At 41.4% G+C, this 52950-nt stretch carries 62 protein-coding genes and 2 pseudogenes (1 of these 64 cut by a window edge); 53 read left to right on the top strand and 11 right to left on the bottom strand.

The genetic code is table 11. The annotated features are described in order from the left end of the window. The 13 genes and pseudogenes from ABTQ23_RS15450 to ABTQ23_RS15390 form a co-directional block, all read left to right on the top strand. Window positions 1-237, top strand: a pseudogene (locus ABTQ23_RS15450) (hypothetical protein); the annotation flags it as partial. Window positions 238-371: 134 nt separating this feature from the next. Continuing rightward, a complete protein-coding gene (locus ABTQ23_RS15445; RefSeq protein WP_408616644.1) occupies window positions 372-1208 on the top strand; it encodes a tetratricopeptide repeat-containing protein in 837 nt (278 codons plus the stop codon). 131 nt (window positions 1209-1339) lie between these two features. Further along, entirely contained in the window at window positions 1340-1654 is a 315-nt protein-coding gene (locus ABTQ23_RS15440) for a hypothetical protein (protein ID WP_408616643.1), read from the top strand. A gap of 42 nt (window positions 1655-1696) precedes the next feature. Further along, the gene (locus ABTQ23_RS15435) at window positions 1697-2056 is read left to right on the top strand and encodes a hypothetical protein (RefSeq protein WP_408616642.1); all 360 of its coding nucleotides are present in this window, start codon (window positions 1697-1699) and stop codon (window positions 2054-2056) included. 3 nt (window positions 2057-2059) lie between these two features. Beyond that, window positions 2060-2677, top strand: a complete 618-nt coding sequence (locus ABTQ23_RS15430) for an SMI1/KNR4 family protein (protein WP_408616641.1) — start codon at window positions 2060-2062, stop codon at window positions 2675-2677. A gap of 286 nt (window positions 2678-2963) precedes the next feature. After that, window positions 2964-3119: pseudogene (locus tag ABTQ23_RS15425) on the top strand (shikimate kinase); the annotation flags it as partial. A 247-nt stretch (window positions 3120-3366) separates the two neighbouring features. Next, window positions 3367-3675 (top strand): DUF1272 domain-containing protein, encoded by a 309-nt coding sequence (locus tag ABTQ23_RS15420; RefSeq protein ID WP_408616640.1) that lies wholly within the window; start codon window positions 3367-3369, stop codon window positions 3673-3675. 117 nt (window positions 3676-3792) lie between these two features. After that, complete coding sequence (locus tag ABTQ23_RS15415) at window positions 3793-4119, top strand: DUF6678 family protein (RefSeq protein WP_408616639.1); 327 nt, start codon at window positions 3793-3795, stop codon at window positions 4117-4119. A 549-nt stretch (window positions 4120-4668) separates the two neighbouring features. Then, entirely contained in the window at window positions 4669-5088 is a 420-nt protein-coding gene (locus ABTQ23_RS15410) for a lysozyme inhibitor LprI family protein (protein WP_408616638.1), read from the top strand. Window positions 5089-5242: 154 nt separating this feature from the next. Then, a complete protein-coding gene (locus ABTQ23_RS15405; RefSeq protein ID WP_408616637.1) occupies window positions 5243-5518 on the top strand; it encodes a hypothetical protein in 276 nt (91 codons plus the stop codon). A 65-nt stretch (window positions 5519-5583) separates the two neighbouring features. Next, window positions 5584-5994, top strand: coding sequence for a hypothetical protein (locus ABTQ23_RS15400; RefSeq protein WP_408616636.1), 411 nt, complete (start codon window positions 5584-5586; stop codon window positions 5992-5994). Window positions 5995-6368: 374 nt separating this feature from the next. After that, window positions 6369-6776, top strand: a complete 408-nt coding sequence (locus ABTQ23_RS15395; RefSeq protein ID WP_408616635.1) for a DUF2251 domain-containing protein — start codon at window positions 6369-6371, stop codon at window positions 6774-6776. 190 nt (window positions 6777-6966) lie between these two features. Next, a complete protein-coding gene (locus ABTQ23_RS15390) occupies window positions 6967-7380 on the top strand; it encodes a hypothetical protein (RefSeq protein WP_408616634.1) in 414 nt (137 codons plus the stop codon). A gap of 116 nt (window positions 7381-7496) precedes the next feature. On the opposite strand, the gene ABTQ23_RS15385 is transcribed toward ABTQ23_RS15390, so the two are convergent. Further along, window positions 7497-8177 carry a type 1 glutamine amidotransferase domain-containing protein gene (locus tag ABTQ23_RS15385; RefSeq protein WP_408616633.1) on the bottom strand — a complete coding sequence of 227 codons (681 nt, stop codon included), beginning with the start codon at window positions 8175-8177 and terminating at the stop codon, window positions 7497-7499. Window positions 8178-8234: 57 nt separating this feature from the next. Then, window positions 8235-9656 carry a coniferyl aldehyde dehydrogenase gene (locus ABTQ23_RS15380; RefSeq protein WP_408616632.1) on the bottom strand — a complete coding sequence of 474 codons (1422 nt, stop codon included), beginning with the start codon at window positions 9654-9656 and terminating at the stop codon, window positions 8235-8237. A gap of 116 nt (window positions 9657-9772) precedes the next feature. Between ABTQ23_RS15380 and ABTQ23_RS15375 the strand changes: the two genes are divergently transcribed. After that, window positions 9773-10654, top strand: coding sequence for a LysR family transcriptional regulator (locus ABTQ23_RS15375; protein ID WP_408616631.1), 882 nt, complete (start codon window positions 9773-9775; stop codon window positions 10652-10654). Between the two features lie 17 nt (window positions 10655-10671). On the opposite strand, the gene ABTQ23_RS15370 is transcribed toward ABTQ23_RS15375, so the two are convergent. Next, a complete protein-coding gene (locus ABTQ23_RS15370; protein ID WP_408616630.1) occupies window positions 10672-11679 on the bottom strand; it encodes a hypothetical protein in 1008 nt (335 codons plus the stop codon). Between the two features lie 294 nt (window positions 11680-11973). On the opposite strand from ABTQ23_RS15370, the gene ABTQ23_RS15365 reads away from it, so the two are divergent. The 5 genes from ABTQ23_RS15365 (at window position 11974) to ABTQ23_RS15345 (ending at window position 14787) form a co-directional block, all read left to right on the top strand. Further along, window positions 11974-12480, top strand: a complete 507-nt coding sequence (locus tag ABTQ23_RS15365; RefSeq protein WP_408616629.1) for a rod shape-determining protein MreB — start codon at window positions 11974-11976, stop codon at window positions 12478-12480. Window positions 12481-12645: 165 nt separating this feature from the next. Next, window positions 12646-13281 carry a DUF4291 domain-containing protein gene (locus tag ABTQ23_RS15360; RefSeq protein ID WP_408616628.1) on the top strand — a complete coding sequence of 212 codons (636 nt, stop codon included), beginning with the start codon at window positions 12646-12648 and terminating at the stop codon, window positions 13279-13281. Between the two features lie 22 nt (window positions 13282-13303). After that, a complete protein-coding gene (locus ABTQ23_RS15355; RefSeq protein ID WP_408616627.1) occupies window positions 13304-13702 on the top strand; it encodes an immunity 22 family protein in 399 nt (132 codons plus the stop codon). Beyond that, window positions 13692-14186 (top strand): imm68 putative immunity domain-containing protein, encoded by a 495-nt coding sequence (locus ABTQ23_RS15350; protein ID WP_408616626.1) that lies wholly within the window; start codon window positions 13692-13694, stop codon window positions 14184-14186. The genes ABTQ23_RS15355 and ABTQ23_RS15350 overlap by 11 nt, the downstream gene beginning before the upstream one ends. A 28-nt stretch (window positions 14187-14214) precedes the next feature. After that, window positions 14215-14787 carry a DUF4274 domain-containing protein gene (locus ABTQ23_RS15345; RefSeq protein ID WP_408616625.1) on the top strand — a complete coding sequence of 191 codons (573 nt, stop codon included), beginning with the start codon at window positions 14215-14217 and terminating at the stop codon, window positions 14785-14787. Window positions 14788-14839: 52 nt separating this feature from the next. Here ABTQ23_RS15345 and ABTQ23_RS15340 read toward each other — a convergent pair whose 3' ends face one another. Beyond that, window positions 14840-15070, bottom strand: a complete 231-nt coding sequence (locus ABTQ23_RS15340) for a CCE_0567 family metalloprotein (RefSeq protein ID WP_408616624.1) — start codon at window positions 15068-15070, stop codon at window positions 14840-14842. 243 nt (window positions 15071-15313) lie between these two features. Between ABTQ23_RS15340 and ABTQ23_RS15335 the strand changes: the two genes are divergently transcribed. The 10 genes from ABTQ23_RS15335 (at window position 15314) to ABTQ23_RS15290 (ending at window position 23546) form a co-directional block, all read left to right on the top strand. Continuing rightward, window positions 15314-16279, top strand: a complete 966-nt coding sequence (locus ABTQ23_RS15335; protein WP_408616623.1) for a ribonuclease Z — start codon at window positions 15314-15316, stop codon at window positions 16277-16279. 1 nt (window position 16280) lies between these two features. Beyond that, window positions 16281-17141 carry a hypothetical protein gene (locus ABTQ23_RS15330; RefSeq protein ID WP_408616622.1) on the top strand — a complete coding sequence of 287 codons (861 nt, stop codon included), beginning with the start codon at window positions 16281-16283 and terminating at the stop codon, window positions 17139-17141. Between the two features lie 61 nt (window positions 17142-17202). After that, window positions 17203-17604, top strand: coding sequence for a hypothetical protein (locus ABTQ23_RS15325; protein WP_408616621.1), 402 nt, complete (start codon window positions 17203-17205; stop codon window positions 17602-17604). A 47-nt stretch (window positions 17605-17651) separates the two neighbouring features. Continuing rightward, window positions 17652-18278, top strand: coding sequence for a hypothetical protein (locus ABTQ23_RS15320; protein ID WP_408616620.1), 627 nt, complete (start codon window positions 17652-17654; stop codon window positions 18276-18278). Window positions 18279-18436: 158 nt separating this feature from the next. Beyond that, window positions 18437-18919 carry a hypothetical protein gene (locus ABTQ23_RS15315; RefSeq protein ID WP_408616619.1) on the top strand — a complete coding sequence of 161 codons (483 nt, stop codon included), beginning with the start codon at window positions 18437-18439 and terminating at the stop codon, window positions 18917-18919. A 69-nt stretch (window positions 18920-18988) separates the two neighbouring features. Beyond that, complete coding sequence (locus ABTQ23_RS15310) at window positions 18989-19357, top strand: immunity protein PIM1 family protein (RefSeq protein WP_408616618.1); 369 nt, start codon at window positions 18989-18991, stop codon at window positions 19355-19357. Between the two features lie 45 nt (window positions 19358-19402). Further along, entirely contained in the window at window positions 19403-20401 is a 999-nt protein-coding gene (locus ABTQ23_RS15305) for a hypothetical protein (RefSeq protein ID WP_408616617.1), read from the top strand. Between the two features lie 577 nt (window positions 20402-20978). Beyond that, a complete protein-coding gene (locus tag ABTQ23_RS15300; protein ID WP_408616616.1) occupies window positions 20979-22097 on the top strand; it encodes a pectate lyase family protein in 1119 nt (372 codons plus the stop codon). Between the two features lie 429 nt (window positions 22098-22526). After that, window positions 22527-22829 (top strand): hypothetical protein, encoded by a 303-nt coding sequence (locus ABTQ23_RS15295; RefSeq protein WP_408616615.1) that lies wholly within the window; start codon window positions 22527-22529, stop codon window positions 22827-22829. 66 nt (window positions 22830-22895) lie between these two features. Further along, window positions 22896-23546, top strand: coding sequence for a hypothetical protein (locus tag ABTQ23_RS15290; RefSeq protein ID WP_408616614.1), 651 nt, complete (start codon window positions 22896-22898; stop codon window positions 23544-23546). A gap of 46 nt (window positions 23547-23592) precedes the next feature. On the opposite strand, the gene ABTQ23_RS15285 is transcribed toward ABTQ23_RS15290, so the two are convergent. The 3 genes from ABTQ23_RS15285 to ABTQ23_RS15275 form a co-directional block, all read right to left on the bottom strand. Beyond that, window positions 23593-23919 carry a hypothetical protein gene (locus tag ABTQ23_RS15285; RefSeq protein ID WP_408616613.1) on the bottom strand — a complete coding sequence of 109 codons (327 nt, stop codon included), beginning with the start codon at window positions 23917-23919 and terminating at the stop codon, window positions 23593-23595. A 605-nt stretch (window positions 23920-24524) separates the two neighbouring features. Continuing rightward, complete coding sequence (locus ABTQ23_RS15280) at window positions 24525-24872, bottom strand: hypothetical protein (RefSeq protein ID WP_408616612.1); 348 nt, start codon at window positions 24870-24872, stop codon at window positions 24525-24527. A 399-nt stretch (window positions 24873-25271) separates the two neighbouring features. Further along, the gene (locus ABTQ23_RS15275) at window positions 25272-25838 is read right to left on the bottom strand and encodes a BON domain-containing protein (RefSeq protein WP_408616611.1); all 567 of its coding nucleotides are present in this window, start codon (window positions 25836-25838) and stop codon (window positions 25272-25274) included. A 523-nt stretch (window positions 25839-26361) separates the two neighbouring features. On the opposite strand from ABTQ23_RS15275, the gene ABTQ23_RS15270 reads away from it, so the two are divergent. The 7 genes from ABTQ23_RS15270 to ABTQ23_RS15240 all read left to right on the top strand — a co-directional run bounded on the left by ABTQ23_RS15270 (window position 26362) and on the right by ABTQ23_RS15240 (window position 33467). Then, on the top strand, window positions 26362-26793 hold the full coding sequence (locus ABTQ23_RS15270; protein ID WP_408616610.1) for a hypothetical protein: 432 nt from the start codon (window positions 26362-26364) through the stop codon (window positions 26791-26793). Window positions 26794-27500: 707 nt separating this feature from the next. Beyond that, the gene (locus tag ABTQ23_RS15265) at window positions 27501-29390 is read left to right on the top strand and encodes an ATP-binding protein (protein ID WP_408616609.1); all 1890 of its coding nucleotides are present in this window, start codon (window positions 27501-27503) and stop codon (window positions 29388-29390) included. A 98-nt stretch (window positions 29391-29488) separates the two neighbouring features. Then, window positions 29489-30193, top strand: coding sequence for a cyclase family protein (locus ABTQ23_RS15260; protein ID WP_408616608.1), 705 nt, complete (start codon window positions 29489-29491; stop codon window positions 30191-30193). A gap of 611 nt (window positions 30194-30804) precedes the next feature. After that, complete coding sequence (locus ABTQ23_RS15255; RefSeq protein ID WP_408616607.1) at window positions 30805-31413, top strand: glutathione S-transferase family protein; 609 nt, start codon at window positions 30805-30807, stop codon at window positions 31411-31413. Window positions 31414-31526: 113 nt separating this feature from the next. Beyond that, window positions 31527-31934, top strand: a complete 408-nt coding sequence (locus ABTQ23_RS15250; RefSeq protein WP_408616606.1) for a GNAT family N-acetyltransferase — start codon at window positions 31527-31529, stop codon at window positions 31932-31934. 83 nt (window positions 31935-32017) lie between these two features. After that, window positions 32018-32818 (top strand): carbon-nitrogen hydrolase family protein, encoded by an 801-nt coding sequence (locus ABTQ23_RS15245; RefSeq protein ID WP_408616605.1) that lies wholly within the window; start codon window positions 32018-32020, stop codon window positions 32816-32818. A gap of 67 nt (window positions 32819-32885) precedes the next feature. Continuing rightward, complete coding sequence (locus ABTQ23_RS15240; protein WP_408616604.1) at window positions 32886-33467, top strand: hypothetical protein; 582 nt, start codon at window positions 32886-32888, stop codon at window positions 33465-33467. Between the two features lie 5 nt (window positions 33468-33472). Here ABTQ23_RS15240 and pdxR read toward each other — a convergent pair whose 3' ends face one another. Continuing rightward, window positions 33473-34957 (bottom strand): MocR-like pyridoxine biosynthesis transcription factor PdxR, encoded by a 1485-nt coding sequence (pdxR, locus tag ABTQ23_RS15235; RefSeq protein WP_408616603.1) that lies wholly within the window; start codon window positions 34955-34957, stop codon window positions 33473-33475. A gap of 245 nt (window positions 34958-35202) precedes the next feature. Between pdxR and ABTQ23_RS15230 the strand changes: the two genes are divergently transcribed. The 11 genes from ABTQ23_RS15230 (at window position 35203) to ABTQ23_RS15180 (ending at window position 42675) form a co-directional block, all read left to right on the top strand. Further along, window positions 35203-36033: a transporter substrate-binding domain-containing protein gene (locus tag ABTQ23_RS15230; protein WP_408616648.1), complete on the top strand. Its 831-nt coding sequence runs from the start codon at window positions 35203-35205 to the stop codon at window positions 36031-36033. A 75-nt stretch (window positions 36034-36108) separates the two neighbouring features. Further along, window positions 36109-36750, top strand: a complete 642-nt coding sequence (locus ABTQ23_RS15225) for an amino acid ABC transporter permease (protein WP_408616602.1) — start codon at window positions 36109-36111, stop codon at window positions 36748-36750. A gap of 10 nt (window positions 36751-36760) precedes the next feature. Continuing rightward, window positions 36761-37426 carry an amino acid ABC transporter permease gene (locus ABTQ23_RS15220; protein WP_408616601.1) on the top strand — a complete coding sequence of 222 codons (666 nt, stop codon included), beginning with the start codon at window positions 36761-36763 and terminating at the stop codon, window positions 37424-37426. After that, the gene (locus ABTQ23_RS15215; protein ID WP_408616600.1) at window positions 37419-38183 is read left to right on the top strand and encodes an amino acid ABC transporter ATP-binding protein; all 765 of its coding nucleotides are present in this window, start codon (window positions 37419-37421) and stop codon (window positions 38181-38183) included. The genes ABTQ23_RS15220 and ABTQ23_RS15215 overlap by 8 nt, the downstream gene beginning before the upstream one ends. 292 nt (window positions 38184-38475) lie before the next feature. Next, window positions 38476-39111, top strand: a complete 636-nt coding sequence (locus ABTQ23_RS15210; protein WP_408616599.1) for a LysE family translocator — start codon at window positions 38476-38478, stop codon at window positions 39109-39111. Window positions 39112-39114: 3 nt separating this feature from the next. After that, a complete protein-coding gene (locus ABTQ23_RS15205; RefSeq protein ID WP_408616598.1) occupies window positions 39115-39585 on the top strand; it encodes a GNAT family N-acetyltransferase in 471 nt (156 codons plus the stop codon). A gap of 36 nt (window positions 39586-39621) precedes the next feature. Continuing rightward, the gene (locus tag ABTQ23_RS15200; RefSeq protein ID WP_408616597.1) at window positions 39622-40041 is read left to right on the top strand and encodes a GNAT family N-acetyltransferase; all 420 of its coding nucleotides are present in this window, start codon (window positions 39622-39624) and stop codon (window positions 40039-40041) included. 125 nt (window positions 40042-40166) lie between these two features. Beyond that, window positions 40167-41048: an AraC family transcriptional regulator gene (locus ABTQ23_RS15195; RefSeq protein ID WP_408616596.1), complete on the top strand. Its 882-nt coding sequence runs from the start codon at window positions 40167-40169 to the stop codon at window positions 41046-41048. Between the two features lie 88 nt (window positions 41049-41136). Then, window positions 41137-41874: an AzlC family ABC transporter permease gene (locus ABTQ23_RS15190; protein ID WP_408616647.1), complete on the top strand. Its 738-nt coding sequence runs from the start codon at window positions 41137-41139 to the stop codon at window positions 41872-41874. Continuing rightward, entirely contained in the window at window positions 41871-42182 is a 312-nt protein-coding gene (locus tag ABTQ23_RS15185; RefSeq protein WP_408616595.1) for an AzlD domain-containing protein, read from the top strand. The genes ABTQ23_RS15190 and ABTQ23_RS15185 overlap by 4 nt, the downstream gene beginning before the upstream one ends. A 73-nt stretch (window positions 42183-42255) precedes the next feature. After that, window positions 42256-42675 carry a GNAT family N-acetyltransferase gene (locus ABTQ23_RS15180; RefSeq protein WP_408616594.1) on the top strand — a complete coding sequence of 140 codons (420 nt, stop codon included), beginning with the start codon at window positions 42256-42258 and terminating at the stop codon, window positions 42673-42675. 16 nt (window positions 42676-42691) lie between these two features. Here the strand turns inward: ABTQ23_RS15180 and ABTQ23_RS15175 are convergent, their stop codons facing one another. Further along, window positions 42692-43627 (bottom strand): LysR family transcriptional regulator, encoded by a 936-nt coding sequence (locus tag ABTQ23_RS15175; protein ID WP_408616593.1) that lies wholly within the window; start codon window positions 43625-43627, stop codon window positions 42692-42694. A 97-nt stretch (window positions 43628-43724) separates the two neighbouring features. Between ABTQ23_RS15175 and ABTQ23_RS15170 the strand changes: the two genes are divergently transcribed. The 4 genes from ABTQ23_RS15170 (at window position 43725) to iolB (ending at window position 47487) form a co-directional block, all read left to right on the top strand. Further along, window positions 43725-44159, top strand: a complete 435-nt coding sequence (locus ABTQ23_RS15170) for a DMT family transporter (RefSeq protein WP_408616592.1) — start codon at window positions 43725-43727, stop codon at window positions 44157-44159. A 5-nt stretch (window positions 44160-44164) separates the two neighbouring features. Further along, window positions 44165-44617 carry a DMT family transporter gene (locus tag ABTQ23_RS15165; RefSeq protein ID WP_408616591.1) on the top strand — a complete coding sequence of 151 codons (453 nt, stop codon included), beginning with the start codon at window positions 44165-44167 and terminating at the stop codon, window positions 44615-44617. Between the two features lie 519 nt (window positions 44618-45136). Beyond that, complete coding sequence (locus ABTQ23_RS15160) at window positions 45137-46645, top strand: CoA-acylating methylmalonate-semialdehyde dehydrogenase (RefSeq protein ID WP_408616590.1); 1509 nt, start codon at window positions 45137-45139, stop codon at window positions 46643-46645. Between the two features lie 23 nt (window positions 46646-46668). After that, window positions 46669-47487 carry a 5-deoxy-glucuronate isomerase gene (iolB, locus tag ABTQ23_RS15155; protein ID WP_408616589.1) on the top strand — a complete coding sequence of 273 codons (819 nt, stop codon included), beginning with the start codon at window positions 46669-46671 and terminating at the stop codon, window positions 47485-47487. A gap of 427 nt (window positions 47488-47914) precedes the next feature. On the opposite strand, the gene ABTQ23_RS15150 is transcribed toward iolB, so the two are convergent. Both ABTQ23_RS15150 and ABTQ23_RS15145 read right to left on the bottom strand, forming a co-directional pair. Continuing rightward, window positions 47915-49147, bottom strand: a complete 1233-nt coding sequence (locus ABTQ23_RS15150; protein WP_408616588.1) for an ATP-grasp domain-containing protein — start codon at window positions 49145-49147, stop codon at window positions 47915-47917. Beyond that, window positions 49147-50379: an MFS transporter gene (locus ABTQ23_RS15145; RefSeq protein ID WP_408616587.1), complete on the bottom strand. Its 1233-nt coding sequence runs from the start codon at window positions 50377-50379 to the stop codon at window positions 49147-49149. Before ABTQ23_RS15145 ends, ABTQ23_RS15150 begins: the two co-directional genes overlap by 1 nt. 198 nt (window positions 50380-50577) lie before the next feature. On the opposite strand from ABTQ23_RS15145, the gene ABTQ23_RS15140 reads away from it, so the two are divergent. Continuing rightward, complete coding sequence (locus tag ABTQ23_RS15140; RefSeq protein WP_408616586.1) at window positions 50578-51465, top strand: LysR family transcriptional regulator; 888 nt, start codon at window positions 50578-50580, stop codon at window positions 51463-51465. A gap of 213 nt (window positions 51466-51678) precedes the next feature. Continuing rightward, window positions 51679-52950, top strand: partial view of an MFS transporter gene (locus ABTQ23_RS15135; protein WP_408616585.1) — the 5' portion only. The gene runs 159 nt beyond the window's last position; 1272 of the gene's 1431 nt are visible here — the first part of the coding sequence; it begins with the start codon at window positions 51679-51681; its stop codon lies beyond the right edge, outside the window.

Genomic DNA, 52950 nt, shown 5'->3' with positions numbered 1-52950 from the left:
TGTTTCATGGTTCTCTCCTACATCTATGAGTGTAGAAAACTCCATTTAAATTTGTCTCAGTTTAGGGGAAGTGGACAGCAGATCCGTGTGTTAAAAGAAAATGTTAAAGCATTGCATTTTTGGAAGAGCGCTGTGAGCCAGCTATGCGCTGGTGTTTATTCCCATACGTTTGATATCGATATTGATTTAGAGATGCACTTTTTACGCTTTGAATACAACTTATTACAACACAGCTAATTCAGTAGTTAGTGTAGTAATTTACCCTTATTTACTTATTTATAGAGTTCTCTATAGTAATGCATTCACACAATTTAAGAGTATGAAGTAGCTGTATAAGCGCTTTGTTACGATGAAACGATAGGGACATGTTGATGAAAATACCGCAAGCAATAAAAGCGCTAAGTCTTGTTAAAGAGCCGAGTTTAGGACCTTATCCTCCTCTTGGATTTATTGCAGTGGCTGATGCCGAACTTGGCAATGGTGATTATTTTGGCTTGTACTGGCCATTGGGAAAAGAAAATAGTGAGCCAGTCGTTTGCGATATGATCCACGATGAAAGCATGCTAAGTCTGGAATTTTCAAATGTGGATGTGTTTGTCAAATGGCTTGAGCTCAACGATTACGAACGTGATGAGCAAGAAGTCGATGATGATGCGTGTGCTTCAACTATTTTTCATAAGGCTCAGCAACTGTATCGAAACAACAGTGTAGAGCCCGCTATTGAGTTACTTGAGCAAGCATGTCATTGCTTTGGCGAAATAAGTGAGTACTGGTTTGCGCTAGCGACTCAGTCGCGACGGATTGGCAATGATGAACGGGCCGCGCAAGCTGCTCTTAAAGCATTTCAGGCCAATTGGATGTTTGGTTGCCCAGAGCAGGGCGTTATCGCAATGCTAAAAAATCCACGCTATCAAGAATATTTGCAAGGCGATCCGGTTATTTCACGAATGGCGCAGATGGAGTTTGATTTCGGTGGACAAAAACACAATCCGATTTATCCACTCTTAAAAGAGTGCGTCAATGACTATTTTAATGCAAACCAACCGGTTCAGGCTCTGTTACTTTACCAAAACTATGCGTATATGATGAGAGCGGAGACTAGCTCATTTCAAGAGCGTTATGAGTTTGACCTGTCGTCATGGCAGTCTGAGTTTGGTGCGTTGTGCGCCGAGCACTTAGGTAGTGACCGTAAATTTAGTCAACTTTAAAAATAGCTCCTTGTTAGGCTTTGCTCGACAAGCAAAGCCTACCTGCTTAAATTTGCTGTTATATTTTCAGGATGTTTGGCAAGATAAGCCCAGCGTCTGTGTTGCTTATTATAACTAATGGTTTTTTTCATATGGATAGTCCTAATGACTATGATTTAGAGCTTGAGTTTTTATCCCATGCTTCAATTGGCCGTTGGCGTGGCCGAGAGCTTATTGAGATAAAAGCATTTTGCGACCTTCGTGATTATCTTCGTGAAAAATCAGAGTCTTTAAAAGAAACCAGCACTATTTCTAAGCAAATGGTCGATATCATGTTGCAAGCATCCGAGGTTTTAGCACAGTCAGAGCATCATGATTTAGCGGATGAATTTATTCAGTTGTTATCGATGATGGCTAAAAATCAGTCCTATGCGGAGCGTCATAGTGGTGTTCCTCGAATCTTTTAACCGATAAAATAACAACAATTCAATTTAATTAAAGAGAACGATATGAAATGCTGTGACCATGACCATGACCATGACCATGACCATGACCATGACCATGACCATGACCATCACCACCCTCATTATGAGCATGATATGCATGGAATTGCGCACAACGATATTCCTTGGCAAGAGGTGGTTGCCATTCACACTTATAAAATCGATCTTCCCCAAAAAAAATTAACCTATTTGACGATTGATTTTACCAGTGGTGAGTACCTCGAGTTTGTCGATGATGCAGATGATTTTGAAGTGGTGATTGAACTGATTGAAACTTATTATCCAACGCTATTGGGGCTAAAAGAGCGCTTGGCAAAAATCACCCATAGCAGTGTGGTTGATTTGTATCTCAAAGAAGAACAGTAGTGAGTGAATGCTAAGCAGATTGCAATAATTCAACAACTTATCGAGCGTTTGCTGGGCAAACCTTTTACGCCTACATCCCGTGTATCGTTAGATTGGCTAGTACAAACTGAAGCCAAATTTAATATCACATTACCCAGTGGTTATCGCGATTTTTTATTGCAGATGGGCGATCAATGTCCAGGACCTCACGGACAGTTGATTAGCCTTCAACAGGCGCTGGATGAATATCGAATTGCTCCGGCAACTATACAAATGTTGCAGCAAGAGTTTCTGGCAGTTGAGGAATATCATCCAGAAAATGAGGCGCTGGTTGTTCAAGCCGAAGAGCAGGTCAATTCAGGCAAAATAAGCTCACAGCAGTTTGATGATTTAATCGCATATTATGATGTTTATTTTCTGGGCGGAACGTTAAATATTGCTGACTTAGGCTGCGGATATTGGATTAAATTGGTAGTAAACGGACCAACTCGAGGCGAGGTTTGGCAAGATGATACGGCAGTTGATTGTGGCATGCACCCTTTGGGATTGAGCTTTTTAGACTGGTATCAAAGCTGGCTAGAAAAATCTCTGCAAGAGCAAGAAAAAGGTCGTTTGCACATAACGGGGAACAATAATCAGTAATTTACAACGTTTGGTAAAAAAGTTTGTGCCCTAATTTCGTAAATAGCTGGATCGTTTTTTTTTCGAAAAAACTGCTTTTCCCAGCTAATTTTGCCGTTAAAGTTTCAAAGGATTGTCTTCCTGCTCAGTTTCTAAAGTTGCAGTTTGAGCTAATTCAAGTTATTCGAAGGGGCTAGATGCACCATTTTGTAATCTAACTTCATTTTATTGCTATTCACCGAGTGATTATCAATTAATGTGTTACAGCAAAGACCGCATCATAAAGGGCTGAAAATCAGGTTAGGCGATGAAAAGAATCAATGTAATAGGCACGAGTGGAAGTGGTAAAAGCACTTTTAGCCTTATGCTTGCAAACAAGCTCAAATATCCTTATTTGGAAATGGATGCCATGTTCTGGAAACCTAATTGGCAAGAATCTTCTGATGAAGAGTTCTTCGTAAATTATTACAGATTGCTAGTAATCACAGTGATAGATAGGTATCCCCAAGGGCATCCATTTAACGGGCTTGTGAGTTACGATAGAGTCAACAAAGAAATATATATGAACTACAGTTCTATGTGTATTTAAGTAGCATTATGTATCTATTTAATCTAATAAAGATTATAAAAATTTAGGATGAAAATGTGCAGGCAGTTTTTGAGCGTGCACAATATATAAATATTATGTGAATAGATAAGGAAATCAGTACGTGTTGGAATTAAAACCGAATTGTGAATGTTGTGACAAAGACTTAAATCCGAACTCAACGGAAGCAATGATTTGTAGTTATGAATGCACGTTTTGCGTTACTTGCGTGGATACTATTTTGGACAATGTTTGTCCTAATTGTGGAGGAGGTTTTACTCCAAGACCTATAAGGCCAAAAGTTGCGAGGAGGCCAGGAGTTAGCCTTGAATATAAACCTGCTTCCACGAAGAGAGTTAATACCAAATATACGCTTGAGGAAATAAAAGCATTTTCATCAGGTGTCAAAGATATAAAGCCTGAACAAAGGTAGAACTAATTCGCATAACAAAAGTTCCAATTGAAATTTTACTGTCACAAATTTTGGTTCCCGAAATTAGCGTCAGCAGTCGGCAATTGAAATACACGTTATACGTTCGGAGGTTTTGACATGCCAGCAAGAATGGATGAATACCTAGATAAGGTTATTAAAAATCGATTTTCAGTGTCACTAATGTCAAATTCTAAATGGCGTAAAGTGTTTACGGTATTAGATGTACCCGAATTGATGTTGAACCAGTGTTATTGGAAGTTTGTTGATAACGATGATGAGTTTCTAGGCTGGTTTACTAAATCAAACGAGTTAATGGAAAAGTATGTGGGTGACTATGGATCAGGTCCTTTCGCCTACAAACGAATTGAATGGTTAGAAATCCCCAAAGTAGGTAAGCCCAGTGGCGATTCAATGTTCCCTTTAAACATTGGCATCAAGATATAGATGGAGCATTGCGTATCTTAAACTCAGTCGGTCACTTTGATACTGAGCTTACGGATAGAGGGTTGCGTATCTACGGTTTCAGAGCGTAAACGTATAAGAGCAATTGCGCAACGCGTGCCAGTTTCGCTTCGCTCACAGTATGGCACGCATTAACGCAAAGTTATGTTTTCGGAGGGAATATGAGCAACTATAAGAGGCTATTTGAGTGTGTGAGACCAGATTTTATTTGTAGTCTCACAGCTTGTTCGCACTGAAGAACAAGGAGCTCTGAAGCTTAATCTTCAAACTGCAAACGAGAATATTGAACTCCATGGCTTTGAAGACTTGGCTGATTCAGTTAGTGATCTACTATCGTCTGAACGTATAAGAATCTCAAAAGAATTAGGTAGTTATAAAGAGTTTGGTACAATACGAATTGAGTGTTGGGTAAACGAAAGTTACTCAGAGTATTGGTGTGATCGCGCGAATGTAGAACAAACATAACAAGTTGCTTAAGAGTGATTCGCAACGCGTGGCATTTTTACCATGCGTCAGTTTTTGAGGAAAATTATGAATAAGTTTTTTACTATTATTTTAGCTAGTTTATCTTTCACAGTATCTGCAGCAGATAAGCCTATAGATTGTAGCAACAGCAGTGATGTAAAGACTACTATTGATATGAATGAATGTTTATCTGATAACTTAGTGCTTGCTGATGCAAAAATGAATAAATATCTCCAAGCTAGTTTGGGCAATAATTCCTATGATCCAGAGGTGGTTAAATCAATAAAAATCGCTCAAAAGGATTGGAAAACTTACAGGTCATCGAATTGTGACTCTGTTTATACACAATGGAGAGAAGGAACGATAAGAAATGCAATGTCTATAACTTGCAGCATTAGGTTAACAAAGCAAAGAACCCATGAACTTTGGGAAAACTATTTAACTTACGAGGATAGTACGCCACCAGTATTACCAGAGCCCAGATAACTACGCAATAACAAGTCGAAGCAATTGACAAAATAATTGTCACGAATTTTGCCGAGGAAAAATTATGGTGACGCAACGGATAAAATACTCGCTAGCGCTCGTAATTTTACGCTGAGCTCAGTGTTATTAGTCCCTTGAAAATTATGGATATCAAATGAACAAAGAAAGAAATGCAGGCCCTTTGATTACGGCTCAAACTGGATGGGAAGAGGCTTTTCTAATTGGGACTGAGCAAGAGCTTCTGGAGTTCGCAGATAAAATTGTTCAAGCTGTAAAATCAGCTAAGAAAGCTCAATTCTTCGGTGAAGAAACAAAGACCGCACAGTTTCATCAAGTAACTGGCCAGTATAGTGAAGTCCTATTTGATTGGTTGGTCGTTACTAAAAACCGAGAACAAACGATTGAGCTTTCTCATAAAGTTCAAAACTAATAATAATCCCAGGTAATAGACGCAAAAAAACGCCAGTGCAGCAAGAGTGAGGACTTAGGATAAATATGCATATCTGTGAACAAATATGCTTGGAAAGGCGTGCAGGTAAAACTATTTTTGGAATTTATCGAGGCAAGCAGATACTTACGCGAAAAGAAAGGTTCCGTATTTTGCATTTAGATGATCCATCTGAGTGGGAAAGTGAATTAGAATTTAATGAAGCGATTTCTTATCTTGAGCAGGCAATATCTATCCACCTGTACTCCAACAGAGAATTAATGAGTAAAGAAGGTGCAAAGAAATATGCGTTAGCCTTTTTAAAATCAGTGCCAGAAGATTCAAAGTTTTATACAAACTGCTACTATGGCAATTCACCGGAGCCTTTATCTAATTCCTATATAGACACGGGAATATATTGTGTAAAAAACAATGGTATTGCTGGCATTTTATGGGTTCTAGATGAACTTGAGCGTTGATAAGTCCTAACGAGTCGCAGCAATTGACAAAAATACATGTCACGAATTTTGGTATCCTAAATATAGTGCTATGTATTTTGCAACTGTTTTCAGCGTTATATTTATATAGAACTAAGTTGTATCGGACAGAGATTGAAAATGGCAAATTTTGGGAGAAAATTGGCAAAAATAACGGGGAGTTTATTTATAACAATGAGTGGTGGTATCCTTCTGATTTCGAGAAGTTAAATAAATATAACAAGCAATTAAACCGTGACTCGCAACGCGTGGCATTTTGGGTTTGCAGTTAGTTTAGCGTTTATGAAGCAATGCATGAGCTTTCGTGTAGTGTTGCTCATAGAGTGAATTGGGCATTATGTCTTATAGGAAAAATTATGAATCAAATTGTTGTAAGTGGTTTTAAAACTGAGGAGGTTTATCCAGGTACTCCATTTCAGTTTGGGAGCAAAAGCCCTATAGGACGTTATGAGGTGGTTTTTGAAGATGATGGACGGACTGGGTATTTTTATCCTTTAGATTATGAGAAAGACAATAATCCAATTATTACAGCATTTGGTATATATCAATGTAATGAGTCTAGCGAAGACAGCATGAAAGTATCCATATTATGGGGTGAGGATGCGACAAAAGCTGCCTTATTAATTGACGGTGTTGCGCAGGCATACTTTGATTTTTCGTTGTACAAAGGGACGTGTAAATCAGAGTTTTGTCCAATCGAGAAAAACATTGAGTTTTATGAGTGGAATGAGCAGTTCATGGTTCACTTTTTAGCTCAAACATAACAATCAATTTAAGCAGATTCACAACGCTCAGCTCTTTCGGTTTGAATCAGTTATATATTTGCGATTTGAGATAATAGGTTTGAGAAATGCGCATGCGCACTAATAAAATATTAGGCCATGTTGAGAGATTGAGATGTTATCGTAGGGGCGCTCCTGTCATCGCGCTTCTTAGCTACCATTAGGCATTCATATGAGATATATAACGAGCCGTCAATTTAACAATTTGGATTTCCACGATAGCCCAATATCAAAAATTGATATTGAGAAGGAATGCATTCGTCTTTATTTAGAGTTCGCGAAGATTCTGCCTGAGCACGTTGATAACCCTCATTCTGTCGCAAAATATATCGACAATTGTGTGCTGACTTTTCACGGTGTCACTAAGAGTATTGCATCTATTTACAATGATGAGACTAAAGCATTTCAAGAGCATCAGTGTCCAACAGCACCTATTGACGAAGAAATATTAGAGGCAATCAGTAGTGTCGATGGAAAAGGGCGCGTGTATTATACCTTGAAGGGGTTCCACTCAACTGGTTGGACGAAGTGGCATATTACAAGCTGTGAATTTGAACTCACTTGGAGTAGTTACTCACAGGTATAGTTTGCTGACTGGTCGGTGAAAAGCTCGCAGCGCATATTAGCGATGGCGTTAAATAAATGCCCTACAAGTGCTTCAACCGGGGCGGTTTTAATATCGCCCCATTCAATTTTAGCGTTTTATTGTGCTAATTGTTTTAACAAAGCCTCAGCCACTGGGGCTGAACTTGCTGGGTTTTGCCCTGTTATCAGTTTGCCGTGCTCAACAACATATGGTGCCCAGTTTTCAGTTTTGTGGTAATGAGCGCCGAGACGAATAAATTCATCTTCAATTAAAAATGGCACGACATCAGTGAGTTGCACATCTGCTTCTTCACCATTGGTAAATCCTGTCACATTTTTACCTTTCACTATTGCTTGTCCATCAGCAGATTTGACATGGCGTAATACCGCAGGCGCATGGCAGACAAATCCAGTCGGTTTATCCGCTGCAATAAATGCTTCAATCAGCTTGATTGAGTCGTTTGAATTGGTTAAATCCCACAATGGGCCATGGCCCCCAGGGTAAAATACGGCATCGAAGTTTTGTTCATGAACCGAATCTAATCGAACCGTATTGGCTAAAGCTTGTTGAGCTTGCAGATCCTGATTAAATCGATGTGTGAGATCGGTCTGGAAATCTTCTAAGGCGCTTTTGGGGTCTAATGGCGGCTGACCACCTAATGGTGAAGCGAGCACTAGCTCTGCTCCTGCATCTTTAAACGTGTAATAGGGCGCTGCAAACTCTTCTAACCAAAAGCCTGTTTTTTTGCCAGTATCGCCGAGTTGGTCGTGAGATGTTAATACCATTAAAATTTTCATAGTTTACTCCTTGCTCATTTTTGAGCCGATAATTTTGTTTATCTATAAATGTTGGGCCTATGCGTTAAACAGAGCCGATAAATCTTTGTGTTTTTGTTGATAGGGGGCTCGTAAGCGAAGGTTTGAAGCCCCATCCTCACTTTGTTTGACCACCGCTTTTGCATGGGTGAAACGTTTAAAGCCATGAATGCCGTGGTAGGCTCCGATACCTGATGCCCCGACACCGCCAAAAGGCAGCGTATCGATAGAGGCGTGCGTCATGACATCGTTAATGACTAAAGCACCTGATGTGGTTCTTTGGGCAAAGTCATGCTGCAATGCGCTATTTTTGCCAAAGTAATATGCTGCTAATGGGCGTGGATGCGCGTTAATATAATCGATGGCTTCATCGACCTGCTGATAGCTCTTTATAGGTAACAGTGGCCCAAAAATCTCTTCTTGCATGATTTGCATTTCATCTGTGACATTAACAAGCAAATGTGGTGCGATTTTGCGCGTTTTCGCATCGAAAGCTGCTTCGTTCAAAGGGGCGAGCGCAATAACTGTTGCACCTTTGGCTTTCGCATCTTCGAGCAGTGTTAGAAGTCGCTCAAAATGTCTCTGGCTAATAATTGATGTGTAGTCAGGATTGTTTGCAATTGTCGCAAAGCTTTTGCTCATAAACTCGCGACAAGCGCTGACAAACGCATCGCTGGCCGTATTGGGTAACATAAGATAGTCGGGCGATACGCAGATCTGCCCAGCATTAAAGGTTTTGACGCTCAATGTTCGAACTGCAGCCTGTTTAATATCCGCATCTTCAGCCACAACGACAGGAGATTTGCCGCCGAGCTCTAATGTGACAGGGACTAGGTTTTCACTTGCCGCTCGCATCACATGTTTGCCAACATTACTGCTACCGGTAAAGACTAAATGATCAAATGGTAAAGAACTAAATGCTTGGCCAACGTCCGCATCGCCTAATACAACGACTAATTCATCAGGTTTAAAATATTGAGCCACCAATTTTTGTAGCAACGCTGAGGTTCGCGGTGTGAGCTCTGAGGGCTTAAGCATCGCGGTATTGCCAGCTGCAAATATTCCAGCTAAAGGACCAAAAGCCAGGTTTAAAGGAAAATTCCAAGGGCTGATGATGCCAATCACCCCCAATGGTTGCTGTTGAATAAATGTTTGCATTCCCTCTGCTGGGGCGCTCACCTCTTCTGGTTGCATCCACTGCTCGAGATTTTCTGCTGCATATTTAAGTGCACTGATACTGCTGGCAACATCGGCCAGTAATGACTGATAAGCGCTGCGATGACCGAAATCGTGACTGATTGCATCTGCAAGTTGCTGACGATTATCGCTTAGCAGTGCAATTGCTCGGCGCAGCCGGTCTTGGCGTAATTGGACGTTGGCGAGTCCTTGCTCAAGATGTGCTTTTTTTAAACTGTTTAGAGTGTTTAATAAATCCGAATGTAACTGTTGTGAATCGCTCATAAGGTGGCTCGCTTTCTCTTTGGCCGAATTTTTGTTGAGCTAAGAGTACGTCACATTGGTGGGAGAGAGATAACAATGCTATTTTAGTAGGGGTATAAAATTTTTTATGGGTAGTTATGTCGCTCGTCAGACTTAGAACATTTATCGAGGTTTATCGTCAGCGCTCAATCAGTCGAGCTGCTCGAATGCTTAATTTAACCCAACCTGCGGTATCGGGGCATATTGCCGGATTAGAAGTCGCCATCGGTAGACCTCTCTTTACGCGACAAACCAGCGGTGTTGTGCCGACATCCGCCGCTGATGAGTTAGCCGCTGATATTGGTGATAAACTCGATGCCGCCGAGGCCGCGTTAGCGTCGGCTCGAGCGCGCTCGCGCGATGTTCCAGGTGCTTTACAGCTGATTGGGCATGCTGATTTTATGGCTGAAAAATTAGCGCCACAATTAGCGCCATTATTAGAAGCTGGCATTCGGCTGCGAATGCATACTGGTGATGGACCGATGGTGACGCAAATGCTTTTAGAAGGGCATTGTGACTTAGGTGTTTCGGCTCATCCTGTTAGTGATAACCGTTTAAGCAGCCAAACAATTTTAACTGACAAAGTCGTCGCTGTGGCAGCGCCTATCGTTGTTGAGCGCTTGATGAAAGCCGCTGATTTTGCAAAGGTCTTATTACAAGAACCATTATTAGCTTATAACCTTGAACTGTCGTTAGTTGACCAGTGGCTTGAACATAATCGCATTCGCGCATTTGAGCTGATGCCAGCGATGGTCGGGCAGGATCTCAGGGCTCACCGCTCGTTATTGGTTCAAGGGGTTGGTTGGTCAGTCATGCCACAGTTTTTGTGCGAATCGCAACTTAAAAGTGGTGAGCTTCAATTAATCCCACCACCTCGCTCACATACTGAGATTAATTATTATCTCATTTGGTTACCGAGTGCTTTACGACAACCTCGAGTTGCCCATGCCAAACAGATGCTGTTGGCACGGGTTCAATAAGCTAATTTATTGTGCGGTTATTTATAATCACCATGCATGTAACGGTAAAATGAAGGATTCACCCATGTTTTAAGCGTGTGTACTTGCATTTTGGGTGCATCGCGTTGAATGTGTTCTGCCTGAGCTTGCGCTTTTTCAGGTAAAACCATCAACTGGGCTTGATAGTTACCAATTTCAATGCGGTTTTCCATCAGCACATCGTAGCCTTTCATTGGTGTATATGAGCGATAGAAGGGTTGCCACCAGGCTTCATAAATTAAGCCTTTTTCATTTTTACTATCTTTTTTGGCGTATTGATTAATCAGTGCCATAAACTGCGCTTTGCGTTGTACGCTTTTAAATTCAAAATCAAGATTATATTCTTTGGCTACTGCAACCATTTTGCCGCTAGGCAGGGTCGTGACGGGATAGGTTGGTTTGCCCCATTTTGCCAGATACAAAAATGCGGATGATTTCACGCTCAGCTGAACTTTTGGATCAAAGCCTTTAATACGCATGAGGTAGATTAACTGATCCGCATGGCGGATATTATTGTGTCCATAACGGATGGTTCGCAGCGTATGAAAATGAGATAGGTCGTCGGTATCGATAACGTTGTAGCCAGTGGTATAGCCTTTATCAATAAATTGATTCAACTGGGCAAGAACTTTTGGGTCATCAATGACTTTGGTGTATTTCCAGGCATGGTTGATTCGCTCCACTATATTCTCATCATGGACATTGCCTAAATAGTTTTCTGAGGTATCGAGATTATCATTAACAAATTGAGTCAGCTTGTGGCTAAGACGCTGCGGATGTTTTAAATCATCCGCGTTGATAACGCCCATATCCATGAGTAACGTGTTGGCTTTTAAGTGGTTCTGTTGCTGGGGTTGTTGGTTCTCTGTGGTGGTTTTATAAGTATTTGCAAGCTCTTCAAGATGCAGTGATACGACGGCCTGTTGCGGCGTCATCAATGCGGCATATGCTGTAGTCCAAGGCAAAAGGGCGATAAGGGGTAAAATTTTCAATCGATTTAGGTTCATAACCATTCCTTTGGTGTAAGAAGGCAACGATAGCGAATGCTATAGGTGAAGAGCAGTGTAATCTATTTTAGAAATGTTAGCGTGAAATTTATTCAATTAGTCAAAGCTGACTATTTGTCGTTCAATAGTAATAATAAAGTTATTATATAAAAGATATTTTTGTTAATATATCCTCAAATTTTAATTTCATTTCAGTGCCATCGCTAGACGCTCAAATATACAGAATACTTATCATTCATGGATGATTTCTGATAGCGGATTTTGGATGGAACATAAGTATTTTGTGAGCCCATAATGAGGTTATTTCCAGCAGTAATTTTATATATTCAAATTTGGGGAAATCGTTTAAAGGTTGTTAATGTCCAGTCTTTGCAACAATTTGATGAGGTTGCTCTGATTGGCGTTAAACACGCTAAAAAAGGATTACAGTTGGATTCAATTGGGTATCAGGCCCAGAAATCGATAAAGGCTGATGTTGAGGTTTCTAATCCATTTGACCATCCACGATCGCTTTTAAATAACTTCTACTTGTCAGCGATGTTAATACAGCAGGCCATGAAACAAGTATATAAAACAGGCCGATTTAAACCATTACCACAGATTATTATGCATCCCATGGAGAAGCTCGAAGGGGGCTTGACTGGCATTGAAGAGCGAGCGTTTCAGGAGCTTGCGTTTCAGGTCGGCGGCCGTGATGTTGTGGTCTATTCGGGCGCAGAGCTTGATGTGGTTAATGATGCTGAAAAATGTCACCAGTTGTTAAAAGAGCAAAAAATAGTTTTGCGAAAAAGTTTTTTGTAATAAATCAATATAATGTGTTAACAAATATATAGGTGTATATCGATATATCACTTAAAACGATGGTTCTTATAATCGGTATCATTCATTTAGCATTTATAAATTTAATAACTGTGTTATACACATTTTTATTTATGGCTAAAAGCACATTTAATATGAGAAATAGGGATGCAGTTACAGCTATTAAATGAGCAGCAGCTTCGCTGGCCACAACAAGGAAAAGTGATTCTGGCTCAATATGATGACTCTTCAGTTACTGTTTATCAGGCTTATTGTCCGTCAATTGGTCATTATGCAGCCAAGCATGGCCATTTCGGCGGTGAATTTAGTTTTAATCGAATGAGCTGGATTAAACCTAATTTTCTTTGGATGATGTATCGCTGTGGATGGGGATTAAAAACCTCTCAAGAAGTGGTCTTGGCGATTAAACTCAAACGCTCAGCTTTTGAATATATTTTGGCCAATGCAGTGTCGTCTTCCTTTGATAGTCATGCATATCCCGACCAACAAAGTTGGCAACAGGCCGTTGCTAACTCTGACGTTCGTCTGCAGTGGGATCCTGATCATGGCCCACTCGGCGAAAAACTTTCGCGTCGAGCCATTCAACTGGGTCTGCGCGCAGATGTGCTCATGCAATACGCTCACGATTGGATTATCGAGATTAACGATATTTCCCCACTAGTTGCACAGCTCTATCAGCAAGTTGCGCTTGGTCAGCTGGACGCGTTGCAAACACCATTGGAACAAGTTTATCAAGTGCAGAATCGCCAATTAGTTGATTCTCTTGGATTAGATTTTGGTTAACCGCGAGTATTAAGGATTGTAAATGTGTTTATATCAGGCGCATATCTGGGCTGCAGACTTTTGCTCTGACGATGAGTGCGAAGCGATTTTTGAAGAACATTACAACGATGATGAGACGCCAATTAGTCGCTTTGCTCACTCTCAGAATGAGTGGTTTTATGATCATGATTTTTTCTTTGTCGATCAATTAACCAGCGGTATTGATGATCTATTTGTTGGTGAAGTATCACAGACAAATCGCCAGCAGATTATTACCGCTTGGAAGCGTCAAATTCCGCAAGGTTTTAATTATGTCATTGTGGGGAATAAAGAAGACTTTAGTTCGCCAAAAACTTGCCAAATAGATAACAATAAACTGATTTATTTAGGATTGTTTGACTTTTTTTCGCGCCAGAATATTGAGGATGGCTATGTATATTGAACAAGTGAAAGATACTGCATTTGGGACTGATTTCGGTGGTGATTTTCAGGAATTTATTGAGAGTTTTACAAGCGAGTCGATTTCGTTAGACGATATTTATAGCCGCAGCGATCTTGATAAATTGCTTGCGCAACGTAAAGATTTTCTTCAATTGGAATATGCCGATCACGATGTGAGTTTTATCAATGCTGATGGTCATGAGCAGCAGGTTCATTACGAAGAGGCGTTGATTGCTCTTTTTGCAATTGCTGTTGAATGTCGATTGGTCGGTAGCGCTGATTTAACCAAAGCCTACGGTTCAAAACAGGTCAAATTAGTAGTTAGTGATGATGAACTTAGAGAATTATCTGATGCCATCGGCGATATTTATCACCACCCTGATGCGTTTATTTTGTTTGAATTTTTAATCGATGAGCAATCCCGCCAAGAAGTGTTAGGGGATATCGCAAAATTGCTGAAATTAGCAGAACAAGCACTTAGTTAACCATTATGAATAAATAGGGATTCTTTCAATGGTAAGAGGAAAAAAGTTGACGGCTGAGCAATGCCAACGCGTGACTATCTGTGCTGAAAGTGGATTTATCACAAGCCAGCAGCATTATCAGCAAATTGTTAGCGCAGCAGATGAACACTTAGACCTCGTGCAACAAGTGTTGGAATATTTCAAAATAGATGAATCACAGCTGATTACTATCGATGCACTGCAAACGAAAGAAGAAGTCTTTGCCGCAGCCGATCATTATCAGTGGGGAGATGATACTGAACAATGTCTTCGGGTATTGCAGGCGTTGATTAACCATCCTCTGTGCGATGCGGGTACGGCTATTTTGTTATTTTTTAAAGGTTGTGGCTATGACTCGCTCTCAGACTCGCCCATGATGCCTAATCCTCGATATAAAGAGTTTTATAGTCAGTTAATCGAGCGTTTTAAGAATAAGCAATTTCATAGCTATAGCATCTGTTTTAGCCCGATTGAGCAAGGCTATATGCCTAATTTAGATGAATATTTGGCACATGGTTTCTATATCCCTGGCGAGTTTCTCTGCCCTTATGCGACATTGCGTATTGATACTGAACTTGAGTAAGACAATGGGAGCGGTTTTTAACTGCTCCCAAAAGTAAAACTTGGCTGGCACGTTAACTTTTTTGGGGCACTTCAGCTTCTGCTTCAGCGGCATTGAGCTGGGCATTTAAATGAGCCCAGGTCTGACAGGCGCCATAGCAATCTTCTGCTAATTGTGGAATATCTTGGTAGTCGCTGGGAAGTCGGTCTTCGACTAGATCATGTAATTTTGCAGCATGTTCAGAGGCGATACGTTTAGCTCGGCGTACTGATTTTCGCAGTGTTTTAAGTTCAAGTTCATCCATATTGAGATACCTTGGAAATAAATAAGAATTAACATACTCAGGTAATATCAATATTTATGCCGATTTATTATTACCTATAATCAGTTAGTTAGCTTGATGTGTGCGTGGTGTTTCAGATATTTGTTACAACACTGGCGGGTTTGTTACAAACTTAGGTGAGTCTGCTTTTTAGTCGCTGTGACTTTTAGATTTTTCACAAGCTTGCCCAACGATAATTTTGCCATATGGAAATAGAGTGATTTTATGCAACTTAAATTTTTAGGAACGTCGGCTGGCGCGCCAACCCGAGCTCGAAACGTCAGTGCATTAGCACTGCTGTGTTCTCAAGGCAAAGGATGGTTTTTAATCGATTGCGGTGAAGGGACTCAACATCAGATTTTGCGCACATCACTTTCGCTAAACCAGTTGCAGTGTATTTGCATTACCCATATGCATGGCGACCACTGTTATGGATTACCGGGGCTACTTTCAAGTGCTGCGATGAATGGCCGTAAAGAGCCTTTGACTATTATTGCGCCTAAAGAAATTGCGCAGTGGCTTGAGGCAACCGCTTTATGTAGCGAGTTTTACTTAGGTTATGAACTTCATTTTATTGAGGTAAGCGCTAAGCTTCATCAGCGTATCGGCGATGTCACCATTGAAGCGGCTCAATTGTCCCATCGCGTGCCATCGCACGCTTATAGTTTTACAGAGCAAGATCCTAATCCTAAGTTGAACATTGAAAAGCTCATCTCTGATGGTATTGCCCAAGGGCCTCTCTGGGGGCAAATAAGCAAAGGACAATCTGTTCATGTAAATGGGCAACCCATCAATGCTCAAGAATATTTAATCGACAATCACGCTCCCGAAAAAATTGTTGTCGGCGGTGATAATGACACGCCTTCGCTACTGAAAGAGATTTGTCTTGGGTGTCAGGTGTTGGTCCATGAGGCAACGTATACCGAAGATGTTGCAATGAAAGTGGGGGCCGATGTTGGCCACAGCTATGCTCGATTAGTCGCGCAATTTGCCCAATCTGCGCAAGTGCCTAATCTAGTGCTGACTCATTTTAGTCCTCGTTATCAAGATAGCCCCAAAGCCTCTCATTGTATTGAGGATATTCGCCGTGAAGCTCTTAAGGTTTATAGCGCAAACCTATTTTTAGCACGCGATTTAGCCGCTTATCGCTTGGATAAACACGGGCGGTTGAGCCTCGAGGAGCACCATTAGAATGAAAAAGCTGATGATTCTTTGCGCTTATTTTTATCGCTGTGTTGCTCTTTTGGGGCTTTTCAGTCTTGTGGCTGTGAGTTTTGAGGTTTTTGCTGGTGAACAATGTAGCCAACATGCATTGAGTCAAGTAAGAGTAAAAGCTCATCAGCTTTTTAAATTAGAGCAATATTCCAAGGCTGACGCATTGTTAACGGATTTTATTGCTCGCTGTGAAATGGACTTATACCCTGGTGCCGCAACAGCGCCCAATGCATCTCGTTATTATTGGTTAATGAGCGATTTGATGGCGGCTCAAATTAAAGTGGGCCATTATAGTCGCTGTTTGGCCAAAGGGCAGGGGATGCTTTATGGCTGGATGTCGCCACTTGGTGGTATGCAAGATCAACACGTTTATCACGAGATTGTATACAATAACGAAGTTTGTCGGCGGGAATTTGCAAAACAACACAAATTAAGCCAAATGCATACTGAGCCATGTCCGGATCCAACTTTTCAGGGCATATTATTAAGCCAGCATGATCAAAACCATTATCTGTGTCTTTCTAACCAGAAAAATAAAGAGGTCAAAAACATTGATGCAAATGAGCTGAGCTATGTGTTTTTTAATCTACTAAGGATGAGTTCGAACAAGCGACAAATTTCTCGTTTAGACATTACCCAAGGCGGATTAAGCCACATGGATTATTGCGGCTTAGCGCCAGTTGCCAGCGGCATCGTTGATCATCAACTGCAAGTATATCTTAAAGGTAGCCTCTATTATTGCCATCCTGGAAATGCAGCGTTCTTTTATCGAGGTGTTTTTCGGTTTCGCAATAGTCAGCTGCAATTGATAGATGAAGCGATGGTCGGTCTGCATTAAGCCGAAGGTCACACCCTGAGCACTACCAGCAATAATTCAAACCCAAAGGAAAGCCAACGCAATGATTGATGTGAATTGTAATTATCATGATGAAAATGCTCAGGTGGTGAATCACCAATATCAGGTGAAGACTTATGACGAGCTAAAAGAGGCGATTAACCAGTATCCGTGGCACCATGAAATAGAGCAGTTCGAGCAAAGTGGCGAGGGTGGGGGGATCACCTTGAGCAAACAACAAGATGAATTTGTGATAGTCAGTTATCTACTGGTTCCTATTGATTTTGATGTCGCTAGTTTAGATGTTGATGTGCGTCTGTCGCGGGGTTGGCTAGGGTTCATTGGTGGTAAATCTGTAAGCTATAGTTATCCGCCCCTTTCGTATAAAGATGCGCTTGGCATTTTAAAAGAAATCGTTGATAGCTCGGTGGAGCATTTGTACCAGCAATATCGGCTTAAGAAATAGTCGCCAGAGGTGATGATTTTTAGCTCAAAACAAAGGATGCAATAAAGATGAGTTATATCGATGGATTTGATCATGAATATATCGGTTCACTAGGTTATCTTCCTCTGTATCATCCTATCGGGCCAATCCAAGGTGATGGTTGGGCAATGAGTGATTTTAGTGCTGATGCCAGTAATTTGGTTTTGGGTGGAGGCAGTGGCGAACATCCAGCATTGGTTATTCACCATTTAGATGCCTTGGTTGCGTTTTTTATTGATGAGCAATTCACTGAGCAAGAACAAGAGCAACTTAAACCAGATGATCTCAATAAGCTTATCGACTTAAAATCGAGCGAGAACATCTTTGAATTTTGCGACTGGAAAGTGCGCCATTATGCACAACTGCAACAAATGGCCGAGTGCTGTGCGATGAATTCGCCTTTAACCGAAGATGAAGAGTTAGAAGACTGGCTTGCTAGTTCACTAGGCGAGCTGATTTATTTTTCACTCCCTGAACTTTGTCATGAATATTCATGGTTTAAGCATCTTGTAAAAGATAAGAATATTTTCCCGAGTCGGGCCAACATCCGTATCCTTCCGCCCGGTTATCCGCAGCCTGGCGGGCGTGTGTTTGTTAATAATAAGATGCAATGGGGGATAAACTATTGGCAAAACAACCATAAACAATACGATTGATACTGCCATTATAAATACTATTGGTTTATCTACCTATGAAGCTGTGTATGTATATTCTCCCTGATAGATGCTGTCGCTCAAAGCTGCTAATTTTGAGTTTAATCTATCGATATTTAAATGATTTCTTTAAATGGATTTGATAAAAGGTAATAACAAGGATGACGCCCGATTTAGAACAGCGCTGGAAACAAGCTCAGATGCCTTTTGATGGTAAAATAGTGACATCAGGTGTCGATAGCAGTATGCAAACCCTACTAAAGGCGCTTAAATATTTCACTAAGCTGCTTGATGCAAATCCGCAAAATTTCTACCTCTATCATGATTGGCATGAGCACGATGGCTATTTAACTCAAGCAAAACCAATCAGTTCGATAAAACTTAAAAATATGGTTGCCAATGAGCAGTCGTTAAGAGCCAGTATGAATGGTGAGGCCGAAGTTCGAACAGCTGTTTATCCACAAAGTAACGAATGGTTGATGCGTTGGTATATTGACCCTGATGATAGTGCTTATTGCGATTTTGAATTTTGCATAGCCACTACAGCAAAAAATAATCCTCTTGAACAGATGTATTTAATCAATCCTCAAGGATTAAATCAATTAGCTGCAAGGACTTATTTTGATAAAAGTTATGGTGGATAGCACTGTTGCATGCAATAAAAGAAATTTTTAAATATTTAAAGCAATCACAAAGCAAAAAGGGAATAAGCAATGAATTGTAATAGGCCTGAGATCCCCGAGAATTTCTATAGCCATTTAGCAAGTTATTCGAGCGAAGAGCTAGATAATTATTTAGACTGGCGAGATGAAGACCCATTTGATAGCCAGTGGTGTGAGAGCTATGAGCAGGTTAAATCAGCATGTTGTGGTTTTGACACCGCCGATCTATACCAACGTCTGTCTGAGGCGAGTCATGCGCACGAGGTTAGCAGCTATATTCTTGATGATTGGATATTACTGGCAAAAGCCCAGTTTATTGGTTTTAGCTCTTTGTTTGTGAGCCAATTACAAGAATGCTATGAACAGGGAAGATTGCCATCGGCAAGTGAGTTCTCTTTTAGCGAGGACCAAAGTGCGTAAGATGAGCCAACTCTGCACTAATCCAACAATAAAGGTTGTAATGTTGTGATACTAGATATCAATAATGCGCTCGAAAATCAGCTTTACCACGCTGTTATTGCGTTTTATGCGCCCCGTGAAAATTGGCCAGCAAGCACTTCTTTTGATGATATTGCTGAGATCACCCAACAATTACCACTTAAAAAATTACAGCGTTGGGAGCGAGTCATCCAGATGGCTTTGCGCCGAGCATTAATTGTTCGCAACGAGGCACATTTTATAAGTTGGCTGGATGTCATGCATTACGATGGCTATGTCCGGGAAAGAGCGCTGCGAGCGTTGCAACGAGGAGCCCCGAGTCGTTTTTTCTTTGCGCAGATGTTGCGAAGACTCAATGATTGGGCTGAGCCAGTTCGAAAAGCGGCGCGTGAATCACTGCTTAATGTTGCATCTTTAACGCCGAGCGATTGGGTGATTGATTCGCTTATTGAAGCAATCCTACGTTTCCCATCATGGGGACGAGCTGATGACGTTGATAAGCAAGCATTGGTTACGATAAGCGAGCTGCCTGAAATTCAGCTTGCGCTTAAACAGCAGATCATAACAGGCAGTTCCGGTCCCATGCCTCGTTTATTGATGCAGCTCTGCTGCTCTGCTGCTTGGGAAGCGCACTTACCTGTAATTGCGATTGATGCGATTCAGCCTGCAGTGAGGGCGATTGCCTATCGTTTTATGCTAGAAGGCTATGCCAGCTGGTATCGAGGGCAGGCATACTGGCAATTGACCGATAAAAAAAGTGGTGCTCGTACGCTCATCGGGCAAACGCAGAAGCGCCAATTAACTCAAAGTTATCCAACCTGGGAGCTTATTTTTCAGGCCGCCCAAGACCGTTCGGGAATCGTGCGCCGGGTAAGCGCAGAATTTCTGATTAAAAACCTCTCTGATGATGTCAATCAGGCTCGTCTATTAGCAGAGCAGTTTGCCAGTGATAAAGCACAAGCCGTGCGCTTTCGCGGAGATTTTGCGCTTAGAAAACTTAATGAGTTAACGAATGCTGCAGATTAACTGCAAACCACTTCCTTGATATTTAAACTAATGGGCTTTGAGGTGGTAGGGGCAACGGATGTAACGTTGCGCCTAACTATGGTATTTCTATGCAGGAATGATAGAACGCATGGATAGCGTATTTATTGTTTCGAATAGTATGATTATAAAAATTAATAATGTTTATTTAAAATAATGCCTTAATTGATAATGAGTTAGTCGTTATAAGTGATTTACTTGAATTTTAATTTTATGAAAAATCTCCGTTGTTTTAGATTTAATGTCATTTTCCATATATAAATATCCGCTATCGATTACTAAATTTTGAGATATAACCTATTCTTAATTGCCAATATTGATAATTTAATGAAAATTATAGAAAAAACAAAAAGTGTCAGTTAATGTAAATTTATTTATCTATTCAAAATAATTAATATATATATTAATAGTTCTATATTTAATATCGAAACGTCGTTTTATTTGTTTCATTAATGCTCTTTATCTGTAAATGATACAGAGCTGTGTCTATGCACCTTTCATTGGAAATTTCACTCTAAAGGATATGATCATGCGGGTAGAATTGATAAGGCGAGGACTCATGGCAGTGCTCAGTGCTGTCGTGATTGGCTGGGGAGGGCTCGCTCAGGCGGCGGATACTGGGGGCTTTTCTAATACCACTGGCGGTGATAGCTATACATCGACCACGGTTAGTACTCTTGCTGAACTTAAGGCAGCTGTTGCGGCAGGTTCTCATCACATTATTGTTAGTGGTACGATTTATGGTGGTTCTTCACTAACAACAATTACGTTTGAATCCACAGATAATGATAATACGACGGTCGAAGGCGAATCAGGTGGCCAGGCTGTTTTAGAAAACATTCAGTTGAAGTTTGATGGGGAAGAGCTTTCAACTGGTACCAATATTGAAAATATTAAAGTCTCTAATATTACTTTTTATGGCAATATTTCTGATTTACAAGATTTACCAACGCAAATTTATGGTACTTCTAATAACGTAGGGATCAACTATGAAGGGGTTTCGCTGCGCCGGGTAACAAACGCTTATATTACCCATTGTACTTTTTACAATACGAGTGACGATCTGATGAGTGTTACTTTATCATCAGATTATGTGACCATCTCATACAACCATTTTTACTTTTCTAAAAGCTGGGCCTATATGAGCCCTGATCCAGTTTGGAACTGGGTTGGTTCATATACTGATTTAGCTGGTGAACGCCTAGCTATCGTGATTGGGGCAAACTCATCTGACTCATATGTTGAAACAGGGGCATTGCATGTGACTGTTCACCATAACTGGTTTGGCCCTTATATGCGTGGACGGCCATTGTTTAGAGGCTGGGTACATCTTTATAGCAACTATTTTGATAACCATCCAGCGCTGTCAGGCACTCGTACAGCCAGTGATGGCGATAGCTATCCAATGCAGCAATACGAAGCGATTCAAGTCAATAGTGGTAGTGTTGTTGTTTCTGAATCTAACTATTTTTATTACACCAATAACACCAATACTATCTCAGAAGATTCCAGTGGTAATGCCTATAAATTTTATGAACGAAATAATGTTTATAGCAATACAACTGGCACATCGTCATCAGGGTCTGATTTTGGCACTTCACCAGTAAGCTACAGTTATACAATTACCGCAGCTTCTAGTGTGCCAGATAATGTTCAAGAAAATGCCGGCCCACAATAGAATGACCGATTGCACTGATGCATGCCCAAAGGGCAGTATCTAAGGCCGATTTATTCAGCGTTAAATGTTCTTCGGTGGCCAATGACTACACGGCGAAGCGTTTGACTTGTCTAAATTGCCTCAGATGAGTGCAAAACCAATCACCAATGCTCAGCAGGCCCTAACGATAAACTATCGTTAGGGCTTTTTGTTAGTGGACGATTATATTTTTGTCACAGACTTTTTATAAGATATGAGTCAGGTATGCAGATGATATTTTCGTCGAAAAATACTGATGATCTATATCAAATTCTGGTATTCTAAGGCCCCTTAGAGCTAAAGCTAATATGATTTTGTTCTTTTTGGACCATTGAGCCAGAATAATAGTGCGTTACCCTATAAGAACTTAATCAATATTATTGACCAACGTTTTAATTTTAAAGGTAAAATATGAATCAGTATATGGTTCAAATCGCAGCGATTGAAGTACAGATGATTGACCCCGAAGATGATCTGTTACCGATGCGTAAAGCGATTGCCAACGTCCTAAAAAAAGCCCACCAGAAATTAAGCGCAGGTGCCTTCGCTAAATTACTTGATCAAGCTATTCCTGCTCTTGTGAAGTATTGCGGTTGTGCGGAAGACTTTGAGAAGTTAGAGCATGTTTTAGATGATTTATATGACCATCAAGTCATTGACTCTAAAGGCTATCAAGATATCGAGTCACATTCTGCTTGTAATCGCTGGTTGTAATTATCGCATTAAGTTTATTGTGCGTAACTTCTATTGATATAAGGCTTGCAGCTAAAGGATTGGTTGATGACTCAAACGCGATACTATGACCAAGGTTGGCCTTTAGTCTATTGGGCTAGCCAAGTGGAAGTTGTGTGCCCTAATTGTGGTAAATCTGCGCTGGTAACCGGGAGCCCGCTTGGAAGAAACTTTCATGGGGTATTTTCCTGTCCACATTGTCAGCATCATCTTGATACGAAAGTCGATGACTGGCAGAGCGTTTGGGCAGGCTTTGGTCGCCAACCTTGCCAAAAATGTGGCTATCAGTGGGTGGAAGCGTCTCAGTTTTATGAAAACCGCGCCGCAATAGCGAATCAATACGGGCAGGGCACTTGTCCAAATTGCCAAACGGTGAATCAGATTGAACTATCCTTTCGTCAGTGGGAACCCTCCCACCATGCTGTCGATCCTTATTTTGGGTTGGATTTAGCACTCGTTGAACCGACGCGTCTGGGTAATATTTGGGTGTACAATGCCGCTCACCTGAATGAATTAAAGCTCTATACAGAAGCGTTTTTGCGTGAAGGTGGATTGCGCAGCAGTGGTTATTTTTCAAGACTGCCTGGGTGGATTAAATCGGCGAAGAACCGGCGTTTAGTGCTAAAAGCTATTGGCCGCTTGCAAGCACGTACTCAAACCTCAATTGATGATTTTGTTCCAGCTTTAAGCCTTAAATGACAGTAAAGTTTGAGTGAACAACTTGTTATGCAGTCTTGGACTGCAATTACTTAGCGCTATAAAAAACTTTATAAATAATAATGCTAATTACTGAAGCTAAAGCTATACACCAGTAAGATACTCCTAAAAATAAGGTATCTATTAGATTCATAAAACTTAATATTAATAGAACAATATTTAAAATTACAGCGCTTAAAATCCCACTTATAATATGCCCTATAAACTTTACTTTTCCTGAAAATGCATACTTATATATAAGACACCAAATTATTGCACCAGGCACCCCGTAAATAGTGCCGAATAGTAAATATATAAGAATAACAAAATCTGCATCAAGATCACCAGCTGTCGCTACTATAATTAAAATACCCAAAAAAAAATGATGCCATAAGTGCTGACATTAGTATTTTAAAGAACTCCTGCATACGTCCTTTATACCCTGGTTACGTGGACACATAACATTTTATTCGTGCGCATGTGCGTTTACCTTGTTGGATCAGTGCAAACATGCCCAGTTACTATTCGTATGTGATGAACTTATCAACATTTAGCTAAATATACTATCAGGGAAAATGTACATGCGTGTTTTCCAAACCTATTATCTCAAATCGTAAATATATAACGGATCGATAAAAATGAGTAATCTGAATTAATACAGATATGAATGCACAAATTTCTCCCCGTGATATTCTTAGGAGCCAAATAATCTGTATAAAAAAACCGCATTTTGAGGTGGGTAGTTATTATGAGTCTAAAAAGCCCATTTCTAAAGGCGCTTTAAAACGAAATGCATATGTGTGGTGTCAGGTTAAAATACGACCAAATCTATTACAGAGTAAAAATAGTCTAGCTTATAATGGGGGTAGATTTAGTTAGCCTTAATTGACTCACTAAATTATGGACAGGAACGTCTTAGAACTGATTTTCTACAGCGTTTCTGTCCGATTAGGAAAAGTATGTTGATTCCTTGAACGTTTGTTATACGTTTTGGTAGATGTCATGTAGGTACTCTGATTCAGTGTCATTTATCAGAGAGTCTCCGATGGTCAACTGGATATTCATCGAACTATCGTCGCTACTAGCTATTGACCTGACACCATCAAGCACACAAAGCATACCGAAAACCGACTCTTTGACAGCATCCTCGATAAGACTCTGAACTAACGCTTGCTCACTTGGATGCAATGACTTGAACCAATTCGATTGTTCGAGTAACCGCTTATCTGGAGATCTACCAGGTGGTTCCGATAAGTTTTCAATAGTATTTTCTACCGATGAAGACTCAACAACTTCTTTGATGGCTTTCACAAATTCAACTTTATCCATAGTTCCTCAGAAACGTATAACAGTGTCGTTTCAGCAGACATTGTCTTTATAAAATTTTCAGAAAATATAGATGCCATAGCAGCAACATATTGTTCTATCGGTCTTATTCTTCCATCCACTCATAAACTGCAGAACATGCCTGTATAATCATAAGTTCTCGACTAGGCTCATAATCTGCAATTAAGAGAAGTAGGTCAAGAACTGACATGAGAATGTGGTCAGTAATCTTGTGCTAAACAGTTTTGGGCATAAACAATTTAGAGAAGGCAACTTAGTAAAAAGGCGAACCTTTATGAAACATGGGGTGATTGTTTGCCCCATTTCACATCAAAATTCTGAATTTTTATTACCCCTGGCCGGGACTTGGATTGGGTTCCGGCCCTTGGGTACGACTGGCAATTATTTTTTTTCAGGCGGGATCATCAAAAAAGAGATCTCTTTGCCAACGTCCTTTACGGTTTTGGCCGCTGCTATGGCCCTGTCTGCCTCGTCAGTGCCGGTCACGATCCCAAACAAAACAATATCACACTGGACGCGGCCTACCTTCATATTGGTGGAATGAACCTCGGACGCACTCTGAAGCGCCATGCGGACTCCAAATTTTGAGGGCTTTTTACAGGCTTTCCCTTCCTGCCTAGGGAGCAGGTAGGCTTTAACTGAGCTAACCCCCGGTACATTTCTGGCCAAAGTCATGGCTTTAGATTCCTGGGCTTTTGTGTCGTATTCCCCTGCAATAAACACCTGGCCGTAAAAGGCATGGATCTCGACCATCCCGTGCTCCACAAGATTAGTCGCGGTTCGGTCGTTAAGAATTGCCATGGATACCTGATACTCCAGATAAATATCATGATCATGTTGGCTAGTATTGCGGGGGTCTACAGCCATTCCGTAAAAGTCTGAAGGGATGACGCATCCGCTTAAGGGAATGACCAACACAAATAAAAGGATAAAATACTTTAATTTCACTACTTTCTTGCTCCTTCCCTGTTTAAGGTGAATGCCAACTCACGTTCCCTGATACTTCACATCAAAATTCTCAAACTGAGACCAATTTTCTTCGTATTTTCTCTAATCCCAGATGATATTTCTTACCTGATAATATGGGCCCATATTTAATCTTGTGAGTTCTGACGCTAACTCTATTGAATTTGATTTTTCAACGTCAGCTTCCATAACGTTTCCACTAGATTAAGTCGAACATGAGGGTTGAGTCGCAAGCTAAGTCGTCTTCAGCGAGTCGCATTACTGAAATTTGCTCAAGAGATACTCATATGCAATCAGTTCTGATTACCATGAATATCTTAAAACCTTAGTCATTTGTGACACGTTGACTCATCAGTTAATTTTATAATATCTAAAGCCGGTAAATTAAACCGTGAGGAAAACAACGCTATCTAGAATCCTCATAAAATGTGATAGGTGAAAGAGTTTCAACTAGGAGGTCATATAAAACTTTATGAATTACAAACTTCTAGGGAAAAAATTAATTATGAATACATTTAAGCTACTTTCCGTTCTCGTTATAGCCATTTCAGGGGTGGCCAATGCCGATTGTGATGATAATCAGATTCAGCCTGAAAAGTTTGTGGTTGATCTCTCAGGGACAATCGCTATGACAAGAGGTTATTGGCAATATGGAGCTCACCATTTAGATTTTAAAGCACCGTTAAAATACGATAGTACCAAGATACAGTTTGTTTCATGGGGCGGCTATGATATTAAGAAACATGGGAAGGTTAAAACAGGATACGCTAGCATAAATCCTAGCGCTCATGATTACTGTAACAGCGCTGGAGAGAGTTGTGATGATTTGTTTTATAAACACGCTTGCCTTGTCAACAAATCGTGGGTGTCGTGGTATATAAATCAAATGAGAGTAGCGGGAACATCATATTCACCACAGCAAGTTTGTAGCCAATAGGTATCGCTATAGCCTCTTCCACCATTATTGGGAGGCTATATTCTTTAGCAGCCTTATGTGACATATTGATGGACAGAAACGTTTGAGAACGTCGGCTGTATCAGGTGAATTTCGGATGCAAATTTCTATGTAACGCTGAGCTCTGATACAAAATAGCAAACGCTACATTTGGGGAACTAAAATTCGTGACAGATATTTTGTCAATTGTAGCGATTGGTTATGTTTTTTGTCTCAGGAGTTCATTAATTTCATCAACTAACTCTCCTGCAAGCTTCTTATTTCTAGTACTTTGAGTATTACTTATGCTTAATTTCTCGCTACTTCTGAATCATTATGCAATGCCGTATCGATTATAAAATATATGGCATCAACAACCGTCGGATAATATGTGCCAGAGTGATTATCCCAGATGGCATTCAACTTTCACTAAGCTGGTGAGCTTTGGCAATATCTGCTAAGGAAAATTTCTTTTCAATTGGCTGGTTAGACGATGACTTTCTTGTAACTCGGCTAAATTGGGCGATTTTGATTTAGGAGTTACTGAGTGTTGATATGAGCGCGGGCTGCTACTGGCACATAGAAATAGTTGGATGAAGTTTTGTGGTAGATCAGTACCTTGCGATAAAACCGGATAAGACATTGCAAAAGTGGTGTATCTATTGATAATGGGGTAATCAGCTAATAATTATCAGTTTTCCCCAACCCCCATGATAAAAATAGCTCAGCGCTTAGCAAGGATGCAGGCGAGTCATCGTCGTATCGATTTACTTAAATTTGTCGTGTTTGCCGTGGTCTATATTGGCTCGTGTTCGTCATTTATCACGTATATGTATTATCAGGCTAAAGAGACGATTGACCAGCAGGTGAATACCAAACTATACGATGGTGCCCTGATGGTCGTTGCTGCTTTGGGGGATCAGTATAATGAGAGTATTAAAGACCAACACTCCATCACTCCCGAACAGGACTGGCAAACCATCCAGAAACTGACCTATCTGAGCAACCAGTTAGGTTTGTCATATATTTATACGGTGATCAAAAAAGATGGGCAGGCAATTTTAACCTCATCTAGCGCCTCCGCCGATGAGCTTAAAAATAACAGTTATGTTCGTTTTTACACGCCGTACCCTGATGTTAGCTCAGCACTGATGCAAAGTTTTAAAACTCATAAAGTGACTTGGAGCGATTACACGGATCATTGGGGACGTTTTCGGGCTGTATTTATTCCGCGCAAACTTTCAAATGGCCAATATTATGTGGTCGGGGCTGAGATATCACTGCGAAGTTATTACCAGAAACTGCACAATGAAGAGTGGAAGATGGCCGGGTTTGGGATCTTTCTATTCATTGACTTTAGTATTTTTGTTGGCATTTATCTGACCTACATCCGCTATAAACTTTATCAACTTAAACAACAAACTGAGCAGTTATCTGTGGCCCAGCGCTCGGCCATCCAAGCCAATCAAGCTAAAAGCGATTTTGTGCGCAATATTAGCCATGAGATTAGAACGCCATTAAATGGTGTTGTCGGTGCCAGTGAGTTAATTTCGCATACTGAGCTTTCTGATGAGCAGCGCCATTATCTTAAAATTTTGCAAAGTAGTAATCAGTCACTTCTGGCGCTTATCAATGACATTTTGGATGTATCTAAAATCGAATCAGGTAAGTTTGAGCTGGAAAACAAAGTATTTGAACTGCGCGAAGTGCTTGAACGTCCAGCCCAAGTGATTCGTGCTCAACTTCTTAATAAAGATGTTCAGCTGCAAGTAAAAACGGATACTCGTTTTTGTGAATATGTCGTTGGCGATGAAAAACGTCTGCAACAGGTGCTGATTAATCTTTTAGGCAATGCAGCCAAATTTACCCATTCCGGCTCAATTTGTCTGTCTTTAACTCAAATTCCTCGTAATAAGACTGAGATTAATCTGCTAATTCGTGTTAAAGATACTGGTAAAGGGATTGCAAAAGAAAAACTTGCGTTAATTTTTCAGCCTTTTTCTCAGGTTGAACCCAATGCCAGTGAAGAGCGGCAAGGTTCTGGCTTGGGATTAAGTATTTCAAAAAAATATATTGAAGCAATGGGCGGCTCAATTGTCGTTGAAAGCGAGCCGGGCAAGGGGAGTATTTTTACCATTTGTGTGCCGGTAAAAATAGCCCAATTAGTTCATCAGCATTCGCCTCAACATTTAGTGTTACCAGATTGTCCCGCGATGAACGTCGTACTTGCTGATGACAGTCGCACAAATCAGCTGATTACGCGCTCCATGCTCGAAAAATTGGGGCATCAGGTCAGTGTGGTTAGTGATGGTCAGCAGGTTTTGGAGATCTGCCATAAACAACATGTCGATGTCATTTTAATGGACATCAATATGAAACATGTTAATGGCCTTGAAGCGACTCGCCAGCTGCGGGCGAGCCCAGAGCATATGCATGTGTATATTATCGCATACACCGCCAATGCTTATGTTGACGATACGATGCGTCATTTGCGCTCCGGCATGGACGATGTGCTGATTAAGCCTATATCTCTTGCTAACCTGCGACAAACATTACTTCGAGCCTATAAAAAAATAAGTAAAGACGGAAATCATATTTAATTTGCCAAGGAGGTTTTATGTTGATGTCATTTCGGTCGTATTCGAAGTGTTTAGGGGTTTTGTTTTTTATATCTTCATTCAGTTGGGCAGGCAGTGCAATGCATACCATTAATTACCATAAAGTTGTTTCATTGAGTCATGAGATAACTGAGCAGATCCCGTTGTGGCCAGGCGATCCTAAGGTGGTATTTAAAACCGTTGCACAGATGGATAAAGATGGTTATTACCTGCGGGAGTTTTCAATTGGCGAGCATAGTGCGACCCATATGAATGCGCCGAACAGTTTTATTGCAGGTAAATCGGGTATCGATAGCTATAAAACATCATCATTAGTTGTACCTGCGGTGATGATTGATGTTCGAGCTAAAACTAAAAACGATGCGGATTATGTGATCTCAATTGCCGATGTAAAAGCTTGGGAAAGTCAGCATGGTAAAATCCCTGAAGGGAGTATGGTCCTTTTTTATACGGGCTGGGAAGAGCTGTGGCACAATCCTAAAAAATTCATCAATGAAGACGCCAAAGGACATCTGCATTTTCCTGGGGTAGCGGGCAAAACCACTAAGTTTTTGCTCGATGATCGCCATATAGCCGGTATTGCGATTGATACCCATGGGGTCGACCCAAGTGCTGACGAAGAGTATCAGACCAATACCCAATTGATGGCTGCCCATAAAATTAGCATCGAATGTATTGCTCATTTAAACCAATTACCAGCCACCGGTACAACATTAGTTATCGGTTTGCCTAAACTGCACAATGGTTCAGGATCGCCTGTGGCTATTACTGCGTTTGTTCAATAACTTAAAAAAGGGGCATTCAGTGTCGTGCCCCTTAATTAAAGTTGCTTAGCAAAACCTCATTCTCTTCGGTCAATTTAAACATTACAGTAAACTAGAAAATTTAACGAAAAATCATAAAAATCGACTGCTATCCATGGTAAAAGACACCTTAAATACAATTTTTTAAGCCTATATAGTTGAGTGTTTTAGTTAGGTATTTTGCTAGCGACCTAGTTGACTAGAACGTTATCAGCATCTTTCTTGCGCACCGTTAAATTTGTGGCATTTTTTTATGGTGAAAACGGTGTTTCATTTGAATGATACAGTTAAAAAAGGTAATACTTACATTGTGTTTAAGTTAAAGGGATGCATCAGTTCTGCTTTTTTGTTGATTCGTTATGCGATTGAATTGATTATTTTTAAATGCTTTTGACTTAACGTCTGTCATATTCTTGAACGCATGAGATGTACGTTTTTTCCTTTGTATTGTCGTGCATCCCTCTGCGATGTCACAGAAATAGCCAGTATTGTATGTAAAATCATCAAGTCAGACTCCTTAATGCATGTTGATGTCATTACCTGAACCAATATGAGAAAGCCCGAGTTTAGTCATAGATAAAATATGAGGGGATATGGAATTTATTCTATATAGTTCAACCGATTCAGACCGATCACGATGTGTTGAATGGGCATTAAATTACAAAAATATTGATTACCAACGTATTGAAATTGGCCCAGATGAGCGCATGTCGACCTATTTGCGAGTCAATCCCTTTGCGTATCTACCGACTCTTAGTGTGGATGGTCTTTATATTAAAGAGCCATTAGCCATTTTAGAATGTTTAGAAGAGCTGTTTCCATCAAAGCCGCTATTTGGACAAAATGTTTTCGACAGAGCTTGTATTCGCCAAATTTGTGAATATGTCGTAACGACTATTCAAGCCCCTTTGCAGCGCTCGGCAATTAAAATGCTTCGCCAGGAAATTAGCGAGGAACAACTGACCGAATATCGCCGCGATTGGGTTTACGAAGGGTTAGTTAAACTCAAATCACAGCTATGTAATCAATCGCAGTTTATGGTAAGCCATTATTTTTCTCTTGCTGATATATTCTTAGCTGTCACTTATCAGCAGGGGCGACTCTTTGGGGTTAATGCGCTGCCATTTTATGAACGCCACCTGCAATGGCTTTATCAAACTCCTGATATTTGCGCTTCTGAACCTGCCAAATTAGCGATGTGAGCGGTCTTTATTGAGGCTGAATATCGAATCAGCCTTCCTTAAATTTTATGAAAAGATGACATATGGTCAATCTGACCCTATAGTGTGGATTTTTAATCCACAGGCATCTTTTTATGCAAATCAAATCAATTAGTGCAGAGCAAACTCTTGCAATTCGCCATCAGGTTTTATGGCCAAAGCAGAGCGTTGAGTTTTGCCGATTAGAGGATGACAGCCAAGGGATGCACTATGGTGCATTTGAAAATGAGAAATTGGTTTGTGTCGCCTCTATCTTTATCTCAAACAATTCTGCCAGGTTACGTAAATTCGCCATTCTTGAACCCTATAGAAAACAAGGTATTGGCACTGCTATGTTAAAGCATATTATTGAGCAATTGCGCGCTCAGCAGGTCAGTGATTTTTGGTGTGATGCCCGCCAAAGTGCACAGACTTTTTATGCCAAGTTTGGATTGACAGTACAAAGCGAGCTTTTTTATAAAAAGGATGTCCCTTATTTTCAAATGTCGTTGGCGCTTCGCTGATTAATTTTATTTGGTTGAAGGGTTTTGCTTCAGATTTATTACGCGTAAAGTGAGTCAATAACTTACTGATTTAAGGATAAATCATGAAGATTGCATTGGTTCAACCCAAGCTTGGTGAACTTATGGCGGAGAACTTTGATAAGGCCCTTTGCGCAATAGAGCAAGCGGCTAAAAATGGCGCTAACGTTATTTGTTTTCCAGAGATCCATCTCACTCCTTTTTTCCCACAATATGAAAAACAAGATGTTAGCGATTATGAGCTGAGTCTTGATAGCCCTTATATCAAAGCGTTTCAGCAAAAATGTAAAGAGCTCGGCGTGGTTGCTCTGCCAAATGTTTATCTCAAAGAACAGGGACGCTGTTATGATGCCTCGTTAGTGATTCTCCCTGATGGTAGTATTTCGGGCATCTCAACCATGGTGCATATCACCCAAGCGGCATGTTTTTACGAGCAAGACTATTACAGCCCTTCATCGAGCGGTTTTAAAGTGTACGAAACGCCATTTGGTAAAATTGGCATTGTTATTTGTTTTGACCGGCATTTTCCTGAAAGTATTCGAAGTTGTGCTTTGCAAGGTGCTGAGCTAATTGTGATCCCCACCGCCAACACGAAAGCAGAACCAATGGAGATGTTTGAATGGGAGCTGCGAATACCTGCGATGCAAAACGGTTTGTTTATCGCAATGTGTAATCGAGTCGGTAAAGAGGGGCAAATGGATTTTAGCGGTGAATCTTTGCTGGTTTCCCCCGATGGTAATGTTGTTGTTAAAGCTGACGATCAAGAGCAAATTCTCTATGGCAAGCTTGATCTGAGCATGGTTGAGCACGCTCAACTGAACCGGCCATATTTATCGCTTCGTCGAGCCGATATGTATCTTCGGTAAGTGCTTATTCCCCCTTGAGGTTGCATCTTGAGCCATTTCAGCTGATGATAGGTCGGTTTTGATGTGGATGAAGTGGGAAAAGATGACGGTTCCAGCGAAAAAAAGTCTTTATAAATTACTCGAGCAACGAGTGATCTCTGGCGAAAAAAAAGCGGATATTTATGCTCCGTTTGCTCGAATGCCAGAGGCCAAACGAGTCGCTCGAATTCTAGCTCAAATTCCAACGCCGCAACGGCGCGTTCAGTTTAAACGGCTCAATCAGATCCTAATGATGGTGATTGCCGTATTAGCACTGATTAAATCTCTTTCTGTATTTTTGTACGTGCACCAAAATGCGATGCCCTATGGTGGATTGTATATTTTAATGGCACCGCTTCTTAATATTGTTTTAATCTGGGTTGTCGGTAAATATCGCGGAATTGGTTATCTGTTGATTGTTCTTTTGGGGATCACTGCGTTATCAAATGTGATGCAAGGGTTTGCGCTGCAACTTTCAGGTTTAGGCTCGGTGATTAACATCATCAATCTGTTTGGCGTGATAACGTCAATGGCGCTATCACTCATTTTGTTGAAAAACTTGCTGCCGCAGACCAATTTTCTATTGGCACCTAAAAAAGACGCGCAGGGCAATCCGACCTTCGAAGAGTAATGACGCTAATTTCCCGGGCTTTGTTGCAAGTGGTGCATCACCTGCGCTAACGAAGCAATGCCCGGTTCAATTGCCTCAGGGGCAATGGCATGAAAGCCCAATCGAAAGAAGTTCGATGGGGCGTCCTCTTCCAGAAAATAGTTTCTTCCCGGTTCAATCAAAATGCTTTTATGAGCGGCCCGCCAAGCAAGCGTTTCACAATTAATCTCTTTAGGTGCTTCAATCCAAAAAGCAGTGGCTTTGGTTTGGGTATAACGACACATCGGAAGATATTTATCTAACGCATTTTTCAAAATACTCCAGCGATAGGCCGAGTTTTCCCGATAGTGGCGCAGAAAACTTTCGTAATAACCCTGCGAGAGAAAATAGGCCAGCTGATATTGAATGTAAGTGGGCGGATGGCGGTAGTTTAGTCGGCGTAGGGCCCTCAGTTCATCAACCAGTTCGGCTGGGGCAACGATATAACCTAAACGTAATCCTGGGGACAATGCTTTGGATAAACTGCTCATGTAGATGACTCGGCCGCTTTGGTCATTGGCTTTTAGAGCAGGGCGTGGCCGCTGTTCAATATTGGTATCTGAGTCAAAATCATCTTCTAAAATAATCTGGTCATGGCTGATGGCATGTTGCAATAGTGCTTGGCGCCGAGCATTGCTCATACTCACGCCGGTCGGAGCCTGATGGCTCGGCGTCACATAAAAATAATCACATTGTTTGGAGCGCTCGTTAAGCTGCATTCCTTGCGAATCAATCGCGTGTGGATAGATTCGCTGCGTCTGTAACTTAAACGTATTGACCGCCTCAAGATACACTGGCGATTCAACACCAATGGCTGTCTGTTCATTGAATAATAACTGCGAAACAAGGCTGAGTGCGTTTTGAGTGCCGAGCGTAATTAAAATCTCGCTTGGCTGAGCAATAATGCCCCGTTTGGGCAGAACATGATTGCGCAATTGAGTCACCAGAGCCGAGTCATCTTGGTCTATCAGGTCTAGTACCCAATCATGTGGGTGCATATTGCTAGTGATTTTACGAGCCGCTTCTCGCCATTTCTCCATTGGGAATAAGTTGGCATCCGGTTGCCCATAGATAAACGGGTAGGTAAATTTCATCCAGTTGGACGGCTTATGGATAGTTAAAAACTGGCTCGGACTATTTTTGAGCAATTTGTCCCAATTCGGTGCACTTAGGCTATCACTATCGATTTCAACGGGGGCATCTTGGCTTAGATAATCTGGGTCATATTGGGGCGCAATGTAATAGCCGCTGCGGGGGCGACTAATGAGATAACCGTCTGCACACAGGCTCTCATAAACCAGCGAGACAGTATTGCGTGAGATATTTAATTGTTCACTCAAACTGCGGCAGGATGGTAGTGATTCATCTTTGATAAATCTTCCTGCTAATATACTTGTTACTAGTACTTCACGCAGTTGTTCCTGTAATCCACGGTCTTTATCAAGGCTAATTTGTAAGCAACATTCGATCATGCCTCGACTCCTTTGTCATATCTCCATGAGATAATTCACTGCAATCTTTATGCCTGAACAATTTCATCTGTCACATTTTTTCTCTGTAACTGGCCCTATCCCCAAGAAGGCGATCTCGTTAATAGTGAAAAAGAACATTCATGAATGTCTCAAGTGAAACCTCATATTAACAATGGCCAATAGCCATAAGGGTGAAATGAATGGATCTCAAATTAATAAAACCAATTAAATTATTGGCTGCTGCAATGGTTGTAACTATCACGTGTTATTCTGTTGTCGCTAAAGCTGCTGATTTACCAGAAATTGAAAAACGCGGCGTCTTAAAAGTTGTCACCGAAGATAACTATGCACCTTTTAACTTTATGAATAATGGAAAACCAGACGGTTTTCATAAAGATATTTTGATTGAACTTAAAAAGTATGCAAAAGGGAAATTTAAAGTTCAGCAAAATATTTTACCTTGGACTGGCTTATTAGCAGCTGTGTCATCTGGTCAATATGATGCGGCTATTACGGGGGCGCTAATTACTGACGATCGTCTTAAAGCGCTAAGTTTTGTGGCGCCAGTGGCATCGGCTCAGGACTTTTATGTTAAGCGAGCAGGGGATGTTAGTATTAACAGTATTGCTGATTTAGATGGCAAAACTTTAGGGATCCAAGCTGGGAGCGCTTTATTAGCTCGTTTGCCAGAGCTTGAAGTGATGCTTAAAAAAACCGGTGGTAAAATTGGGAAAATCGTTCAGTATCAATCATATCCTGAAGCGTATGCGGACTTAGCAAATGGTCGCTTGGATTATGTGATTAATGCGGTTATCTCGGTGAACGATGTTGTGAAAAAACATCCGAATGTCTTTGCCAAAGGGCAAGCGGTTTCCGGTCATGGTTTTGTAGCGTGGCCAGTCTCTAAGAAAAGTCCTAAATTGCTGAAATTCTTAAGTGGCTTTGTCAAACATTTAAAAGAAACTGGCAAATTAAAAGAATTGCAGATCAAATGGTTTGGTCAAGCCTTTAATAACCTCCCTGATCAACCTATTACAACCGTTAAAGAATTCCATGACTTGGCCGGAATTAAATAAATACAGTCCAACTAGCCGTATTAATTACGGCTAGTGTTTAAAGACTGTTAACTGGTATTTTTTTCGAGGGTTGTCATGAATTTTGAAGCTTGGATTTTATTATTAAAAGGCGCCTGGACAACATTATGGATATCTGGACTGGCGATTATGATCGGTGTATCAACAGGGCTGTTGATCGCATTAATCAGACAAAAGAAAATACCGATTGTTGAACAAATTCTCGTTTTGTATATCAGTATTGTTCGCTCGACACCTTTAATCACCTTAGTATTATTTTTATTTCTCTCTCTACCGGCACTTGGTATTAATCTAGAAAAGCATATCGCTGCAATTTTATCTTTAGCTATTAATACAGCGGCATTTAATGCTGAAATTTGGCGCTCAGCTATCCTTAACTTTTCTAAAGATCAGCGAGAGGCAGCATTATCGGTAGGAATGACTCCATGGGTTTTCTTCCGTTATATTATGTTGCCACAGATTGTTGCCGTAAGTTTACCTCCGTTAGTCAATGAGATGTCCTTTTTAATTAAAGGAAGTCCAGCGATTGCAATTATTGGGCTGGTGGATTTAACCCGTGTAACGAATCGAATTGCAGCGGTAACTTATCAGCCACTTTATCCGATTTTAGGGGCAGGTCTAATTTATATGGTGATTGTCGGGGTACTGGTTCGTTTACAGTATGTTGCCGAACGCCAGGCACATCGCTTAGCGATGTAGGAGTAAAGTGATGAACGAATGGGCTGCCATTTGGGGTGCGAGAGACATTTATATTAATGGCTTTTTTGAAACACTCTATTTATTTGTTATTTCATCTATTTTGGCATTTTTATTAGGATGTGTATTTTTATTTATTTATGAAGGAAAGTGGCGGGTTTCAAACCATATATTAATTGGTTTTGTCAGTATGATGCGAACCCTGCCATTTCTGATCTTGGCATATTTGATGTATTACGGATTACCGCAATTTGGGATCCGTTTTGATGCCACAACAGCCGGTTTGCTAGCGCTTTGGATTTACCACGGAGCTTATTTTTTCGAGATATTCAGAGGCCAGCGAATTGTCATGCCCAAAGGGCTGATTGAGGCGGCAGTTGCCCATGGTTTCCGTCGCCATCAGGTCTTTATTCATATTATTTTGCCATACGTGACAATGAGCTCATTGCCGCTATTGGGTAACCAACTGATTATCTGTCTAAAAGATACCGCTTTTTTATGCATCATTACGGTTCAGGAAATTACCGCTGCGGCCAACAGTGTTCAGGCTACGTATTTCATACCATTAAAAGCATTTTTAGTTGCTATCGCATTGTATTGGGTAATTGGATTAGTGCTGGAATTTAGCGTGCGCAGATTGCGATTATTCAGTCGAAAAAGAGGATTTACTCATGTCTAACGAAGCCGCGATTCGGGTTACAAAATTATCTAAACAGTTTGATGGTGTTGAAGTGCTTCGAGATATCAATTTAGATATTCACAAAGGCGAAGTAGTCAGTATTTTAGGTTCATCTGGCTCGGGTAAATCGACTTTGCTACGTTGCATGAATTGGCTCGAAGAACCTGACCGAGGAAAAATCTATCTTGGCGATGAGCGCATTGGCGTTGATGAGCAAAAAGACCGGCCAATGAGTAATAAGCAATTAGCACAATTGCGAGAGCGAATCGGAATGGTCTTTCAAAGCTTTAACTTATGGCCACATCTAAACGTATTGCAAAATGTGGTTGTGTCGCTGGTGCATGTAAAAAAGGTCGCTAAAGCCAAAGCGCATGATATAGCACTTGAGCAGCTAGAAAAAGTCGGCATGTTAGATAAAAAAGACGTGTATCCGATTACTCTCTCTGGCGGCCAAAAACAGCGCGTCGCGATTGCCCGCTCGCTGGCGATGAGCCCCGAAGTATTGTTGTTTGATGAGCCAACCTCAGCACTTGATCCAGAACGTGTTGGTGAAGTTTTAAGTGTTATGAAGCAGCTTTCCCAGGAAGGTTACACCATGGTTGTGGTGACTCACGAAATGGAATTTGCCCGAATGGTTTCAGATAAAGTGGTCTTTTTAGAACAGGGTAAATTGATTGAAGAGGCGGCCCCTGATGACTTCTTCAATCGACCCAAATCAGACCGAGTGAAGCGCTTTCTAACGACTTTGGGAAATTAAATCGTAAACTGATTGGACTGCGCCGTGAGTTGTTCTTTTCACGGCGTTTGTTGTTTTCGTCAATCATTTAATTGCTACTAGCAATCAGTGCTAAAAATCAGGATACTTGCCAATTAATTTGTAGGGGCTGTTGATCTCTTGTGGTTTAATTTTGTTTAAATTAAACGCATTTTGAACGCCATCTGTGTCGCTTAGAGTACCTGTGTCACAAAGAGTTAAGCAAACAGGCAACGTTTAGATTGCTCAAAACTATAATCACAAAAGCTCAATCGCCTCCAAGGATGGTATTCTCATGTTTGGCGTTGAAAATTTATGGTTGTTTGTTCTCTCGGGTATTTTGCTTAACATGGTGCCCGGGCCTGATTCACTGCTTATCGCGGGGCGCGCCGCAGGGCAAGGGTTTAAGGCGGGAAGCGCAGCTGCTCTTGGCATTGGTAGTGGCACACTCATTCATATCACTGCTGCTGCCTTAGGGTTATCGGCTATTTTAGCCACATCTGCCACAGCGTTCATGGTGGTTAAAATCTTAGGCGGTATTTATCTGTTGTATATCGCTATTGGTGCGTTTAAAGCAAGCTTTCAAGGGCAAGCAACGAGCACCAAAGTCTTTCATGCCAAATCGTTTAAACAGGTCTATTGGCAAGGTTTTATTACCAACTTATTTAATCCTAAAGTTGCTATCTTTTTCCTCTCTTTTATGCCGCAATTTATCGCCCATAGCAGTCCTCATAAGGCTTTGGCATTTTTGTTGCTCGGCTTGATTTTTAACTTTAATGGGATGCTTTGGTGTCATTTCATTGCTTGGAGCTGTTCTCGTGCAGGCCAAAAACTGCGTGTGAGTCCTGGTGTTAAAAAATGGCTAAATCGCGCGGTGGGCGGATTGTTCGGTTTCTTCGGCATAAAACTGTTGATGGCAACACAGCGCTAGATAATGGCTATGATTATTCGCAACTATCGTGACAGTGATGTTCAATTGCTTTGGCAGTTGTACTTTAATACTGTGCGAAAAGTTAATTCGCAACATTATTCGCCTGAGCAAGTCGCTGCATGGGCGCCTCGGCACTTCGACCCACAGCTGTGGCAAGCGCGGATGGCAGCACTTGAGCCTTTCGTGGGCGAAATTGACGGTGTGATTGTCGGATATACAGACTTGCAAAGTGATGGTTTGATTGATCACTTCTTTTGTCATCATGCGTATCAAGGATGCGGTGTCGGTAGCGCCTTAATGTCGCATATTTTTAAAGTTGGCAAAGCTTGCCACATCACCCGCTATTATTCGAATGTCAGTATAACGGCTCGCGGATTTTATGAGCTCATGGGCTTTGAAGTAGTTCAAGCACAAAAAGTTCAGATTCGCGGCCAGACTCTAGATAATTATCTGATGCAAAAACGCGTTGAGTGACCCAATCAGCTTTAAATATGATTAGATGGAGAGGTTTTGAACATTAGCTTTACGTTATCCCCAAGTGCTCAAGATATAGAGACTATTTATGCCGGGTTGGGGGAGTTTAATCGCAAGTTTACCCCTGAAATTGATGATGAAGCCTTTGGCCTTTTTGTGCGAGATCACTCAGGCAATGTGCTTGGTGGCTTAACCGGTTTTATCTATGTAACTACGCTGCAAATTAGATTTTTATGGTTAAGCGAAGATTTAAGAGCGAAAGGGATTGGTAGTGAGTTAATGAACCTCGTTGAGCTTGAATGTAAAAAGAGAAATATCCCCAACATTGCAGTGGACACCTATACCTTTCAAGCTCCTAAATTTTATGAATCACATGGTTTTCAAGAAATTGGTCGATATCGAGATTACCAAGTCAAAGGTGTGGACAAAATTTTCTATCACAAATCGTTGGGTTAGGTATAGCTTAAAAAGAGAAATTTATTTTCGCTCAAAAGCGCAATTTTGTACAAACCGCAGCAGGTTTCTCACGGTATACTCAAATTCTGCACAACAGGTATTAAGTGAGGCCAAGCTATTCAGTTATGGGCAAAGCTAACGTAAATCGTTGCCGAAACTCAGCAACAACGTCACCAGAGAAAGCTATTTATCGAGTTTCTAGCGAACTGGGTGGCATTGAAATGCTCGATGCTAAATATCACTACCAGAATTTTTCGCGCCATAGCCACGAAGGTTTTACCTTCGGCGTTATTGAAAATGGCGCACAGGAATTTTATCGCACGGGAGCGAACCATGTCGCCCCGCAAGGCAGCATTATTATCGTCAATGCCGATGAAGTGCACACCGGGCATTCAGCGACCGAAGGTGGTTGGTCATATCAAGCAATGTATCCCTTGCCCGAGCAGCTTGAGTGTATCGCTCGTGAGTTAAATCCAAGTTTAACGGCCAAAGGCAGTGTCATCCCATATTTTGCGCAGCCGGTTGTTTATGACCTTCAGCTAGCGAATCAATTCCGTTTAGTCTTTGATAGCTTCAAAACATCTGACAATCGATTGCTTAAAGAAACACTGTTGTACGCGGTTTTAACCCGGATCATGTCTAAATATGGCAAGCTTGCATATAGCTCCGCACCCGTGATTAAAGCCCAGCGACAATTAAAATTGGTGAAAGAGTTCATTGATGATTTCCCAAGCGCTGATGTTTCACTTCAAGAGCTTGCCAATTTAGCCGCTTTAAGTCCGTTCTATCTGGTTCGCTCGTTTCAAAAAGCTTATGGCTTTGCACCGCATTCCTATCAAATTCAAGCTCGATTGCGCTTGGCAAAAAAACTGCTCAAGCAAGGCGGCAAAATTTCAGAGGTGGCCCAGCAAGCAGGATTTCACGATCAAAGCCATTTGCATCGTCACTTTAAGCGGGCAATGGGCGTAACGCCCGGTGAGTTTGCCAAACAAGTTATAAAGCAATAGTGTACAAGTTTTCCTGTGCGCACTCTCATAGACTGACTTCCTTGGTTTCATGCAATAAAGTGAGAGTGAATCTATGCAGTCCCCCGTTTTGTCCAGCGCTTTGTTAGCGACTCACCAAAGAGAAAGTAAATTTAGAGAATTTCTAAAAGGTGTTTTGGTCGTTAGCCCTTTGTGTATCGCTATTTTGCCATGGGGAATATTAGCTGGTTCTTATGCGCTCAATAGTGGCCTGAGCTTTTTGCAGAGCCAGATGTTATCGGCTTTGGTCTTTGCTGGTTCTGCGCAGCTTGTTGTCATTGGGTTAATGCATGCGGGTGCTGGGCTCTTTACAATTCTATTGACTACAGCATTTATCGCTTCTCGGCATTTTTTATATGCGTTGGCTTTGCGCACCTTTATCAGTCTATTACCTAGGCGATGGCGGATGGTACTTGGCTTTTTGTTAACCGATGAACTATTTGCCGCCTGCGCAGGTGAGCGCTTAGCAGCGTTTAATCGCTGGTATGCTCTGGGGGCAGGCAGTTGGCTTTATCTGTGTTGGAATATCGCTACGTTTGCGGGAATTGTGGCAGGCAAATTTATTCCCAATCTTGAATCTTTAGGGCTTGATTTTGCGATTGCTGCAACTTTTATCGCGATTGTTATCCCAAGTATCAAAAATATCGCGACCTTAATCTCGGTATTAGTGGCGATGATGTTATCGACTGTATTAGCCGTCTTGAATATCAGTGGCGCGCTTATGATCGCAAGTTTAAGCGCTATGATGGCCGGATTTTTTTGTGAGAAATTGCTTGCTAATCGCCCTCTTTATGGAGCAAACCGATGACTTGGCTCACGATTTTACTGATGGCTCTGGTTATTTTTACCAGCCGTTATCTGTTTCTTATCCCTAAATTGCCTTTAAGACTAGGTAGCTCTTTGGAAAAAATATTAAGTTATTCTTGCCCGGCAATATTAACGGCAATCTGGGCTCCGATTGTGTTGGTAAATCATGGGCATATTTATCTGAGTCTGCAAAATCCCTATTTGGTGGCAGCAGTGTTTGCAGTGCTGATTGCCTGGAAAAGCAAAAATGTGCTGTTGACAGCGATAGCCAGCTTAGTTCTATTCTTTGTTTTAAAAACAGTCATCTAGCTAAAGTATAAAGCTTGTTGAAACAAGAGATGATGCGCTAAGCTAGCTCTTTTTAACTAACGAAATTACGCCAATGATAGAAGTACAAATTGTCGCTTACGAAGGGGAATTCGCCCAACACATTCGCGCTGTTCGCGATCAGGTTTTTATTAAAGAGCAGGGCATTGACCCAGCCCTTGAGTTTGACGGGCAAGACTCTAATACTATCCATGCTTTGGTTAGTGTCGATGGCGCTTATGTTGGCACAGGAAGGATGTTTGATGATGGGCATATTGGCCGTATCGCGGTGCTAAGTGATTATCGCTCGATGGGCATTGGCTCTAAAATCGTCAATGCATTAACAGAGAGGGCGATTAAACAGCATTATCCACGGGTTTATTTAGGAGCTCAAAAACAGGCAATCGACTTTTATGCGCGTTTGGGCTTTAAGCCGTTTGGTGATGAGTTTATAGAAGCTGATATTGTTCATCTGGCGATGGAAAAGCTGCTCTAATTAGCGCTTACTTAGTCTATTTTTGCCAGTACAGAGGTGAGCCGTATATTTCACTAAAGTAGTCAATGACGGCGCGAACATTGAGCGGTGGGTGTCTAACGTTGGGATAGATAGCGGCAATGTGTTGAGCGTGCGTGGTAATTGATAGCTCATAGTCGGGTAATAGCTCGATGAGCTGACCTTGTTTGAGAGCTTGGCCCATCAACCAGTCGGGAAATAAGACAATCCCCATGCCAGAAATAGCAGTAGTTAATAAGCTCTGTGCATTATTTGAGACCAGTTTTGGCTCGATAGGGTAGTGCGTCCAAGTTTGGTTTGCGCTTTGGCGTGCTAACCAACGATTTGCGCCTTCAAAGCCCTTATAAACTAAACATTGATGGTCAACGAGTTGCTCAGGAGCGGTTAATTTGCCATGTGTTTTTAGATACTCTGGCGCTGCCCCAAGATGGTAGATTTGCTGACCAAAGATCCGCGCGTGATACGATGAATCTCTCAGCGGCCCAATACGAAAGATAATATCGGTATTTTCTCTTAATGGATCGATAAACTCATCGGTCTGATTAAGTTCAATAGCAAGCTTTGGATAGCGCGCAGATAAACCAGCAAGCCATGGCGCGATATGATACTGGCCGAAAAATACTGGCGCATTGATTCGCACGAGGCCCGAAGGTTCTTGCTTGCGATCTTGCAGCTGTTTTTGGGCCTGTTCAAATTGTTCGGTGATTTTCAGTGCGTGTTCAAAAAACAACCTTCCAGCATCGGTTGGGGTAATGGCTCGAGTATTACGATAAAAAAGCTGTTGGCCCAAACTGTCCTCAAGTTGATGAATCGTTCTTGAGATCATGGAGGCGGAAACCCCTTCTCGGCGAGCAACCTGCGAAAAATTCTGCATTTCGTAAACACTCATAAAAAAATGCAATGAACGAATATCAATGGAATCGGATTGTGTCATTTGTGCAGATTCTGCAAAGGTGATAATTAGATTATGCTATTTTTCTCGCTAATTTTCTAGAATATCATGCCTCACCTACGCAATAGGAGAGCATTGAATGCAATTTTTATTATTACTTCTGGTGATAGCCGCAGGTATGGGGTTATCTGTGGAAGCCGGGATCCTTGGGCCGTTAAGCGGTGAAGTCGGCGATTTATGGGCAACATTTAGCATTTTTGGGGTTGGCGCAGCATTAACCTTTTTATTGATGCTCTTTTTTAGCCCACGTCAAAGCCCATCGTTTTTTTCACAGCCGTCTTGGACATTATTGGGCGGTGTATTAGGGCCTGCTTATGTGGTGATCTTAACGCTCACAACTCCGGTGATTGGTATCGCAATGACGATGATCGGCATTTTAGCCGGACAGGTGTTTAAGAGCCTGGTTATTGATCATTTTGGTCTATTAGGGACAACGCGCCGTAAAATCGATAAACGGCGCATTATTGCTCTTATTTTCATCATCATTGCACTGATATTAGTAGCGCAGGGGTAGGACACATGACTATTATAATGATCTTTATCGCCATTATTGGCGGTGCATTACTGAGCGTTCAAGCGGCCATTAATGGCCAGTTGGGAAGCAAAGTCGGAGTTTTTCGCTGCGCATTTTTAACCTTCTCGGTTGGCGCTTTGATTAGTGCGTTATTAATCTTCTACTTTGAGCCTGCCCAATCCATGACCCTGCTTAATGTCCCTAAGTGGCAGTTGCTAGGCGCTTTATGTGGCGTTCCATACATTGTTATTATGGCGTTTGCTGTGCCTCGAATTGGAACGGCTGTTTCAACGGTTGCGGTTATTTTCGGTCAGTTATTAATGAGTCTGTTGATTGATAATTTTGGATGGTTAGGCAATGAGTCGCTGCCGTTTTCACTGAATCGGCTGCTGGCGGTGATTGCACTGGCTATTGCGCTGTATTTCATCCACTCCAGCTCGGTTAAGAAAACAGATTAATCATCCTCTAGTATTTTTAAGCCTTCTTAGACGAAAGTGTTGCTAATTGTTGCAGCACTTTTTTATTTGAAATCCTCAATGTATTTCAAATTTTGTGAGTATCCTTCCTAAACCATTTCATTTTCTATGAAATAGTGACTCTCCATTCATGGATTTTACGAAACAAATTTTTCGTTTTTTCATGCCATTTTTGTTCGGATTAATGATTTTAAGACGTTATTCTAGCCATGTTAACCGGAAAACATGAATCCGATCACATAGAAAATAAATTCTTAAAAAAATACAATTGAAATATTTTTTTCATTCGATTACATTGACTGACAAGCACTTGGTGAGGTTGAACATTTAAGAGAAACGTTGTTTGTTGTTTTCCCGTTGGTCACATGAAGGTGCAGAGCTAAGTGATTGGCAGATTCTTAGCTCTGCGAGGCTGCGAGATAATCAGTATTTTCATGGTCAATTCGGCTAGTGCGGTGAACTTTCTTTTTAGCCTGTCTGTCATCTGTAGGAGAAGATAATATGATCACAGTTGGAAATTTTGTCCAGGGCGAACAAGTCGTAAGCCAGACAAAACAAACTCAGCCAATTTATAATCCAGCCACAGGTAATATCGACCGCTTAGTGAGCCAATGTAGTGCTGAGGAACTTTCCGATGCTATTGCCGCCGCTGATGCCGCCTTTCCTGCTTGGTCAGCAATGACGCCTCTGCGTCGTGCGCGGATTTTAATGAAATTCAAAATGCTGCTCGAAGAACATCGTAAAGAACTCGGCGAAATTATTTCTCAGGAAAATGGTAAAGTTTTTTCTGATGCTCAAGGTGAACTAACTCGCGGGATTGAAGTTGTTGAATTCGCAACTGGCATTCCACACCTCATCAAAGGTGAAAATTCATATAACGTTGGCACTGGTGTCGATAGCCGCTCTGTCATGCAACCACTGGGTGTTGTTGCTGGGATTACACCATTTAACTTCCCTGCGATGGTCCCAATGTGGATGTTCCCAATTGCTATCGCTTGTGGTAACACATTTGTGCTCAAACCCCCTGTCACAGCGCCTTCTGTTGCAGTTCGCTTAGGTGAATTGTTAAAAGAAGCTGGCTTGCCTGATGGCGTTTTTAACGTTGTTCATTGTGATAACGACATCGCTGAACAGCTGACCAAAGACCCTCGCATTAAAGCGGTTAGCTTTGTTGGCTCGTCAGTGGTTGCTGAAAAAGTTTATAGCAGCGCAAGTGCTCATGCTAAACGAGTTCAAGCATTCGGTGCGGCTAAAAACCACGCGATTGTTATGCCCGATGCAGACCTTGATGCATCAGTTTCAGCCATTATGGGCGGCGCTTTTGGTTCTGCTGGTGAACGTTGTATGGCGCTTCCTATCGTGGTTGCAGTTGGTGACCAGACTGCAGATAAATTAATTGAAGCATTAATTCCAAAAATTAAAGCATTGCATGTTGGCCCTGGGATTGTTGAACGTGGTCAGCAAGAAAACGACATGGGTCCACTTATCTCAGCGGCTCATAAAGAAAAAGTTGTTAATTACATCAATATTGGTATTGAAGAAGGTGCAAAACTGGTTGTTGATGGACGTGATTGCAAAGTTGAAGGTTTCCCTGAAGGATACTTCGTTGGTGGGACTTTGTTCGACAATGTCACCAAAGATATGCGCATTCGCCGTGAAGAGATCTTTGGCCCTGTTCTTGGCATTGTTCGCGCACCAGACTATGAAACTGCATTAGAAATTGTTAATAGCAGTGATTATGGTAACGGTAGCGCAATCTTTACGACCAATGGCCATTATGCTCGTGACTTTACCATGCGAGTTCAAGCCGGGATGGTTGGGGTGAATATTCCTGTTGCTGTACCAATGGCATTCCACTCATTCGGTGGCTGGAAACGGTCAATCTTTGGTGCGTTGGATGTCCATGGTCCAGACGGCGTTCGTTTTTATACTCAAATGAAAACCATTACTTCACGTTGGCCTGATGGGCAGAAAACAATCGCTGAATTCAGCATGCCAACTTTAGGTTAATTTCATTTAGTAAGGAGTTTATCGTGAGTGATTTATTATCAAGATATAGTCGTCCCGATGAAACCGGGTGCTATCAACATATTACCCCCGAAAATGCTGGGTGGAAATTTGTCGGTTTCGATGCCTATGAATTAGCACCTGGACAGACGCTTGATATAGAAACCGGCAATCGGGAATATTGTGTGGTGTTGTTATCTGGCAAAGCGCTGGTAAAAACCGCAAAAGAAGATTTCGGTGTGATTGGTCAGCGCATGGATGTGTTTGAAAAAATTCCGCCATACTCAGTGTATGTACCGCATGACGACAAAGTAAATATTATCGCCGAAACCGCTTTGGAGCTCGCTGTCTGTAGCTCTCCCAGTGAGGGGAATCTGCCAGCGCGTTTAATCGGCCCGGATAGTGTCGGCGTTGAAAATCGAGGTAAAGGTCGTAATAAACGTTATGTGCACAATATTTTGCCAGAAACTGAACCGGCTGACAGCCTGCTAGTGGTTGAAGTGTATACCAAAGAAGGCGACAGCAGTTCGTATCCAAGTCATAAACACGATACTCCTTCTGAGACTGAAACATATCTAGAAGAAACCTACTATCATCGCATTAATCCATCGCAGGGCTTTTGTTTGCAACGGGTTTATACCGATGATCGCAGTTTAGATGAAGTCATGGCTGTTTATAACAAAGACGTAGTGAAAGTGCCTCGTGGATATCATCCTGTTGCGATGATGGCCGGTTACGATGGTTATTATCTGAATGTTATGGCAGGTCCAATTCGCCAGTGGAAATTTACCTGGGAAGCAGACCATGCTTGGATTAATACCGATGAATATCCTCGGCATTCATGAGTTAAATATTCACGGCCTTAGTGCAGTTTAGGTGTTCTTGTTGCAGAGAACGATAGAAATCCGGTAGCGTTCAATCGCTATCGGATTTTTGTCATTTTAAGTCTTAAGAGCAGTAGGCAAGCTTTACATAACTTACAAAAAAGTATGTTGTCCAAGCCTGAATATGGGCAACTTAACGGCAGTAAAGCCTAAGCTATTAATGCGTTGCCACTTAGTAAACTAGCCATAAGTGCTTGGGCACTTGCAATGGCCTGCATGCCTAAAATTGGCCAACTTTGCACAATTCCCTCATGGATTAAATGGGGCATAACTTGTTCAGATAAATATAGACCCCAAAAATGATTAAACTGTATTCAAGATTAGGGCATAAATTTTTTATACCAAACGTTGTAACTTAACGATTATTCGTCTTGCTTAGGTGAAAACTTTATTTTTCAAGAACAATCTTAATCGATTCAATAAGGTGAGTTATTTTTGCTTTTGCCTGCAGAGGCGTTGGCATTTTTACGATGATATAACCTAAGCGATCATCTGAGCTTGTCGGTGATTGTACCCAATCTCCAGGCTTTGCATCTATTTGGTAGCGAATAACAGCCGGGTCGTTTTGCAGTTGTGCAATATTTGTCAATTTTAATAATTGGCCCGAACTTGGCGCACAAATAAAGCCAATTGCGCAGCTTGCCGCTTTGGTTGATGTAAATGTTACTGGCATTGCTAATGCATTGCGGATGGCTTGCTCAAAGATATTGATTTGATAAGCGGTTGGGATAAGGTCGCTGCTAATGTTATCGCCACCTGGTCGGCCATTTACTTCGACAATTTTTGCGCCAGTTTCGGTATATTTTACTTCAACATGCGCAGGGCCGTTTCCAAACCCAATTGCACGCAACGCTTGAGCTGCCACCGCTATGATTTCTGGCTTTTTATCGCTTAAAATCGATGTCGGAAAGACGTGCATGGTTTCAACGAAATAGGGCAGTTGAGAGGTTCGTTTTTCGGTTACTTCGCGAAAGACTAACTCATTATTTTCAACAAAAAGCTCGACACTAAACTCGGGGCCGTCTAAGTACTCTTCAATCAAATAATCTTCGCGTACACGAAAGCCCATATAGCTTTGATGAAACGCCTGCATTTGGATAAAGGCTTTGGTTAGCGCTGCGCTGTCGCAAATAAAATACACGTGTTGGCTACTGGCTGTGTTGGTGGGTTTTAAAACCACAGGGTAGCCTATATGAGATGCAGCCTTAATCGACTCCTCTAAATTGCTAACAACGGCAAATTGAGCCGATGGAACACCGTGTTTAGCATAACATTGTCTGGCTAAATCTTTATTACGAACAAGCTTGGCGCTGGCAACACTCAGATATGGGATATCAAGTTTGGCAGCAACAATTGCAGTGTTGGTAATGGCGTAATCTGTGGCGGCTACAATCGCATCGATATGGCGGTGGCAACCGGTTTGAATAGCCTTAAAAATTTGTTCTGCATCGCGAATGTCACAAATCAAAATATCATCATAGAGCGTTTCATAACCGTACTTTTGCGGATGATGGCTATTGCTGGTAACAACGATGACATAGCAATCTAGTTTTTTGGCTTCTTTAACATAACTGACGCCATAAAAACTTGGCTCAATTAGAATAACCGTTTTCAGGCTCATTATAATTGTGCTCCCAATGGGTTATGGTTGCGTTTAGCTAATGCCAATTGAGTCAGAAGATACAATACCAATCCTACCGCCATAATTAGCCCCATGATGACGATTCCAACCATCGCGCCATGTCTGTCGATGTAAGAGCTAATAGAGAGCGAGAATATACATTGGCAGATTAGTGAAATGCCTAGCCAGACTGACATGGCTCGACCCATATATTCTTTTGCGACGATTTTCATTAGCATCGAGTTCATTAAAATTCGCAGTGATGAATTAGCCAGTCCGAGCAATAAACTACAAAGGTATAAGTTAAAAACCACTGAATTTTGGCTAAGAAAGAGAAGATCAACCGTCGCTAAAGCGAAGAAAAAGCCAATTAGCCGCACGGGTGTGAATTTGGTCGTCACCAACGAGATTAAAAATCCCGAAGCTAGTCCGCCAATGCCATATGACATATCGGCAAATCCGAAAGTGATGCTGTCTTTGTACAATGTGTGGCTAACGTAGTCAGGTAGGACGACGTTGTAGATCATGATAACGATGAGCGGGACGATAGAAACTAGTCCCAACATAAATATTAGTTTGTTTTTGTACAAGAAGGTAAAGCCCTGGCCAAGCGTCTGAAAGTAACTTTCTGTGTTTGTAGCGGTAATAGACTCGCGGTGATCAATCAGCTGAATCAATATGGCGCTTAATACAAACATACTGATATTAAGTATTAAGATGACGTTAAAGCTATAATATTTATAAAGAAACCCTGCGATGGCTGCGGCTAAAAACATCCCAACTTGCATACTAATTTCTAAAAGGGCATTGCCAGTGACATAGTTCGCTTCACTTAAGATCTCTTGCGTGAAGCTGCGAGATGTCGCGATATAGGTCGTCCAACCAATTCCGTTAATAACGGCCAGTGCGTATAAAAAGAAGATATTAAAATGGTAACTCTCTAGCAACGCCACAATGGCTAAAATGCCGATTGCTCGAAAGGTATGAGTCCAGAATATGAGCGTTTTGCGTGAGAATTTATCGGATAATACACCTGAAAATATTGATGCAATAAATCCTGCAATCACATAAACCGCGAGCATCATCCCAATCTGCTCGGTCGATTTAGTCTTCATCAGGACATACCAGTTGGCCCCGAGAGTGGCCATGCCAACACCAAAGCCACTGATGATATCCGACAGGAAAAACAGGCTGAATTTGCTATTTTTTAGTACCGAAAAGTTAACATCCATCGTTCATTCATTCTCAAATTATCGATTCTGTGAAAATTATTTAACCGACTGTTTTTTAAACGTGTTCATCACATTTAGTTCGATTTAAATGAATTTTATATAGAACTTTTATTTAGATAAATACCAATTTTGTGCATTGTTTATGTACTATATGTACACAATTAACGATCTTAGAGTCAGTGCCTAGCTATGGATCTGATGAAAAATATTGAAGCATTCACTCTCGCTGTGGATAAAGGTAGTTTCAGCCAAGCCGCCGATGTATTAGGGGTAACGCCAACGATGTTTAGCCGCTATATCCGAGAGCTTGAATATTCTCTGGGATATAAATTAATTAATCGAACGACTCGTAAGCAAGGGCTGACTCGCGCCGGTGAGTGCTATTACGCGTATTGCCTTAAGCTAATTGCAACTGCCAAAGAGGCAAAAGAGGCGTTGCATCATTTAGACGATGAGATAACGGGTAGCATTCGTATAAGTGCGCCAGTTGTTTTTGGCAACCGTATTTTAGCGCCGTTAGTTGCACAATTTTTGCTGCAATATCCTGGTGTGTATATCGATATGGATTTATCTGACCGACGGGTGGATTTAATTGAAGAAAACTATCAGATAGCCATTCGTATTGGTAATGTACTTGATGATGGTGTTGTCGCTATTGCTCTACCGTCGTATCAAATGGTTCTGGCTGCATCACCAAGTTATTTAAATCAACATGGTATTCCCACTCATCCTGATGATTTAACAGCGCATAATTGCATCTGTTTTTCACAGTGGCATGCCAGCCGGTTCTGGAAAATGAGTAACAATAGCAAAGAATACAGTGTCGATATTCGGCCTCGACTGGTCAGCAATTCAGGGGAAACGATTCGTCAAGCGGCTTTAAATGGGCTAGGCATTGCGCTTAATTCAACCTTAACACTTAAAGATGATATTAAAGCGGGTCGACTGATTCGAGTGCTAGCTGATTTTAAAGTTGCTTCTCGACCGATGCATTTATTACGCTTGCCGGGTAGCCATGTTTCCCCAGCAATCGATCTGTTTATTCAGATGCTGAAAACCTCTCTAGCGCCCAAGGTAGCGGTTTGAATTAAAAATTAATGCTATAACCGATATAAAATTCAAACTGAACATAGGCTATATCACCGATAGATTTTCATGAGCTGATTCGCTCTTTTGCCCTTATTTGTAAATAGCGATCATGGCGTTTGATGCAACTATACACTAACATCATTGCCACTTCTGCCATGGTTGGTGGCTAATTATACTAGTGCTTCTAGATGGATAATCAAAGGAAGTACCATGACATTATTTTCCAATCAGCCTGGTGATGATGGCCTGCCAGGTCAAGCGCGATTCCTTGCGATGCTGGCTGTCATGCTCACCACCACGATGAATGTTTTTGATGGTGCAATGGTCAATATTGCACTGCCGCAGATGGCTAATGCGTTGCATGTTTCGGTCTCTGATACGGTTTGGGTAGTAAATAGTTACTTACTCTCTGTTGCTATGTCTTTGGCTGTTTTTTCAGCTTTAGCGGTGCGGATTGGGTATCGTAAGCAGTTTTTGTTTGGACTAATTGTGTTTACACTCTCCTCCGCTGGATGTGCGTTATCAACATCTTTGCCTATGTTGGTTGTGATGCGTTTTATTCAGGGGATCGGTGGTTCTGCCACTTTGAGTATTGCACCAGCACTACTTCGACGAATCTTTCCCAGCCGCTTACTCGGTCAAATACTTGGGATTAATGCCTTATTGGTTGCTAGTTGTACGGCGATTGCGCCATTAATTAGCGGTTCGATATTAGTAACATTGAGTTGGTCATGGCTGTTTGTGATTAATCTGCCATTAGGTGTTGCGGCGATTTTTTTGTCAAAACAATTTTTACCTAAATCATCACTGTTAAATACGGGCAGTTTTGATAAAACCGGCGCAGTATTATCGGCGATTATGTTGGGGGCTGTTATTTTGTGTGCAAATGCCTTTTCAGGGCAAAACGGTATCGATACCTCAGCAGAATTCGTTTATATCGTCTTAGCGCTCGCCAGTGGTGTTGGTTTTGTTTATCGTCAGAGACGCGCAACTTCACCATTAATGCCACTTTCTATTTTCGCCAATATCCGATTCTCACTGTCTGCGAGCACCTCTTTAGTGTCGTTTATTGCACAAGGGATGACTTTTATTGCACTGCCGTTTTTGTTTGAAAGTATCTATGGCTATAGTTCTTTTATCTCTGCTTTACTGTTTTTACCTTGGCCGGTTGGCATCATTTTAATTGCGCCATTTGCTGGCAAACTCAGCGATAGGAAGAATCCTGCTGTGATTTCATCCCTCGGGTTATTGATCTTTGCCAGCGGTTTAGCGCTGTTAAGTACGTTAGGTGAGCAAGCTAATCTGGTGAGCATTGTTTGGCGCAGCTTTATCTGTGGCATCGGATTTGGCATGTTTCAAAGTCCTAATAACCGTGAGATGATGGCAAATGTTATTCATGAGCATAGCAGTTATGCCTCTGGTGTTTTGGCCATCATGCGAACCTTTGGTCAGTGTTTGGGTACGGCATTTATCGGGATTATC

Source organism: Celerinatantimonas sediminis, assembly GCF_046054195.1.
GTDB lineage: Bacteria > Pseudomonadota > Gammaproteobacteria > Enterobacterales > Celerinatantimonadaceae > Celerinatantimonas.
This window is presented reverse-complemented; position numbering and strand designations above follow the sequence as displayed.

Bases quoted from the DNA above. Each gene is read 5' to 3' on its own strand.
- ABTQ23_RS15445 (WP_408616644.1), top strand. From the start codon at position 372: ATGAAAATACCGCAAGCAATAAAAGCGCTAAGTCTTGTTAAAGAGCCG.
- ABTQ23_RS15440 (WP_408616643.1), top strand. From the start codon at position 1,340: ATGGATAGTCCTAATGACTATGATTTAGAGCTTGAGTTTTTATCCCAT.
- ABTQ23_RS15435 (WP_408616642.1), top strand. From the start codon at position 1,697: ATGAAATGCTGTGACCATGACCATGACCATGACCATGACCATGACCAT.
- ABTQ23_RS15415 (WP_408616639.1), top strand. From the start codon at position 3,793: ATGCCAGCAAGAATGGATGAATACCTAGATAAGGTTATTAAAAATCGA.
- ABTQ23_RS15410 (WP_408616638.1), top strand. From the start codon at position 4,669: ATGAATAAGTTTTTTACTATTATTTTAGCTAGTTTATCTTTCACAGTA.
- ABTQ23_RS15405 (WP_408616637.1), top strand. From the start codon at position 5,243: ATGAACAAAGAAAGAAATGCAGGCCCTTTGATTACGGCTCAAACTGGA.
- ABTQ23_RS15400 (WP_408616636.1), top strand. From the start codon at position 5,584: ATGCATATCTGTGAACAAATATGCTTGGAAAGGCGTGCAGGTAAAACT.
- ABTQ23_RS15395 (WP_408616635.1), top strand. From the start codon at position 6,369: ATGAATCAAATTGTTGTAAGTGGTTTTAAAACTGAGGAGGTTTATCCA.
- ABTQ23_RS15390 (WP_408616634.1), top strand. From the start codon at position 6,967: ATGAGATATATAACGAGCCGTCAATTTAACAATTTGGATTTCCACGAT.
- ABTQ23_RS15385 (WP_408616633.1), bottom strand. From the start codon at position 8,177: ATGAAAATTTTAATGGTATTAACATCTCACGACCAACTCGGCGATACT.
- ABTQ23_RS15380 (WP_408616632.1), bottom strand. From the start codon at position 9,656: ATGAGCGATTCACAACAGTTACATTCGGATTTATTAAACACTCTAAAC.
- ABTQ23_RS15375 (WP_408616631.1), top strand. From the start codon at position 9,773: ATGTCGCTCGTCAGACTTAGAACATTTATCGAGGTTTATCGTCAGCGC.
- ABTQ23_RS15370 (WP_408616630.1), bottom strand. From the start codon at position 11,679: ATGAACCTAAATCGATTGAAAATTTTACCCCTTATCGCCCTTTTGCCT.
- ABTQ23_RS15365 (WP_408616629.1), top strand. From the start codon at position 11,974: ATGAGGTTATTTCCAGCAGTAATTTTATATATTCAAATTTGGGGAAAT.
- ABTQ23_RS15360 (WP_408616628.1), top strand. From the start codon at position 12,646: ATGCAGTTACAGCTATTAAATGAGCAGCAGCTTCGCTGGCCACAACAA.
- ABTQ23_RS15355 (WP_408616627.1), top strand. From the start codon at position 13,304: ATGTGTTTATATCAGGCGCATATCTGGGCTGCAGACTTTTGCTCTGAC.
- ABTQ23_RS15350 (WP_408616626.1), top strand. From the start codon at position 13,692: ATGTATATTGAACAAGTGAAAGATACTGCATTTGGGACTGATTTCGGT.
- ABTQ23_RS15345 (WP_408616625.1), top strand. From the start codon at position 14,215: ATGGTAAGAGGAAAAAAGTTGACGGCTGAGCAATGCCAACGCGTGACT.
- ABTQ23_RS15340 (WP_408616624.1), bottom strand. From the start codon at position 15,070: ATGGATGAACTTGAACTTAAAACACTGCGAAAATCAGTACGCCGAGCT.
- ABTQ23_RS15335 (WP_408616623.1), top strand. From the start codon at position 15,314: ATGCAACTTAAATTTTTAGGAACGTCGGCTGGCGCGCCAACCCGAGCT.
- ABTQ23_RS15330 (WP_408616622.1), top strand. From the start codon at position 16,281: ATGAAAAAGCTGATGATTCTTTGCGCTTATTTTTATCGCTGTGTTGCT.
- ABTQ23_RS15325 (WP_408616621.1), top strand. From the start codon at position 17,203: ATGATTGATGTGAATTGTAATTATCATGATGAAAATGCTCAGGTGGTG.
- ABTQ23_RS15320 (WP_408616620.1), top strand. From the start codon at position 17,652: ATGAGTTATATCGATGGATTTGATCATGAATATATCGGTTCACTAGGT.
- ABTQ23_RS15315 (WP_408616619.1), top strand. From the start codon at position 18,437: ATGACGCCCGATTTAGAACAGCGCTGGAAACAAGCTCAGATGCCTTTT.
- ABTQ23_RS15310 (WP_408616618.1), top strand. From the start codon at position 18,989: ATGAATTGTAATAGGCCTGAGATCCCCGAGAATTTCTATAGCCATTTA.
- ABTQ23_RS15300 (WP_408616616.1), top strand. From the start codon at position 20,979: ATGGCAGTGCTCAGTGCTGTCGTGATTGGCTGGGGAGGGCTCGCTCAG.
- ABTQ23_RS15295 (WP_408616615.1), top strand. From the start codon at position 22,527: ATGAATCAGTATATGGTTCAAATCGCAGCGATTGAAGTACAGATGATT.
- ABTQ23_RS15290 (WP_408616614.1), top strand. From the start codon at position 22,896: ATGACTCAAACGCGATACTATGACCAAGGTTGGCCTTTAGTCTATTGG.
- ABTQ23_RS15280 (WP_408616612.1), bottom strand. From the start codon at position 24,872: ATGGATAAAGTTGAATTTGTGAAAGCCATCAAAGAAGTTGTTGAGTCT.
- ABTQ23_RS15270 (WP_408616610.1), top strand. From the start codon at position 26,362: ATGAATACATTTAAGCTACTTTCCGTTCTCGTTATAGCCATTTCAGGG.
- ABTQ23_RS15265 (WP_408616609.1), top strand. From the start codon at position 27,501: ATGATAAAAATAGCTCAGCGCTTAGCAAGGATGCAGGCGAGTCATCGT.
- ABTQ23_RS15260 (WP_408616608.1), top strand. From the start codon at position 29,489: ATGCATACCATTAATTACCATAAAGTTGTTTCATTGAGTCATGAGATA.
- ABTQ23_RS15255 (WP_408616607.1), top strand. From the start codon at position 30,805: ATGGAATTTATTCTATATAGTTCAACCGATTCAGACCGATCACGATGT.
- ABTQ23_RS15250 (WP_408616606.1), top strand. From the start codon at position 31,527: ATGCAAATCAAATCAATTAGTGCAGAGCAAACTCTTGCAATTCGCCAT.
- ABTQ23_RS15245 (WP_408616605.1), top strand. From the start codon at position 32,018: ATGAAGATTGCATTGGTTCAACCCAAGCTTGGTGAACTTATGGCGGAG.
- ABTQ23_RS15240 (WP_408616604.1), top strand. From the start codon at position 32,886: ATGAAGTGGGAAAAGATGACGGTTCCAGCGAAAAAAAGTCTTTATAAA.
- pdxR (WP_408616603.1), bottom strand. From the start codon at position 34,957: ATGATCGAATGTTGCTTACAAATTAGCCTTGATAAAGACCGTGGATTA.
- ABTQ23_RS15230 (WP_408616648.1), top strand. From the start codon at position 35,203: ATGGTTGTAACTATCACGTGTTATTCTGTTGTCGCTAAAGCTGCTGAT.
- ABTQ23_RS15225 (WP_408616602.1), top strand. From the start codon at position 36,109: ATGAATTTTGAAGCTTGGATTTTATTATTAAAAGGCGCCTGGACAACA.
- ABTQ23_RS15220 (WP_408616601.1), top strand. From the start codon at position 36,761: ATGAACGAATGGGCTGCCATTTGGGGTGCGAGAGACATTTATATTAAT.
- ABTQ23_RS15215 (WP_408616600.1), top strand. From the start codon at position 37,419: ATGTCTAACGAAGCCGCGATTCGGGTTACAAAATTATCTAAACAGTTT.
- ABTQ23_RS15210 (WP_408616599.1), top strand. From the start codon at position 38,476: ATGTTTGGCGTTGAAAATTTATGGTTGTTTGTTCTCTCGGGTATTTTG.
- ABTQ23_RS15205 (WP_408616598.1), top strand. From the start codon at position 39,115: ATGGCTATGATTATTCGCAACTATCGTGACAGTGATGTTCAATTGCTT.
- ABTQ23_RS15195 (WP_408616596.1), top strand. From the start codon at position 40,167: ATGGGCAAAGCTAACGTAAATCGTTGCCGAAACTCAGCAACAACGTCA.
- ABTQ23_RS15185 (WP_408616595.1), top strand. From the start codon at position 41,871: ATGACTTGGCTCACGATTTTACTGATGGCTCTGGTTATTTTTACCAGC.
- ABTQ23_RS15180 (WP_408616594.1), top strand. From the start codon at position 42,256: ATGATAGAAGTACAAATTGTCGCTTACGAAGGGGAATTCGCCCAACAC.
- ABTQ23_RS15175 (WP_408616593.1), bottom strand. From the start codon at position 43,627: ATGACACAATCCGATTCCATTGATATTCGTTCATTGCATTTTTTTATG.
- ABTQ23_RS15170 (WP_408616592.1), top strand. From the start codon at position 43,725: ATGCAATTTTTATTATTACTTCTGGTGATAGCCGCAGGTATGGGGTTA.
- ABTQ23_RS15165 (WP_408616591.1), top strand. From the start codon at position 44,165: ATGACTATTATAATGATCTTTATCGCCATTATTGGCGGTGCATTACTG.
- ABTQ23_RS15160 (WP_408616590.1), top strand. From the start codon at position 45,137: ATGATCACAGTTGGAAATTTTGTCCAGGGCGAACAAGTCGTAAGCCAG.
- ABTQ23_RS15150 (WP_408616588.1), bottom strand. From the start codon at position 49,147: ATGAGCCTGAAAACGGTTATTCTAATTGAGCCAAGTTTTTATGGCGTC.
- ABTQ23_RS15145 (WP_408616587.1), bottom strand. From the start codon at position 50,379: ATGGATGTTAACTTTTCGGTACTAAAAAATAGCAAATTCAGCCTGTTT.
- ABTQ23_RS15140 (WP_408616586.1), top strand. From the start codon at position 50,578: ATGAAAAATATTGAAGCATTCACTCTCGCTGTGGATAAAGGTAGTTTC.